Genomic DNA, 56,614 nt, shown 5'->3' with positions numbered 1-56,614 from the left:
GCAGGGACGCGGCGTTGACCAGTCCGACGACGTCACCCGGGTAGGCGGTGTCGACCATGGAGCGGTCCTGGCCGAAGACGCTGTGGGCGTACTTGGTCGCGAACGGCTTTCCGGACGCGGCGCGGGTGACGGTCGCCCCTCTTTCGAAGACGCCCGAACACACCCGCAGGAAGGCGATGCGGTCCCGGTGGGCCGGATTCATGTTCGCCTGCACCTTGAAGACGAGCCCGGAGAACGGGGCGTCGACGGGCCGGCCGCCGCCGCCTTCCAGCTCTCGCGGGCCCGGCGGCGGGGCCAGGTCGACGATGGCGTCCAGGAGTGGCCGTACGCCGATGTTGGAGACCGCGGCGCCGAAGAACACCGGCGTGGAACCGCCCGCCAGGAACGAGGCCCGGTCGAACGCGGCGCCGTCCGCCTCCAGCAGCTGGAGCTCCTCCGCGGCCCGCTCCCAGTCGGCGCCCTCCTCCGACGAGGCCCGCTCGGCGGGGACCACTTCCTCGGAGGCTTCGTGCGCGCCGCCGGGGGTGCGGGTGTACCGAAGCATCCGCTCCGGGTCGCGTACGTCGACCAGGCCGCGCAGGTAGCCTGCGGTCCCGACCGGCCAGTTCACCGGGGTGGGCTTGAGCCGGAACTCGCGCTCGATCTCGTCCAGCAGCTCCAGGGCCTCACGTCCGGGCCGGTCCCACTTGTTGATGAACGTGATCACGGGGACGCCCCGGTGCCGGCAGACGTCGAAGAGCTTGCGGGTCTGCTCCTCCAGCCCCTTGGCCGCATCGATCAGCATGACCGCGCAGTCCACGGCCGCGAGCACGCGATAGGTGTCCTCGGAGAAGTCCGCGTGCCCCGGAGTGTCCAGCAGGTTCAGCACGCAGTCCCGGTAGGCGAACTGCAGGACGGCGGAGGTCACGGAGATGCCGCGGGCCTTCTCCATCTCCATCCAGTCCGACGCCACCCCCCGGCGCCCGGACTTGCCGTGCACCGCCCCCGCCGACGTGATCGCGTGCGCGTGCAGCGCCAGCGCCTCCGTCAGCGTCGACTTGCCCGCGTCCGGGTGGCTGATCACGGCGAACGTACGCCGCCTGGCCGCCTCACCGGCGACCCGCTCGCCCGTGGCGTTCACCGTGCCGCCCCCGGTCCGGCCGCCGGCGCGTCCGCCAGGTGAGCGGGCTGCTCGGGCAGGGGCCGCGCGAACGCCTCAACCGTTCCCGGCTCACGACGCAGGTCCTCACACCGCGCGTCGGCCCGCACCCAGTACTTCCGCAACTTCGCCACCAACTCCTCGTACGACTGCTCATCGTTCTCCGGCGGCGGACCACCGGCGCCAGGAAGCGGGTCCAGCACATCGAGCGGCGCCCGCACATCGCCCGGGCCGAGCCCGAGCGGCCGCATCCGCCGCACCGAAACCGGCCGGCGCGCCTCCGACTCCGCGCACAGGCGGAAGCCGCCCAGGCTACGCCCTTCGGGGGCGACCACACCGTCGTCCCCGTGGTGACGCATCGGGCGCGGGGACGGCCCCGTGCGCTCGGGTATCGCACCGACGCGCTTCAGCCGCCCGACCGCACCTCTGCCGCCCCGCGTCGCGCCCGTCCGACGTCTCCGCCACCACCAAACCTACCGTTACGTTAGAGTAGATGGGCGAGGGGTGCAACGCGAGCAGCCCCGGCGCCCGGTGCCGGGGCTGTGCCGAGCCACGACGCTCCGGCGCCTTCGTCCGCACTCGGACGCCCGGGCCGGAGGCGAACCGAGCCGTGTCCAGACGTGCGCACGCGCCGCACTCCCTCCCCCGAAGCGGGGGCACCGTGCCGGTGTCGCCCCGGAGCCCGTCGGCCGCTCCGGTCAGCGGGCTCCGGCAGCACTCCAGTCGTTCTCGACGACCGGGCTGCGGCCGATGAGCGGTTGCCACCAGGAGCGGTGGTCGGAGTACCAGCGGACGGTCTCCCGGATGCCTGCCGCGAAGGGGATCTGCGGCTCCCAGTCGAGTTCGCGCCGGATGCGGGAGGAATCCAGTAGGTAGCGGCGGTCGTGGCCGGGGCGGTCGGGCACGGTTTCCTTCAGCGACCGCGACAGGCCCAGTTCGTCGAGCACGAGGTCGGCGAGTTCGTCGACGCTGGCCTCCACACCCGTGCCGACGTGGTAGATCTCTCCGGGCGTCCCCCTCAGGAGGACGGTTTCCACGGCGGCGCAGTGGTCCAGGACGTGAATCCACTCCCGGCGATTGCCGCTGGAGGCGTACACGGGCAGGCGTCGGCCGTCGAGCGCCCGGGTCGCGAACAGCGGGATGACCTTCTCGGGAAACTGGTGACTGCCGTAGTTGTTGGCGCAGTTGGTGATCGTCACGGGCAGTCCGTACGTCTCGTGATAGGCCCGGACCGCGTGGTCGGCCCCGGCCTTGCTGGCGTTGTAGGGGGTGCGGGGGCGGTAGGGGCTCGTCTCGGTGAACGTCGCGTCGGAGTCGAGGGCCAGGTCTCCGTACACCTCGCAGGTGGATATGTGGTGGAAGCGTTCGACGCCCACCGTGCGGCATGCCTCCAACAGCCCCTGTGTGCCGAGGACGTTGGTCCGGAAGAAGCGCCCGGGGTCCAGTACGGCGAGGCTGTTGTGCGACTCCGCGGCGAAGTTGACGACCTTCTCGGTCCGGTGCTCGGCGAGCAGTCGGCGTACGAGCGGCTCGTCGCCGATGTCCCCCTGGACGAAGACCACACGGTCGGTGAGGTCCTCCAGGTTGGCGAGCGAACCGGCGTAGGTGAGCGCGTCCAGGGCTACCACGGTGTCATCGGGGTACCGGCGCGCCCAGTGCCGGACGAAGTGCGATCCGATGAAGCCTGCCGCGCCCGTGACAAGTATCGACGTCATGGCCGCAGGCTAGTGTCCCGGGGGGAGTTTTTGTCCCGGGTCGAGCGGGATTCGACCCGTCCCCGAGACGCGCTCGTGCGCCGCGGCAGGGCCTGTGCGGTGCGCGCCTCGCGTCGTCCGCGGTCGCCGGCGGCGGCGGGGAGGCGAACGGCCGCGCCGAGTGGCGACAGCCCGGCCGGGCACCGGAATCGGTGGGCGGTGCTCAACTCTCGCAGCAGTCCACCTCGTTGGAGCCGGGCCGCCGATCCACCGGCGCACCAAGGGGCGCGCGGACGGCGCGTTGTGACCTCGTAGCCGCCTGTCCGTGCCTCGGAGCGCGGGCCGGGACCGTGCCGGCCTCCTGGCCGGACACGCTCCCGCCAGGAAGTTCGCCTCCTTCCGCCGGGGTGCGGCGGAGCCATGGCCCCCACGGGCCGCCCCCGGCACCCCCGGCGGCAAGCGCTTGCCCGCCTGTCACGCCATCAACACCCGTACAGGCAGAGCGACATCGCTGAGTTCCGGCCGAAACAGAGGTGTCGGTAACGAGCCGCCTGAACTTCACGAGAACTCCAGCGAAATGGCACGTGTGTGGATATCGTGCACGAGCGAGGGCGCATCCGTCAGTCCATGGGATCGGCGGATGCGTCCCGTTTGTGGGGGTGCGACTCGGACTGGGGGGTTCATGGGGCATGTCGAAATACCTGATACCGGCCTATCCGGACCGGTGGGGCTCCGGGGCGCGCCGCGCCCCCGCACCGCCGCCTCCCGGAATCGTACGGCGTCCCTGGAGCAACTGTGGAGGGCCCCGACGGCACAGCGCGACCGGGCCGCCCGGACCGGGCCCCGGCGGAAGCCGGCGACCGGTCCCGCCCTCGCCGCGCTGACGGACCTCCTGGGTCTGGCCGGCCCGGCATGGCTGCTGCTGCGCGCGGGCGACCAGCCCCGCCCGGTGGTCGCCGCCGCGGTGGCGGGTCTGGTCTGGGTCGGACTGCGCGGCGCACGGGGGCGGTACGCGGGCCGGCCGGGGACCGAGCCGGGCAGCGCGGCCGGCCTGGTCGGCACGGCCGGGGACTGGTTCGTACTCATCGGCCTGCTGGCCCTGCTGCACACGGCGGCGGGAAGCCCGGTGGACCCGGCCACCGCCCTGGTGGCCGTGGCGCCCGGGCCGCTGGCCGCGGCGGTGGCGGGGTTGCGAGCGTGGCCGCTCTCCGCGCGGCGGGGGCGCCGGGTGCGCAGGGTGCTGCTGGTCGGCGAGGCGTCGGGGGTGGGCCGGGCGGCCGAGCTGCTCAACTCCCGTACGGATCACGGCTACCGGCCGGTCGCCGCGATTCCGGTGGGGACGGCCCGGCTGGAGCTGGACGGCTTGCAGGTGCCGGGCCACCTCGCGTCCTGCCCGGCCGAAGACGACGTGACGACGGTGCTCGGCGGGGTCTACGCCCACGCGGCGGACCTGGTACTGGTGGCTCCCGGGCCCCAGCTGACCGGAGACCGGCTGCGGCGGCTCGGCTGGGGCCTGCACGACGGGGGCGTGGCACTGTCCGTGCTCTCGGAGCTGTCCGGTGTGGCGGCCGAGCGGGTGCGCCCCGTCACCGCGGCCGGGCTCACGTTCCTGCACATAGCGCCGCCGCTGCGCGGAGGGCCGCAGGCGGTGCTGAAGAACGCGCTGGACCGTACGGGCGCCCTGTTCGGACTGGTCGCCCTGGCTCCGCTGCTGCTGGCGGTGGCGCTCAGCGTCCGGCTGTCCTCGCGGGGCCCGGTCTTCCACCGGCAGGTCCGGCAGGGCCGGCACAACCGGCCGTTCACCATGTGGAAGTTCCGCACGATGGTGGCCGACGCAGAGAGTCTCAAGGCGCGGCTCACCGCCGCCAACGAGGTCGACGGTCCGCTGTTCAAGATGCGCAGCGATCCTCGGGTGACCTCCGTCGGGCGGATGCTGCGCCGCACGTCCATCGACGAACTCCCCCAGTTGGTCAATGTGCTGCTGGGCCACATGTCGCTGGTGGGGCCGCGGCCGCCCCTGCCGGAGGAGGCGTCGCGGTACGACGAACGGGAGTACCGCCGGCTCGCCGTGAAGCCGGGCCTCACGGGCCTGTGGCAGGTGAGCGGCCGCTCCGACCTGACCTGGCAGGAGACCGTCTCGCTCGACCTCTGGTACGTCGACAACTGGTCGGTAGCCGCCGACCTGGGACTCCTCGCCCGCACCGTGCGCGCCGTCGCCGACGGCCGCGGGGCGTACTGAGGGCGGCGGGCGTGCGGATGCGAGGAGCGCCACCTGTGTGCCGCGGCGAGGGGTCCCGCGGCGGTGAACGGTCAGTCGGCGGGGGAACGTTGACCCAGCCACCAGGCGTACGTGCGGGCGATGCCGTCACGCAGGGACACCTGCGGCGTGAAGCCGAGAGAGGAGAGGCGGCTCACGTCGAGGAGCTTGCGGGGCGTCCCGTCGGGTTTGCCCGTGTCCCAACAGATGCGGCCCCGGTAGCCGGTCACCTCCCGTACCAGCTCGGCGAGTTCTCGGATGGAGAGGTCCTCTCCGCAGCCGATGTTCACCGGTGTTTCGTCGTCGTAGGACTCCAGCAGCCGCACACAGGCGGCGGCGAGGTCGTCCACATGGAGGAATTCGCGGCGCGGGGAGCCGGATCCCCACAGGGTCACCTCCGGGGCCCCGTCCCGCCGGGCCTCGTGGAAGCGGCGGATCAGCGCGGGCAGGACGTGCGAGGTCTCCAGGTCGAAGTTGTCGCCGGGCCCGTAGAGATTGGTGGGCATGGCGCAGATGTAGGAGACGCCGTACTGCCGCCGGTAGGACTGGGTCTGGACGACTCCGGCGATCTTGGCGAGGGCGTACGCCTCGTTGGTGGGCTCCAGCTCGCCGGTGAGCAGCGACTCCTCGCGGATCGGCTGCGGCGCGAGCCGGGGGTAGATGCACGAGGAGCCGAGGAAGAGCAGCCGCCCGGTCCCGGCCGCGTGCGCCCCGGCGATCACGCTGAGCTGGATGCGCAGGTTGTCCTCCAGGAACTGCACCGGATACGTACTGTTGGCCATGATTCCGCCGACCTTGGCGGCGGCCAGCACCACGGCGTCCGGGCGGATCTCCTTCAGATACGCCCCGGTCCGCGCGGCGTCGCGCAGATCGAGGAGGTCGCGGCCGCGAGTGAGCACGTCGTGGCCGTCGTCCGCGAGGCGGCGGGCCACCGCCGAGCCGACCAGGCCGCGGTGGCCCGCGACGAATATGCGGGAGCCGGGCCGCAGTAGCGAACGTGTGGATTCCTGGGACGGGACGGGGAGTTCGGTCGTCATGGCTCGGATTGTGCCAGCAGGAGGGGACCGCGGTGGACACTTTGCCGCGGAACGCTCCAATCCCGATATGTCGGTGAACGTCGCCTCCGAGGCGATCAGCAGAGAAGGGGGAATCGTGGCGAAGACCGCGCTCATCACCGGAGTGACCGGCCAGGACGGCTCGTACCTGGCCGAGTTGTTGCTCGACAAGGGGTACACGGTGCACGGGCTCATACGCCGATCCTCAAGCTTCAACACCGAGCGGATCGACCACATCTACCAGGGTCCCGAGGAACCGGAGCGCTCCTTCGTCCTGCATCACGCGGACCTGTCCGACGGTGTCGCGCTGGTGAACCTGCTGCGCGACATCCAGCCCGACGAGGTGTACAACCTGGGCGCGCAGTCGCATGTGCGGGTCTCCTTCGACGCGCCGCTGTACACCGGTGACGTCACCGGGCTCGGCACCGTCCGACTCCTGGAAGCGGTCCGGGCGAGCGGCATCCGGACCCGGATCTACCAGGCGTCCTCCTCCGAGATGTTCGGCGCGAGCCCGCCCCCGCAGAACGAGAGCACCCCGTTCCATCCGCGCAGCCCGTACAGCGTGGCGAAGGTCTACGCGTACTGGGCGACGGTCAACTACCGCGAGGCGTACGGCATGTTCGCCGTGAACGGGGTGCTGTTCAACCACGAGTCGCCGCGCCGGGGCGAGACCTTCGTGACCCGGAAGATCACCCGGGGCGTCGCCCGGATCAAGGCCGGGCTCCAGGACCGGCTGCATCTGGGCAATCTGGACGCGGTCCGGGACTGGGGATACGCGCCGGAGTATGTGGACGCCATGTGGCGGATGCTTCAGTGCGAGACGCCCGACGACTATGTGGTCGCCACCGGTGAGGGCGTCAGCGTCAGGCAGTTCGTGGAGTTCGCCTTCGAGCACGCGGGCCTGGACTGGCGCGAGCATGTGCGCTACGACCCGAAGTACGAACGTCCCAGCGAGGTCGACGCGCTGATCGGGGACGCGTCGAAGGCTGAGGAGCTGCTGGGCTGGAAGCCCGAGGTGAAGTCGCGCGAGCTGGCCCGCATCATGGTCGACGCCGACATCCGCCGGCTGGACGACCAGCTCACCGGGGCCGCCGTCCGGGTGGACCGATGAGCGGGCCGGGCGGCGCGTCCGCCCGTGCCCGCCGTGCGCGTGCCCCCGCACCGGGGGCCGGCTCGGCCGGCAGCCTCCGTACGGCTCCCCCACGGCGCCCGGCCCCGCGGGCCGCCGTCCACGCTTCCCGGGCGGCGCGCACCGCGTCCGCGCCCGGGACGATCACCGGCGCGACCGCCGTCTCCACCGAACGCCCGGTGGAGCTCTCCGCGCCGGCACCGGGCGGGGCCCTCGGCTCCTCCTACTCACTCGCCCGGCCCGGCAACGGGACGGACCGTCCGCGCGGCCGGTCGGGCGAGGCAGGACCCGCGGCCTCCCGGCCGCAGCTCGAATCTCACCTCCGGAGCTGAATGATGAACGGAAGTACGGGGCGGAGAACCGGGGGGCGCGGCCGTGTGCGGGCCGCTTCCGCCGCTCTCGGCCTGCTGGCCGGAGCCCTGTCCGCGACCGCGGCGGGCGCCTCTCCGGCAACGGCACTGACCCCACCGGTCGCCATCACCGCGGACGACCTCACCACCTGGCAGACCAACGGCATCGTCTGGTCGATGGCCGCCGGCGACGGCGTCGTCTACGCGGGCGGCACCTTCTCCACCGTGCGGCCCCCCACCGCCGCCCCCGGAACGGACGAACAGCCCGCGGTCAACTTCGCCGCGTTCGACGCGGCGACGGGGACGCCCACCGGCTGCTCGCTGTCCTTCACCGTCTCCTCGGGCACCGCGACCGTCCGGGCTCTCGCCCTGTCGCCGGACGGCGACACCCTGTACGCGGGCGGGCAGTTCGGGGCGGTGAACGGGGTCGGGGTCAGCAATATCGCGGCGATCGACACCGCGACCTGCACCCCGCGGAACGACTTCAAGATCTCCGTGACGGCGACCGTGCGGGCGCTCGCCGTCACCGCCGACACGGTCTATCTGGGCGGCGACTTCAACAGTGTCGGCGGACAGACCAGGAACAAGTTCGCCGCCGTCACGACCGGCGCCTCGCTGCTTCCCTTCACGGCCAACGCCGACGAGGTGGCGCGGGCCGTCGAGGTGACGCCGGACGGGCAGCACGTGCTGCTCGGCGGCGACTTCTTCCGGATCAACGGCACCACGACGCACGCGCTGGCCGTGGTCGACGCCACCACCGGACAACTCACCACCGCCTACCCCGGGTTCATTCACAACAACTCGACGGTCCAGGACATCACCACCGACGCCACCGGCTTCTACACCGCCAACGAGGGAACCGGCGGCGGAGTGTTCGACGGCCGGATCGCCCTGAACCTCGGCGACTTCAAGCAGCGGTGGCGCGACACCTGCCTGGGCGCCACCCAGGCCGTCGCGGTCCACGCCGGTGTGCTCTACAGCGGCAGTCACGCCCACGACTGCGTCAGCATGGGCGCGTTCCCCGACCAGCCGCGCAAGCACCTGCTGGCCCAGTCGGTCGACGACCCGAAGCTGCTGCCGTGGTTCCCGGACACCAACGACGGCATCGGCGAGCCGGTCGGACCGCGTGTGATGACCCAGGCGAGCAGCGGCGGCCGCCACTACCTCTGGGTGGGCGGCGAGTTCACCACCGTCAACAGCAAGCGGCAGCAGGGGCTGACCCGGTTCGCGGACGGCCCGGACACCGGCGCGCCCTGGGTGCCCAACGTCAGTCTGTCCACGCTGACCCCGGGGCGGATCGACGTGAACTGGCAGACCAGCTTCGACACCGACGACGGGGAGCTGACCTACCGGATCTACAAGAACGGCTCGAACACCCCGGTCCACACGACGACCGGCTACTCGGTCTTCTGGGACCGGCCCCAGCTGACGTGGACGGACACCGACGTCGCCCCGGGCGAGACCCACTCGTACCGGATCACCGCGAGCGACGGCGTCAACACCAGCGCCAAGTCCCCGGCGCGGTCCGCGACCGTCGCGAGCACCGCGGAGGCGTACCCGGACAGGGTCAGGTCCGACGGGGCGATCCTCTACTGGCGCTACGACGAGAGCACGTCGACGTTCGCGCACGACAGCAGCGGCAACCTGAACAACGGGTTCCTGCGCAACGGCCCGGCCTACCGGCAGACCCCGGCCGCGGTCGCCGGGCCCTCCACGGCGATCGGCTTCAACGGCGCCGACGAGTACGCGTACAGCAACCGGCAGCACGCCCAGCCGGACCGGTTCTCGGTGGAGACGTGGATCAAGACCACCACGACCCGGGGCGGCAAGATCATCGGCTTCGGGAACCTGACCCAGCAGAACAGCACCCGTCACGACAAGCACGTCTACATGCGCGACGACGGGCGGCTCACGTTCGGCGTGCAGAGCGGCGGCCGGCGGACCGTCACCACTCCGGAGGCGTACAACGACGGCCGGTGGCACCACGTCGTCGCCACCCAGGGGCCCCTGGGCCAGGGCATGGCGCTCTACGTCGACGGGCGGTTGCGTTCGTCGAACATCCTGGTCTCCGGGAACGACGGCAATCCGGGGTACTGGCGGATCGGCGGGGACAACCTCGCCAACTGGCCGAACCGTCCGACCAGCAACTTCTTCGCCGGACAGATCGACGAGACCGCCGTGTACCCGACCGCGCTCAGCGCTTCCCAGATCAGCGCGCACTACGCCCTGAGGAACGGCTGATGAGAAACCCGTTCCTGGCCGGCGCCGTCGTCGTCATGACGGCGGCGGCGCTGGCCGCCTGCGGCTCGTCCGCGGACGGGAACGGCCCGGAGGCCGCGGGCGCCCAGCGCCCCGCGGCCTCCGGGCCCGCCGCCCCCGGCCCGTCCCACCCGTCCACCGCACCCGCCACGCCCCCCGCCGGGGAGCCCGGGGAGCCCGGGGGACCGACGGCCGCCGAGCCGTCCGCGCCCGCCGCCCCGGGTCCGAAGACACCGTCCGACGCGATCACCCCGGCCACGGGGACTTTCACGAAGAAGCAGAAGGAGTATCTGGAGGACCGGGTGCCCGAGGGCATGGACCCGGCCGCCGTGCTCCAGACCGGCCAGGAGACCTGCGACAGGCTCCGCTATCTGGTCAAGGCCGACCGCGACACCGCCGTCGGCGCCATCGCCGCGAACGAGATCCCGGACGCCGCCGACGCGGTCGCCGGTCTCTGCCCCCAGCACCAGGACCTGGTGGACGAGGCCGCGTACGCCTACACGGACGGCACGCACACCGGGAAGGCGCTGCGGCCCGGCGTCTACCGCTCCGCCTCCCCCACCGCCGGCTGCTCCTGGCGGATCGGCGGGGCGGGCGACAAGGAGCTGGCCTCGGGCGCCTCCGGCGCCGGTGAGTCACGGACGATCACCGTCCCGAAGTCCGCCCGCACGTTCACCTCCACAGGCTGCTACGCCTGGCTGGCCGAAGGAGCCGAGGGATGACCGCAGGAACGCCCAGACTGCCCATCGCCGTGGCGATACCCACGAAGAACGAGGGCCTCAACATCGCCGAGGCGGTCGGATCGGTGCTCGGCCACTTCGAGGCGGTCGTCGTGGTGGACTCCCACAGCACCGATGACACGGTCAAGATCGCCGAGGAGTGCGGGGCCGAGGTGGTCACGTACACCTGGGACAGGGGCCATCCCCGGAAGAAGCAGTGGTGTCTGGAGAACGTCCGCACCGATCTGGACTGGATCCTCCTTCTCGACGGCGACGAGCGGCTGAGCGCCGGGCTGCTGGCCGAGCTGCGGGAGATTTTCCGGGATCCCTCCGCGCCGAAGCCCGCCGCGTACGACATCCCGCTCGGGTACTGGTTCTCGGGGAAGCGGCTGCGGCACGGATACACCATCCGCAAGCGATCGTTGACCGACCGGACCCGTTGCCACTACCCGGAGGTCGGGGACCTGGACGCCCCGGGGATCGGTGAGGTGGAGGGGCACTACCAGCCGGTCGCGGCGACGGTGGGCACACTCACCCACCCCATCGAGCACCAGGACCTCGACCCGGTGAGCGCCTGGTTCGAGCGCCACAATCGGTACTCCGACTGGGAGGCGTGGCTGGAGCAGCACCCCGAGGTGAAGGAGCAGGTGCGCCAGGTCAAGTCACGCCAGGGGCAGTTGTTCCACAAGGCGCCGTTCAAGCCGGTGGTGTCGTTCGTGTACATGTACCTCTACCGGCGCGGCTTCCTGGACGGCCGGGCCGGGTTCGACTTCGCACTGGCGATGAGCTTCTACCGCTGGCAGATAGCGCTCAAGTCCCGGGAGAAGCCCGTCCGCTGAGAGGCAGGTCGCTCACCCTCGCCTCCGGCGGACCACGTCCTCGTAGGTCCGCCGGAGGGTGGCGGTGACGACCTCGATGGTGAAGTGCCCGTTGACCAGCTCCCAGGCGGCCTTGCCCGCCTGCTCGGCGGCCTCCGGCTCCAGCAGCTCCAGGATCGCGTCGGCCACCTTGCGCGCGTTGGCCGCGTCCTGTCCGACCCGGCTGTCGATGACCCGGCCCGCGCCGGCCTCCGCCACATCGGGGGCCTGGCCGCAGGTGCGGGTGATGACGACGGGGGTGCCCACCGACATCGCCTCCAGGACGGATACCGGAAACGGCTCCTCGATCGCGGGCAGCACGTACACATCGGCCTCACGCCCTGCGGCGAGGACCTCGTCGTGCTCCAGCGGGCCCACCTGGTCCAGGGAGTCCGCGACGCCCAGTTTCCGGGCGAGCGCCAGGGTGCCGGGCAGCGCACCGGTGTCCGGTCCGGCCAGGACGAAGCGGGCGTCGGGGTGGCGGGCGAGGACGTGCGGCATGGCGGCGACGAAGTCCTCGGGCCGCTTGCGCTTCTGGACGCGGGCGAGATAGAGCACGGTGGCCGGCCGGCCGGGGGCGCGGGCGGGCTTGCGCTCCTGCGGGCGGACGCCGTTGACCAGTCGTACGGTGCGGGTGAGCGGGACGGGGGTGGCGACGGCGTTCACATCGAGCCGCTCCGTCTCGGTGAGATGCAGGACGGCATCCGCGCTGCGCAGCACCTTGCGCACCCCGAGCAGGTCGGTGAGCTGGGCGACCTTCTTCTCGGTCGGGTCGATCATGCCGTGGGTCTGGACGACCAGGGGGGTACGGGTCGCGAGCGCGAGGAGGGCGGCGGGCAGGGTCACCAGGTCCCGCATCAGATGGACGTGTACGAGGTCGGCGCCGCGCATCATGCGGCGGGCCGTGCGCAGCAGTGCGGCGGAGGTGATGCCGCTCACCTCGAACATCGGCAGCAGATGCCGGGCCTGGAAGAGGTGGACCGGAACCCCCTCGACGTGGCTGGGCAGTTCGCCGTCCGGGAAGCCGTCGCCGAGGGCCATGACGCGGGCGTCGTCCCCGGCGGCCCGCTGGACCTTCGACAGGTTGAGCGCCACCCGGGTGGGACCGCCGAAGGCGTGGTCCGGGGTGTGGAGCGTGACGACGTGCAGGATTTTCACCAGAGTTCCCCTCGACTGCGGCCACCTGTTCACAGGTTAGTCGCGACGCCCCCTCAAGTGGGTTGGTTCGTTAGAGTGTTCAGCGGTTCACTGAACGGGGGGCGCATGACGTCGGTGCACACGTCGGCGCACGGACCGGCCGAGGGATCGGCCGTCGACGCGGCCGCGCGCCACAGACGGCCCGGGGGCCGGGGCGGACCGTTCGAGCCCCCGGAGCGGCCGATCGCCTGGGCGATGCTGTCGCGGGCGCTGTCGGTGCCGCTGGTCCTGGGGCTCGTCTGCTTCCTGCCCGCCGTGATCGCCGCGCAGCCCGGCAGCGGTGTCCGGGACACGGCGTACTGGCTCCAGCTGGTCCTGACCTGCTACGCGGGGGCACGGCTGGCGACGATGATCCTCTCCACCCGGCGGCGGCTCCTCCAGGGCGTCTTCTGGATGTTCGTGTACATCGCGATGGGCGTGGCTCCCTTCGCTCAGGTGGTGATCGGGCAGACGCCGACGCCGATGGTGGGGCCGCGCCAGGACCTGATCACGGCCGTCGCGATGGTCCTGGTGGGGTGTGCCGCCTTCGACCTGGGGGCGCTGCTGGCTTCGCGCCGGCCGCTGCCGCGGCGTACGGCCTCCGCACGGGGCCGGGGCGGACCGGCCCTGGCGCATCCGCTGCGGCTGCGGCTGCTGGTGCTCCTCGCCTTCGTGGCGAGCGGGTTCTACGTGCTGAAGCTGGGCGGACCCGCGGTCTTCTTCACCAGTCGGCAGGAGATCAACGAGACCGTCGCGGCGAGCGGGGTCGCCTCGCAGGGGTCCCAGGTGGGCTCGGCGTTCCTCAAGGGCTTCGGGCAGGTCCCGGCGCTGCTGGCGCTGCTCTTCTACACCCGCCGCCTGGCGACCTCCTACCGGGCCCGGCGCACCCCGTCGACGGTGCTCGTGTGGGTGGCGCTGGCGGCCCTGAACCTTCTGGTGAACAACCCCGTCTCCAACGCGCGCTACTGGTTCCTGACGGCGGTGGTCGCGCTGCTGTTCACCGCGTTCCCGAGCAGTGCGGCCGTCTACCGCACGGTGCTGACGACCGGGGTGGTGGGGGCGCTGGTGCTGTTCCCGTACGCGGACAGGTTCCGGTACGACGACGGGGGGCAGCGGGCCGTGCCGTCGGCCTCGGTCTTCGAGCCGCTGGTGACCAAGGACTACGACCAGATGGTGATGTTCGCCAACACCATCTCGTGGGTCGACACCCGGGGCCACACCTACGGCCGCCAACTGGCCGGTTCGGCCCTGTTCTTCGTACCGCGCGCAGTGTGGAGCGGAAAGCCGGAGGACACCGGGGTCCGGGTCGGGCAGTGGATGGGACTGCGGATGACCAATCTCTCGGCCCCGTTGTGGACGGAGTTCTGGGTCGACTTCGGCGCCGGCGGCGTGATCGGCGGCCTCGCCGTCGTCGGCTACGGGGCGGCCCGCACCGACCGCCGGTACGCGCTGGCCGTCACCCGGGCGGGGCCCGGCCCCGGGAGCGTGCTCGCCGTCGCCGCGCCGCTGGTCGCCGGATACACCTTCATCCTGCTGCGCGGGCCGCTCCTCCAGGCGGCGGGCAAACTCGCCATCGCGGCGCTGTGTCTGCTGCTGATCAGCGCGTTCCGGGCACAGCGGGCCGAGCGTCGGCGGTGACGGTCTCCTTGGACGCCGGTGTGCGGCGGCGGAGCCGGGCCACCTGGATCCAGGTCGCGGCGGCCTTGCCCAGCGAGCCGAGGAACAACCCCCAGGCGGCGCCCGGGACGCCCCCGAGGGCGTAGCCGCCCGCGAGGAACGCCACCGCGGTGAGCGAGAAGACGACCTGGATGCTGAGCGTGGTGCGCGGGTCGAGCATGCGCAGGGCGAGCAGCCCGCAGGTGCCGACGGCCATCGCGGCGTACTGGCTGCCCGTCGCGGGGAGCAGGGCGGCGGCCGTGGGCCAGGTGTCGCCGAGCAGTTCGCGTCCGGCGGCGTCGGGCAGCAGGGCCAGCACGGTGGCCCAGAGCAGGGCGGTCACCGCGAGGACCGCGGCGAGTCGGGCGGTGGCGCGGACCCGGCGCCGCTCGTCCCCGATGCGGCCGAGCAGCGGGGGGCCGAAGGACGTGGCCGAGGTGTAGAGGACGTTGAGCGGTCCGAAGAGGGTCGTCGCCCCGCGCAGCGCTCCGACGAGGAGCGGGGTGCCGACCGCGCCGAGGCCGAGCACGGACAGGTGGCCGGTGGCGTTGCCCACGCCGAACTCCACGGTGAAGCGCTGCCCGAGGTGGCCGCGCCGCAGCATCGGGCGCAGCCGTACCGGGGCCCCCGTCGTGGCCCGGTGGAGGAGGGCGGCGGACAGGAGCAGGGCGGGCAGGGCGGACAGTCCCCAGACGGCGATCAGCCGGGCCGGGGACGCCCCGTGGTCCTGGGCGGAGAGCGCCCCGAGCACGCAACCGAGCCGCAGCAGATCGCAGGTGAGGGCGAGATGGGGCCGCTGGAGCGTGGAGAAGGCGTACCGCGCAACGTCCTGCCCCAGCACCACGGGAAGCACGAGGCCGAGCATCATCAGGGCGCGGGCGGTGTCGCCGGGTACGAGGGCGCAGACGGCCCCCAGCAGGGCGCCGAGCGCGGCGGCGGCGAGCACGGTGAGGGTGACGGCGGACCGGCACGCTCCCCGGGTCTCCTCCCCCGCGCCGCGCTTGAGCACGAGAGGCTGCCCGGTGTACGCGCCCGAGACGCCGAGGAGCACCGTGAAGACCAGGTAGACCGCGGAGAAGCGGGCGAAGTCGGCGACGGTGGAGAGCCGGGCGGCGGCCACCAGCACCAGGATGTTGGTGAGCGCCGCCACGCCCTGGTCCGCGACCGAGCAGAGGACGGCGGTGCGGGCTCTCACCTGCGCGCGGCCGGCGGGGTGAAGGCGCGCAGGCCGAGGGTGTCGGCGGGGTCGCCGGTGTGCTGGAGTGCGTCCGCCCCGGCCGCGCCGTTCCCGCCCCCGCCCCCGTCCGCGCCGGTGGAGCGGCGGCGGGAGGAGGTGGCGCGGCGCTCGCCCCGGCGCAGGCGGCCCCGGCCGGGGTGGAGCAGGGCGCCGAGCACGGAGCCGCCGGAGGCGTCGATGATCTCGCGGATGCGTTCCAGGTCGCTGCGGTGCACCTCGCGCGGGTCGCAGACGATCACGACGCCCTCCACCCGGTCGACCAGGGCGACCGCGTCCGCGTAGGACAGGACGGGCGGGGCGAGGACGATGACGATGTTGCCGGGCCGGTCGGCCTCGGCGACGATGCGTCCGACCGGCGGCGAGGTCAGGGCGCGCGGGACGTTGTCGACGGTGGTCCCGGGGACCAGGGCGAAGGCTCCGGAGCCGGGCACGTCCACGTTGGTCCGGCCGCGGGCGGGCCAGCTGCCGTCGCCCTCCTCGGCGGCCCAGCGGGGCGGGCGCCCCCCGTGGGCTGCCGGTCCCAGGTCGCGGGCGAGGGAGGGGGTGCGCAGGTCGGCCTCCACGAGCAGGACGTCGCGGCCCATCTCGGCGAAGGCGGCGGCCAGGTTGGCGGCAGCGGCGGCGGCTGCCGTGCTGTCGCCGCGCGGCGCGGTGACCAGGAGGCGGCGGCGCTCGGCGAACGACGGGTCGTAGGCGAGCCGGAACGCGACGGCGCGGTACTCCTCGGCCAGCCGGGAGCCGCCGCGGCCGATGGCGAGCAGGCGGCCCGCGGCGGCGCGCTCCCGGGGCAGGGTGCCGAGCAGGGGCGCGCCGAGGGAGCGGACGAGCTCGCGGGTGGAGCGTACGGCGGGGTCGAAGACGAGGCGCACCCAGGAGAGCAGCAGTCCCAGCGCGAGGCCGACGACGCCGCCGAGCCCGAGGAGCAGGGGCAGTCCGGGGCCGGTGGGCGAGGTGGGGGCTACGGGCTTCTTGTTGAGGTAGCCGGGGGTGGTGTCCAGGGCCTTCAGTTCGGAGATCTTCCGGCTCAGCTCGGAGATGGAGACGATGATGTTGGCCCGGGCGCTGCTGACGTCGTCCTCCGCACCCGCCCCGAGCCCGTCCTCCAGCAGGTCGCGCTTCTCCTCCAGCGGGCGGAGCTGGGCGCGGTAGCCGTCGGACATGTTCTGGATGCTCTGCTCGGTGCGCGCCTTGCGGTGGGCCAGGTAGGCCCCGGCGAGGGCTTCGGCCCGGGCGCGGGCCTGCTCGGGGGTGGCCCCGGTGTAGGAGAAGCGGAGGGTGAGGGTGTTGGGCGGGTTGGTGACCTGGAGACCGGTGAGCAGCTTGCGGGCGGTGACGTCGTCGCCCGCCTTGAGGAGGGTTCCGGCGGCCAGGGTTCCGACGGTGTCGCTGACGGCGGTCTGCCGCTCGGAGCCGATGTTGATGCCCTTGTCCGCGGAGGACCCGGCGGCGAAGGGGTCGGAGATCGCGGAGCGGACGAGCACCTCTCCGGTGGCCGTGTAGGCGTCCTCGCCGCCGAGAGCGAGGTAGCCGCCGCCGAGCAGGCCGATGACGACTCCGGACGCCAGCAGGCTGCGGTAGCGCAGGAGTTGGCGGAACTGGTCGCGCAGGAGCGCCGGCTCGTCCTGGTCGTCGGGGGCGCGGTGCTGTGGCGTCATCGGCGGGGGCTCCCTTGTGCGTCCGGCAGGACCTCGGCCAGCAGGCCGTCGAAGCGGGCGAGACCCGCCTCCCGGCTCAGACGGCGTGTGACGTACTTCGGGCCCTCGGCCCCGAGGGCGTCGGCGGCGGCGGGGTCCGCGGTCAGCTTCCGCACCGCTTCGAGCAGGGCGGCAGGGTCCTCGGGGGCGACGAGTACCCCGGCCCCCGAGCGGCGGACCTCGTCCGCGGTGCCTCCCTCCTCGGCGACCGAGGCGATCACGGGGCGCCCGGAGGCGAAGTAGGAGGTGAGCTTGGAGGGGACGCTCATGTCGAGGACCGAGGCCCGCTGCGTGACCGCGAGGACGTCGGCGGCGGCGAGCACGTCGGTGAACTCATCGGCCGCGGCGGGCTCCACGAAGTCCACGTTGGGCAGGCCCTCGGCGCGGGCGCGCAGCGCGTCGCGCTGGTTGCCGTCGCCCATCAGGACGACGCGGACGTCCCCGGCGAGGCGTGCGGTGTCCACCAGGACGTCCAGACCCTGCTTGAGGCCCATGTTGCCGGAGTGCAGGAGGACCGTCGTGCCCCGGGGCCAGCCGAGCCGGGCCCGGGTGGCCGCCCGGTCGGCGGTGGGACCTTGCACGTGGGTCCAGTTGGGGACGAGGCGGATACGGCCCGGGTCGACCCCGAGGGCCGTGACGCCGGGGACGAAGCTCTCGTGGATGACGCCGACGAGGGCGGCCCCGCGCAGCGCGTACCTCTCGGCGGCCGCGGCGACGGCGGCGGCGCGGCCGCCCCCCCGGATGCCGCTCTGCGCGGCGGCCGCGCCCATCAGGTCCTGGACGACGGGGAGATACGGGACGCCGTGGCGGCGGGCGAGGCGGGCTCCGATCACGCCACCGGCGAGGCTGGGCATCTGGGAGATCACGACGTCCGGCCGCCCGGGCGGCGGGGCGAGCAGTCCGGTGGCGAGCACGCTTGCCTCGAACGCGGCGCGACGCAGAGCGGTCTGACGCGGCGGGACGTAGTGGCGGCGCCGGTGTACCCCGACGCCGCCTCGTATCTCCACCGTCCGCCAGGAGTTCCGGTACCCCTCCGCCAGTTGCCAGGCGGGATAGTGCGGCATGCCGGTGATCGCCCGGACTCGCGCGCCGGACGCGGCCCAGTGCTCGGCCAGTTGAGTGGCGTACGGGCCTATGCCCGTGAGCTCCGGGGCGTAGTTGGTCGAAACCACCAGAAGTCGGCGGCCCCGGAGCGGACCGGGCCTTGACGCTTCGGACATCGGATGATCGCCTTCCCCCACGACAGCCGCTGTCCCCACCGGGGAACAGCCCCTGCCGAGCTTATCCGTTCACGGCTTGCACAAGTGTTCTTCACAGTAAGGTCGTTGGGACATCACCGGATCAGGTTCACCGTGGGGGGAGAGATACGGATGATGCAGCACAGGGTGGGGTACGCGCCCGGGGTGTACGACCTTTTCCACGTCGGGCACCTCAACATTCTGCGGCACGCCCGCAGCCAGTGCGACTACCTGGTGGCGGGGGTCGTATCGGACGAGATGGCCACGCTCGCCAAGGGCCACACGCCGGTGATCCCGCTGCGCGAGCGCCTGGAGATCGTCCGCAGTGTGCGCTTCGTGGACGCCGCGTTCGTGGAGACCGTGCCGGACAAGGTTGAGACCTGGCAGCAGGTGCGGTTCGACGTGATCTTCAAGGGCGACGACTGGCGGGGCACGGAGAAGGGGGAGAAGCTGGAACGCGACTTCGCCGAAGTGGGCGTGGAGGTCGTCTACTTCCCGTACACCGTGCACACGTCCAGCAGCCAGCTGCGCCGTGCGCTGGACGTGCTCGTCAGCCGCCCCGGAGCGCTCTCAGCTCCTTGAACCACTTGGCGAGGAAAGCCGCAAGGAACAGCGTGTGCACCACCGCCAGCACGGCGTACCCGGCGCGGAAGGCCCCGGGTGCGCCGAGCAGCAGGAACACCAGGCAGAACACCCCGTAGTCGGCGGGCAGCAGCGCCACGGCCCGCACCCGGGAGACGGGTACCGCCGGCACCGCCCAGGACGGTCCCCGGGAGCCGGGGCCTCGCGGGGCCACGCCCGCCGCCGCCTTGCCGAGCTGTTCACGCAGCAGCCCCGCGCAGAAGGTCACCACAGCGGCCAGCTGGAAGCCCAGCGGCAACAGCAGCCATGCCTGCGAGGGCAGTTCACCGAAGCGGTAGAAGGAGATCAGGACGGCGGTGTGGACGAGGAGCAGCTTCCCGCAGTCCACGACATGGTCCAGCCACTCCCCGTCGGGCCCTCCCCGGCCGGTGAGCCGGGCGAGCTGCCCGTCGGCGGAGTCGAGGGCGAAACCGGCCGCGAGAGCCGCGTAGACCGCGACGGCGAGCGTCCAGGACGGCTCGACGAGCGCGACAGCGGCGAGTGCGCCGTAGGTGAACAGCGCGCTAGTCGCCGTCACTTGATTGGGCGTCATGCCCGCCCAATACGCCCCGGCCGCGAGCACGCGCCCGGCGGGGCGGTTCACGTACCGCGAGTAGAGCGAGACGCCCTTGGCGCTCTTCTGGGCGCCGCGCAGTTCGCGCAGCACCGTGCCCGTGCTTCCCATACGCCCCCCAGCGTCCGGCATTGCCCGCATCATGGCATGCGAACAGCGGCCCGTGGGCGCTCTTCGGCGGTCGGGTCGCCGGGATCTCGCTCACGCGGGCCAGCTGCCGGTGGGGCCGCGCGCAGCCTCCGCCGCGTCCGTGCCGCCGGAGCCGTGCCGGGTCACTCGCCGTCGGTGAGCTGCTCGTCGAGTTCGTCGAAGAGCAGCCGGCCGTGCTCGATCTGGCCGGTGCGGTACGCGGAGCGGGCCACCAGGTGCGAGGCCACCGGCCCGGTGAGCATCTGGAAGAAGGCGATGAGGGCGAGAGTGGCGAGCTCCATGCCGCCGCGCAACCGCAGCGCGACGCCGGCGAGGACCAGGATGATGCCGAGGGTCTGTGGCTTGGTCGCCGCGTGGCTGCGGGAGAGGACGTCGGGGAGGCGGATCATGCCGATCACGCCGAGCAGGCAGATGGCGGCGCCGATGAGCAGCAGCACCGCGCCGGCCGTGTCGGCGATCTGAAGCCAGAGGCTCACAGCGGGCCCTCCTGGGAATCGTCGGACCGCGGGGTGCGGGGCCGGTCGCGTACGGCGATGAAGCGGGCGATGCCCACCGAGCCGGTGAACCCGAGGAATGCCAGCACCAGCATGATCGGGAAGTAGAAGGGGTCGCGTTCGAACGCGGACTTGGCGGCGAGGCCGGCGATGATCAGGGCCGCGCAGACGTCCAGCGAGATCGCCCGGTCCAGCATGGAGGGGCCGCGCCAGATCCGGGCCAGCAGCAGGGCCCCGGCGACCAGGATCAGTACGACGGCGGCGGTCAGCAGAATCCGGTCGGCCTGTTCGGGTGCGGTCATGGTGCGGGCCTCCCGGCGGCGAGCTGGGGCGGTGGCGGGGGTTCGGCGACGCGGGCGATCTCGTCGGGGGTGCCGAAGGCCCGTACGGTCAGTTCCTCCAGCCGCCACACCTGGCGTCGGGCGGCGTCGAGTTCCTCGGGCCGGTCGGCGTCCAGGACGTGCAGGAAGACGGTCGCGGTGGCCCGGCGCACCTCGACGATGGAGCCGCCGGGGACGTTGGAGAGGGCGACGGCGGTGGCGGCGAGCATCAGGTCGCTGCGGCAGCGCAGGGGGACGCCGATGACGGCGGCCTGATGGGGCAGGCCGGAGAAGATCTGCCAGGTGACCCGCACACCCGAGGTGTACATGTCGTAGAAGAGGTAGCCGGCCAGGCGGAGGATGCCCCAGAGGTGGAGCCGCAGTCCGAGGTCGACCCGGGGCAGGGGGAAGGCGAGGCAGACGACGACCGAGACCACCAGGCCGGTCAGGACGTTGGCCCAGGTGAGGGTAGACCAGAGCAGCACCCAGATGGCGGTGAGCCAGGCGATCAGCGGCAGGTCCAGCACCCGTCGGCGGCGGGTGCCGAACTCGCAGCTGAACGGCGGCAGACCGGCGCTGCGGAACGAGAGGCTCAGGATGCGTCTCACCGGCCCAGCACCTCCTGGATGTAAGGCGACCTCTGGAGGATCTCGGCGGCCGTGCGGTCGGTGTAGGAGATGAGCGGGCCGGCGAACACGGTGAAGGCGAGGCCGATCCCGATGGTGACCGCGGTGGCCGCGGTCATGGGGCGGGGCAGTCGGTTCGTGGTGATGACGGCCGGTCCGGGCGAGGTCGCGGCGACGGCCCGGCCCGCCGGGCGCTGTGCCGGTGCGACGCCCTCGTCGCCGGTGCCGTGGATGCGGTCGGGGCCCGCGTCCGGGTCGTCGTCGCTGTCGTCACCGGACTCCAGGACCGTGCCGGCGGCGACCGCGCCCGGCGGGGCGGCGCGCCAGAAGGCCAGGTTCCAGACCTTGGCGACCACGTACAGCGTCAGCAGGCTGGTGGCCGCCGCACCGGCGACCAGCGCCCAGGCCCAGCCGCCGCCGTCGGCGACGCCCGCGCGCATCAGCCCCAGCTTGCCGATGAAGCCGGACAGCGGAGGGATTCCGGCGAGGTTCATGGCGGGGACGAAGAACAGCAGGGCGAGCATCGGCGCCGCTTTGGCCAGGCCGCCGATCCGGGTCAGTTCCGTGGTGCCGTTCCGGCGTTCGACGAGTCCGGCGACGAGGAACAGCGTCGTCTGGACGGTGATGTGGTGGGCGACGTACACGATGGCCCCGCCGTACGCCTCGCGGGTGGCGAGGCCGATTCCGAAGACCATGTAGCCGATGTGGCTGATCAGGGTGAAGGAGAGCAGCCGCTTCAGGTCCGTCTGGGCGACCGCGCCGAGGATGCCGATGACCATCGAGGCCAGCGCGACGGCCATCAGGAGGTCGCCGACGCGGTTGCCGGGGAAGAGCAGGGACTCGGTGCGCAGCATGCAGTAGACGCCGACCTTGGTGAGCAGTCCGGCGAAGACGGCGGTCACGGGGGCCGGGGCCGTCGGGTAGGAGTCCGGGAGCCAGGCGGCGAGCGGGAAGACGGCGGCCTTGATCGCGAAGACGGTCAGCAGCAGCACCTGGATCAGGGTCCGTACGCCGGTGGGGAGTTCGGCCAGCCGTGCGGCGAGCTGGGCGAAGTTCGCGGTGCCGGTGGCCGCGTAGGTCATGGCGATGGCGGTGAGGAAGAGCATCGAGGAGAACAGCGAGACGATCACGTACGTGGAGCCCGCCCGCATCCGGGGGCCGGTGCCGCCGAGGGTGAGCAGGACGAAGCTGGCGACCAGCATGATCTCGAAGCCGACGTAGAGGTTGACGAGGTCGCCCGCGAGGAAGGTGCAGGAGACACCGGCGACGAGGATCAGATAGGCGGGGTGGAAGACGGCGAGGGGGGTCTCCTTGTCCCGGTCGGTCATGCCCTGGCCGAGGGAGTAGACGAGCACGCAGAGCGTGACCGCCGAGGAGACCGTGAGCATCAGTCCGGACAGCCGGTCGGCCACCAGGGTGATGCCGAGCGGCGGGGCGAAGTCGCCGAGGTGGACGGAGAGCGGACCCTGCCGGTCGGCGGCGACCATGAGGATCGCCGAGAGCGCGGTGACAGCGGTGAGCACGGCCACGCTGATGAAGCGCTGGAAGCGCCCCAGCCGGGTACCGAAGGCCAGGCTCAGGCCGGTGGCGCACAGCGGCAGCAGCACCGGCAGCGGGACGAGCGCGTTCATGCGTCGGCTCCTCGGTCGCGGGGGTAGCGGTCGTCCGCCTCGGCGTCGCCGTCGCCTGCGTAATCCTCCGGGTCCGCGCCCAGCACGTCGTTCCACAGGTCGCCGGAGGCGTCGCGGCCCCGGGCCTGGCGGGCGCGGTCGGCGCGGAGCCGGTGGCGGAGCCGGCGGCGCTCCTCCCGGTAGCGCTCGCGCTCCTCGGCGGTGGGTTCGTCTCCCGACCGGAACTGCGCGCGCAACTGCGCTCGCTCGCTGAGGACTTCGGCGCGCAGCACGATGCGGCGGTCCTCCAGGTCATCGTGGACCTCGTCGGTGCCGGTGATCTGGTGGCTGCGGTAGGCCATGGCCAGCAGGAACGCGGTGGTGGCCAGGGTGATGACGAGGGCGGTCAGGGCGATGGCCTGCGGCAGCGGGTCGGTGACCCGGCTCAGAGACACCCCGTACAGCAGGGGCGCGGCGCCGGCGGCGCCGGTGGAGGCGAGGATCAGCAGGTTGATCCCGTTGCCGAGGATGACGGCGCCGAGCAGGATGCGGGTCAGCGGGCGGGTGAGCAGGAGGATGCCGCCGACGGCGCAGAGCACGACGGCGGTGGCGAGGAGCGAGGCGCTGACGGTCACCGGGAGGGCCCTCCCGCCTCGGGGCCGCCTTCGGGGACGAGGACGCCCGCCGCCCGTTCGATCTGCCGGTCGACCTTGGCGCCGAGGGCCCGCACGATGTCCAGGACGACGCCGAGGACCAGCAGGTAGACGCCGAAGTCGAAGAGGACGGAGGTGCTGAGGTGGTAGGCGCCGAAGACCGGCAGCTCTCCGTAGTGCGTGAAGGCGTGCAGAACCGTGCCTTCCGAGAGTCCGAGCAGGGCCACCCCGGTGCAGACGAAGAGGCCGAGGCCGGTGAAGAGTCCCGGTTGCAGGGGGGCCGCCTCGGCGAGTTCGAAGCGGCCGCCCGCCAGGTAGCGGGTGATCAGGGCGACCCCGGCGACGAGTCCGGCGACGAAACCGCCTCCGGGCAGGCTCTCGGCGCAGAACAGCAGGTAGACCGAGAGCACCAGGATCGGGTGGAACAGCAGCCGGGCCACCACCTCGAAGACGACCGAGCGGTGCTCGGGGGCGAGGGTCGCTCCGGCGGCCAGCCAGCCGCGCTCGGGGGCCGCGTCGTCGCCCTGCGGCAGCTTGGAGGAGTGGTGGGCGGACAGCGACCAGGCGGTGCGGCCCCGCAACTCCTCCTGGATCATGGAGCCGTCGCTGCGGCGATGCAGGTAGATGAGGCTGGTGACGCCGACCGCGGCCGCGGCGAGGACGGCGGACTCCCCCATCGTGTCCCAGGCGCGCAGGTCGACGAGGATGACGGCCACGACGTCCTTGAGCCCGTGGTCGGCGACCTCCCGGACCATGGCCGCGCCGGCCGGTTCGGCGGTGCGCGCGGCGGCGGCGACCCACATCCCGACACCGACGGTGGCGGCTGCCGCGAGGGCCACGGGGATGTGGGCGACCCGGCGCCAGGTGCTCACGGTCTCGTGGAAGTGGACGGGCATCCGGCGCAGCACCAGCACGAAGACGATCATCGCGACCGTCTCGACGCAGAACTGCGTCAGGGCGAGGTCCGGCGCTCCCTGGACGACGAAGAGCAGTGCGGTGCCGTACCCGGTCAGGCCCGCCAGGACGACGGCCTTCATGCGCCGCCGCACGGTCAGGCACAACAGGGCGGCGGCACAGGTCAGGACGGCGACCGCGCCCTGGAGCGGGTTGTCCCAGAGCCGGGGTGGCGCGGCCCCGTCCCAGGGGGTGTCGACCAGGAGCACGCCGAGTTGTCCGCCGAGCATGACGAGCAGGGCGGTGGCCAGGTACACGGAGAGGGAACCGCGCTGGATGAAGCCGGTGACCTGGAGGGCGAGACGTTCCTGCCCGAGCAGCAGATGGCCGAAGACGCTGTCGGCGGTGGGCCAGGCGATCCGGCGGGAGATCCGGGTGACGCGGTCGCGGCCGAGGAAGAGCACCACGCCACCGGCCCAGGCGAGAGCCGACAGGAGCAGGGCGAGGCCGAACCCGTGCCAGAGGGCGAGGTGGTAGGGCTTTCCGTCGGCGGGGAACGTGTCGGCGTAGGCGCCCAGCAGCCGGTCCGTCCAGCCGACGCCGGGACCGAGGACCAGACCGAGGACGGCGAGCAGGGCGGGCGGGGCGAGGAAGGCCGCCCCGACGTGGTGCACGGGTGTGTCGGGGACGCCGGGTTTGCGGGCGAACGCGCCCCAGACGAACCGCAGGGTGTAGGCGGTGGTCACGGCGGAACCGGCGACGACGACGGCCAGTGCCCACCGGTCGGCGGTGGAGCCGTGCAGCAGCGCCTCGAACGCGGCCTCCTTCGCGGCGAAGCCGAGCAGCGGCGGGATGGCGGCCATGGAGGCGGCGGCGAGCGCGGCGACGCCGGCGACGTACGGCAGGGAGCGCCCGACCCCGGACAGCCGGCGCAGGTCACGGGTGCCGGCGGCGTGGTCGACGATGCCGGTGACGAGGAACAGCGGGGCCTTGAAGAGGGCGTGGCCGAGGATCAGGGCGACGGCGGCGAGGGCGGCGTCGCGGTTTCCGGTCCCGGCGAGCACGGTGAGGAAGCCCAGCTGGCTGACGGTGCCGTAGGCGAGGACCAGCTTGAGGTCGTTCAGGCGCAGTGCCCGCCAGCCGCCGAGCAGCATGGTCGCGCCGCCGAGGACGAAGACGAGCGGTTTCCAGACGGGGACGTCGGCGAAGGCGGGGGCGAGCCGGGCGATCAGGTAGACCCCGGCCTTGACCATCGCGGCGGCGTGCAGATAGGCGCTGACGGGGGTCGGCGCGGCCATGGCGTTCGGCAGCCACATGGAGAACGGCCAGATCGCGGACTTGGACAGGGCCCCGCACAGCACGAGGACGACGGCGACGGATACGGCGAGTGTCGTCTCGGGTGGATCGGCGACGATCGCGGAGATCCGGTACGTACCGGCGGCCTGACCGATGATCAGGAAGCCGATGAGCATGGCGAGGCCGCCGAAGGTGGTGACGACGAGGGCCTGGAGGGCGGAGCGGCGGCTTTGCCGCTGTTCGCTGCCGTGTCCGATCAGCAGGTAGGAGAAGACCGTCGTCAGCTCCCAGAACACGTAGAGCGTGATCAGGTCGTCGGCCAGCACCAGGGCGAGCATCGCGCCCGCGAAGGCGAGGAGGTTTCCGGCGAAGCGGCCCAGTCGCGGGGTGTCGTCGGTGAAGTAGGAGGCGCAGTAGAGCAGGACGAGCGCGCCGACCCCGGCGGCGAGCAGCACCATCAGTTCGGCCGGCGCGTCCAGGCGCAGGTCCAGGGCGACGCCGTAGTCCGGGATCCACTGCCAGGACCAGGTGTCCGCGCCCGACGACGCGACGGTGTTCCAGCGGGTGAAGGCCCAGACGGTGGCCGCCGCCGGGGGCAGGGCCAGCACGACGAAGGCGCGTCGGCCGAGCCGGTGCACCAGCGGGCCCGCGCAGGCCGCCAGGGCGAAGTGGGCGGCGATGAGCGCGATCACCGAGGGGTGTCCGGTTCGGGCGGCGGAGCATCCGGAATAAAGGGCACTAAATACAGATATATCTCTCGAGGCCGATTCACCCGACCGGCGCGCCGCGCACCTTCCGGCCCACTGAGTTCGAGCCTCGGGCGCGGCCGTGAGGTGGAGCGCCCCGTCCGCGTGCGGCGACACCTGGGCGGGGGCGTCGGGGGCCCCGCCGGGCATCCCGCGGTCGCGCCGCCACTCGGACGGGCGGCGGCGGGACGGTGAACCGCCGGCCCCGGGTGGGCGGCTCAGGGCAGGACCGCGGTCCCGTCGATCTCGACCATCGCCTGCTCGTCCCAGAGCCGGGCGACGCCGATGACGGCCATCGCCGGGTATTCGCGCCCCGCGAGTCTGCGCCAGATGCGGCCCAGCTCGGCGGCGTGGGCCCGGTAGTCGGCGACGTCGGTGGCGTAGACGGTGACCCGGGCCAGGTCGGCGGGGGCGCCGCCGGCCGCGTGGAGAGCGGTGAGCAGATTGCCCAGCGCGACGGCGAACTGGTCGGGCAGGGTGGCCCCGACGACCTCGCCGTCCGGGTCGAGCGCGGTCTGCCCGGCGAGGAAGACCAGGTGCCCGCCGGTGGCGACGACCGCGTGCGAGAAGCCGGTGGGCGGGGAGAGTTCGGCCGGGTTGATCCGGTGGGACGGGCTCATGCGGGCGGCTCCTGGGTGAGGCGCGCGGACCTCCGCGCGGCGGACTCCTGCTCGGCGGGCGTGCGGGCCGGGTACTCCTGGGCGGGAAGCCCGTCGGCGCGGGACTCGTGGGCGGGGGAATCCCGGGCGTGGGGCTCGTGAGCCGGCGGCTGCGGGGCCGGGGGTCCCTGGGCAGCGGCCGTCGGGCGCTCGGCGGCGTCCGCGTACAGCTCCTTGGCGATGATGGTGCGCTGTACCTCGCTCGCACCCTCGTAGATCCGCGGCGCGCGGACCTCGCGGTAGAGGTGTTCCAGCAGGTGGCCCACGCGCAGGGCGCGGGCTCCGTGCAACTGGACGGCGGCGTCGACGACGTACTGCGCGGTCTCGGTGGCGTACAGCTTGGCCATCGCCGCGCGGCGCGGCACGCCGCTCTCCCCCGCGTCGTACGCCGCTGCCGCCGCGTACACCAGGAGGCGGGCGGCCTCCGTGCGGGTGGACATCTCGGCTACCTGGTGCGAGACGGCCTGGAGGCCGCTGAGCGGACCGCCGAACGCGGTGCGCCGGGCCGTGTGCTCCAGGGTGGCGTCGAGGGCGGCCCGGGCCATCCCGACGGCGAAGGCCCCGACGCTCGGGCGGAAGAGGTTGAGGGTGTTCATCGCGACCCGGAAGCCCCGGTCGGGCTCGCCGAGCACGTCGTCGGCGGTGACGGGCACACCGTCGAACTCCAGGGTGCCGATGGGGTGCGGGGACAGCATGTCGAGGGCGGAGCCGGTGAGCCCGGGGCGGTCGGACGGCACCAGGAACGCGGTGACGCCCCGGGACCCCGCGCCGGGGGTCGTCCGGGCGAAGACGACGGCGAAGTCGGCCTCCGGGGCGTTGGAGATCCAGCACTTCTCACCGGTGAGCGCCCAGCCGTCCCGGGTGGGTTCGGCTGCCAGGCCGAGGGCCGCCGCGTCGGAGCCCGCGCCGGGCTCGCTCAGCGCGAACGCCGCGACGGCCCGCCCGGCCCGGACCTCGGGGAGCCAGCGCTCGCGGTGCGCCGGAGTGCCCGCCTGGACGACGGGGGTGGTCCCGAGCCCCTGGAGGGCGAGCGCCGTCTCCGCCTCCGTGCAGCCCCGGGCCAGGGACTCCCGCAGCAGGCACAGGTCCAGTGCCCCGGAGCCCAGCATCCGGCCGAGGAGGCCCAGCTCGCCGAGGGCGGCCAGCAGCGGGCGGTTGACGCGTCCGGGCTCCCCCTCCTCCGCCAGCGGGCGCAGCTTCTGGGCGGCGAGGGTGCGCAGCTCCTCGCACCAGGCGGTTTGTTCCGGTTCGAGGGAGAATGCCGTCATGGCGGCGCCTCTCTTGTCGCGTCGTGTCGCGTGTCCTGTCGCGAGGTGCGGCATCGCGTCGCATGGCCTCACCCGTCATGTCTTATCGCGGACCGTTGACTACCGTCACTCAAACGATACGCTCCAGAGGCGACAAGGGGGCGATCCTTCATGGAGCCGAATTCCTCGCCGAACACGCCCACAGCCGCCGCCGACGCGTCCGTACGCGTCCCCGGTGCGCATCCGGAACCGTCCGGGCACGCCGCCGGCGCCCACGCCGACACCTTTACGCGCGACCATCTCCCGCCGCCGGAGCAGTGGCCTGAACTCCTCCTGGAGGACCCCGCCCCGCGCTACCCCGACCGGCTGAACTGCGGGCACGAGCTGCTGGACCGCACCGTCGAGGAACGGGGCGCCGACCGCCCCGCGCTGCGCTCCGGCGACGGCGGGGTCTGGAGCTACGGCGAGCTGCTGGAGACGGTGGACCGCATCGCCCACGTGCTGACCGAGGACCTGGCCGTGGTGCCGGGCAACCGGGTGCTGCTGCGCGGGCCGACCACGCCCTGGCTGGCCGCCTGCTGGCTCGCCGTCATGAAGGCGGGCGCGGTCGCCGTCACCGTGCTGGCGCAGGCGCGCGCGAGCGAGCTGTCCACGATCTGCTCGCTGGCGCGGATCAGCCACGCTCTGTGCGACGCCAGGTCGGCGCGGGACCTGGCGGAGGCGGACGTGGACGGCCTGCGGGTCACGCTGTTCGGCGGGGACGGGCCCGGGGACCTGGCCCGGCTCGCCGAGGGCCGGACGGGCCCGTACCGGGCTGTGGACACGGCCGCCGACGAGGTCGCGCTCATCGCGTTCACCTCCGGGACCACCGGGCGCCCCAAGGGCTGCATGCACCTGCACCGGGACCTGCTGGCCATCGCCGACACCTTCTCCCGGCACGTGCTGCGCCCCTCGGCCGACGACGTGTTCGCGGGCAGCCCTCCGCTGGGCTTCACGTTCGGTCTGGGCGGGCTGCTGGTCTTCCCGCTCCGGGCCGGGGCCTCGACGCTGCTGCTGGAGCAGGCGGGCCCGCGGCAGCTGCTGCCCGCCCTGGTCCGGCACCGGGTCTCCGTGCTGTTCACCGCCCCGACGGCCTACCGCACGATGCTCGGGCAGCTGGACGGGCACGACCTCTCGGCGCTGCGGCGCTGTGTGTCGGCCGGGGAGAACCTGCCGGCGGCCACCTGGCGGGCCTGGCACGAGGCGACGGGGCTGCGCATCATCAACGGCATCGGGGCCACCGAACTGCTGCACATCTTCATCTCGGCGGCCGACGACGCAATCCGGCCGGGCACGACGGGGGTGCCCGTGCCGGGCTGGCAGGCCCGGGTGGTGGACGAGCGCGGGGACGAGCTGCCCGACGGCGAGGCGGGGCTGCTGGCCGTGCGCGGCCCGGTGGGGTGCCGCTATCTCGCCGACCCGCGGCAGACGGAGTACGTCCGGCACGGCTGGAACATGACCGGCGACACCTTCGTCCGCGAACCGGACGGCTACTTCCGCTACGTGGCCCGCGCCGACGACATGATCATCTCCTCCGGCTACAACATCGCCGGCCCCGAGGTCGAGGACGCCCTGCTGCGCCACCCCGAGGTCGCGGAGGCCGCCGTGGTGGGCCGGGCGGACGAGCTGCGCGGCTCGATCGTGGTGGCGCACGTGGTGCTGCGGGAGGGCTCGGAACAGACCGCGGACTCGCTGCGCGCCCATATGAAGGCCGGCCTGGCCCCGCACAAGTGCCCGCGCGTCTTCGTCTTCCAGGACTCCTTGCCGAGGACCGCGACCGGCAAACTCCAGCGGTTCCTGCTGCGTGAGAGGGAAGCGCCCCGCCGATCGGAGCCGCCTGCCGGGCAGGACGCCCCGCCGGCACCTCTAGAGTGATCACGTGGCCGAGTTGCGCACCCCCCGCTCCCTGATCATCACGCTCTACGGCGCCTACGGCCGTCCGCCGGACGGCGCTCCGTTCGCGGTGTCGGAGTTGATCCGCCTGCTGCACGCCGTCGGCGTGGACGCCCCCTCCGTACGCTCCTGCGTCTCGCGGCTGAAACGGCGTGGTCTGCTGGTGGCCGCCCGTGCGGCGGACGGCTCGGCGGGCTACGCCCTGTCGGCGGACGCCCGGCAGCTGCTCGACGACGGCGACCGGCGGATCTACCGGCGACCCGCACCGCTGCTCGCCGACGGCTGGGTGCTCGCGGTGTTCTCCGTGCCCGAGGCGGAGCGCAGCAAGCGCCACCTGTTGCGCTCCCGGCTGGCCCGCCTCGGCTTCGGCACGGCCGCGCCCGGGGTGTGGATCGCACCGGCCGGGTTGTACGAGGAGACGCGGCACACCCTGGAACGGCTCGAACTCGCCCCGTACGTCGACCTGTTCCGCGGCGATCACCTCGGCTTCGCCGCCACCCGCGAGGCGGTGGCCCGCTGGTGGGACCTGGACGTGGTGGCGCGCCTGCACCACGACTTCCTCGAACTGCACGAGCCGGTGCTGCGGGACTGGGAGTCGTCCGGGGCCGCCGACGGCGCACCCCGTCCGCAGACCGCCTACCGGGACTACCTGCTGGCGCTCGACTCGTGGCGGCAACTCCCCTACGCGGACCCGGGCCTGCCGCCGGAGCTGCTGCCCGGGGACTGGCCGGGCAACCGGTCGGCGGAGGTGTTCGGCCGGCTGCACGCGCGGCTGCGGGACGCCGGGGAGCGGTTCGTACGCGGGTGAGCGCGCGGCCCGGCGACGGCCCGCGCGGGGGCGCCCAGCCGTCCCGGTCCTTTCCGGCCGGGCACGGCGAGGCGGACCTCACCGCGGACCGAGCCGGGGCTTCTGTCCGTCGGCGCGGCCGGTCGGGGGCGGGCGGCTGCCCGCGCGGTACGGGAGGGGCCACGGCGCGCCGGGGCCGGTGTAGCCCTGTTCGGCCGCCGCGTGCAGGGTCCAGTGCGGGTCGTGGAGGTGCGGGCGGCCCAGGGCGCAGAGGTCGGCGCGGCCCGCCAGCAGCAGGGAGTTGACGTCGTCCCAGGAGGAGATCGCGCCGACCGCGATGACGGGGACGCCGACGGCGTTGCGGATCCGGTCGGCGTACGGGGTCTGGTAGGAGCGGCCGTACTCGGGGCGCTCATCGGGCACGACCTGGCCGGTGGAGACATCGATGGCGTCGGCCCCGTGGGCGGCGAAGGCGCGGGCGATCGTGACGGCGTCCTCGGTGTCGGTGCCGCCCTCGGCCCAGTCGGTGGCGGAGATCCGCACGGTCATCGGCCGCTCCCGCGGCCACACTTCCCGGACGGCGTCGAAGACTTCGAGGGGGAAGCGCAGCCGCCCGGCCAGCGAGCCGCCGTAGGCGTCGGTGCGGTGGTTGGTGAGCGGGGAGAGGAAGCCGGAGAGCAGGTAGCCGTGCGCGCAGTGGAGTTCGAGGAGATCGAAGCCACAGCTCGCGGCGCGCCGGGCGGCAGCCCTGAACTGACCGCGCACGGCGTCCAGTCCGGCCCGGTCCAGCTCTGCGGGGACCTGGCTGACGCCGGGCTCGTACGGGAGCGGGGAGGCGGCCGTCAGCGGCCAGTTGCCGCTCTCCAGCGGCTGGTCGATGCCCTCCCACATCAGTTTCGTGGAGCCCTTGCGGCCGGAGTGGCCGAGCTGCACGCCGATGGCGGCGCCGGGTGCGGAGGTGTGGACGAAGTCGGTGATCCGCCGCCAGGCGGCTGCCTGTTCGCCGTTCCACAGGCCCGTGCAGCCGGGGGTGATACGGCCCTCGGGGCTGACGCAGACCATCTCGGTCATGGTGAGCCCGGCTCCTCCGAGCGCGCGGGCTCCGAGGTGGACGAGGTGGAAGTCGGCGGGGAGCCCGTCCACGGCGGAGTACATGTCCATGGGCGAGACGACCACGCGGTTGCGCAGTTCGAGGCCGCGCAGCCGCAACGGGGTGAACATCGGCGGGGTGCCGGGCGGGCAGCCGAACTCCTCCTCGACGGCGGCGGTGAACGAGCCGTCGCGCAGCCGGAGGTTGTCGTGGGTGACCCGGCGGCTCCGGGTGAGCAGGTTGAAGGCGAAGCGCCGGGGCGGCTGGTCCACGTAGCCGGCCAGGTCCTCGAACCAGCGCAGGCTGGCGGCGGCCGCGCGCTGGGTGGAGGCGACGGCCGGGCGGCGCTCGGCCTCGTACGCGGCCAGGGCGGCGGGAAGGTCCGGCTGTTCATCGACGCAGGCGGCCAGCGCCACCGCGTCCTCGACGGCGAGCTTGGTTCCGGACCCGATGGAGAAGTGGGCGGTGTGAGCCGCGTCCCCGATGAGCACCGTGTTTCCGTGGGACCAGCGGGAGTTGACGACCGTGCGGAAGGCGAGCCAGGAGGACCTGTTGCCGCGCAGCGGGCGGCCGTCCAGGGCTTCGGTGAAGAACTTCGCGCAGCGGGCGGCGGATTCGGCCGCGTCGCAGGTGTCGAGCCCGGCGGCGAGCCACACCTCCTCGCGCATCTCGACGATGACGGTGGAGGCGTCCGCTTCGTACGGGTATCCGTGCAACTGCATGACGCCGTAGGGGGTTTCGGCGATCTCGAAGCGGAAGGCGTCGAGCGGGAAGCCTGCGGCGAGCCAGATGTAGCGGTTGCGGTGTTCGGTGAGGCCCGGGCCGAAGACGTCGGCGTGCGCCGCCCGGGTGGCGCTGTGGACCCCGTCGGCGGCGACGACCAGGTCGTGGCGGGCGGCCAGCTCGGCGGCGGGCGGCGCCTCGGTCCGGAAGCGGAGGTCGACGCCCAGACCGGCGCAGCGCTCGTGCAGGACCTCCAGGAGCCGACGGCGTCCGAGGGCGGCGAAGCCGTGGCCGCCGGAGGTGTGGGTCCGGCCGCGGTGGACGATGTCGATGGTGTCCCAGCGGACGCATGAGCGGCTCAGCGTCCGGTACACCTCGGGGTCGGCGTGTTCGATGCCGCCGAGGGTCTCGTCGGAGAGGACGACGCCGAAGCCGAAGGTGTCGTCGGGGGCGTTGCGCTCGAAGACGGTGACCTCGCGGTCCGGGCCCAGCCGCTTGAGGAGGGCCGCGGCGTAGAGGCCGCCGGGGCCGCCGCCGATGACCGCGATCCGGCGTACGGCCGAGGGGCCCTGCCGGGGGGCGGTGGCCGCGTCCGGGCGCGGTGCGGTCACGGGGGGCGAGGCGGGGCTGTCCCGGCACGGCGCGGTCTCGGGGGCCGGCACGGCGGCTACCTTCCCTGCCACTTCGGCTGCCGCTTCTCGGTGAAGGCGGCGTGGAACTCCGCGTAGTCCTCGCCGTGCATCAGGAGGGCCTGGGTGCTGGCGTCCAGCTCGACGGAGGCGGCCAGCGGCATGTCCAGCTCGGCGGTGAGCAGGGCCTTGGTCTGGGCGAGCGCGAGGGCGGGGCCGTCGGCGAGGCGGCGGGCCAGCTCGGCGGCGCGCTCGTCGGCCTTCCCTTCCTCGGCCAGTTCGCTGATCAGTCCGATGCGCTCGGCCTCGGGGGCGCGGACGGCGTCGCCGAGCATCAGGAGCCGGGTGGCGTGGCCGAGGCCGACGACCCGGGGCAGCAGGTAGGCCGCGCCCATGTCGCCGCCGGAGAGGCCGACCCGGGTGAAGAGGAAGGCGAAGCGGGCCGACGGATCGGCGATCCGGAAGTCCGCCGCCAGCGCCAGCACGGCCCCGGCTCCGGCGGCGACGCCGTGGAGAGCGGCGATGACCGGAAAGGGGCACTCCCGCAGGGCGCGGACGACCTGTCCGGTCATCCGGTTGAAGTCGAGGAGCTGCGCGGTGTCCATGGCCAGGGTGGCGCCGATGATCTCGTCGACGTCACCGCCGGAGCAGAAGCCGCGGCCCTCACCGGCGAGGACGAGGGCGCGGACGGACCGTTCCCGGGAGAGCTCGGCGAGGAGGTCGCGCAGATCCGCGTAGGCGCCGAAGGTGAGTGCGTTGAGTTTCCGGGGGCGTGCGAATGTGACGGTGGCCACACCGTCGTCCCGGGTCAGCCGCAGATGACGCCATTCCTCGGTGCTCGGGGCCGAGCTGGGAAACGGGCTCATGGAGGGGTCCCCTTCAGCGATCGGGCTGGTGCCGGCCGTGCGCGGGTCGCGTTCCGCCTCCGAAGTTATCACCCCCACGTGACCGCCGTCACGAGGTCGCAATACGTCATCCATGAGACCGTTGTGCCGAAAGTCCCGCTTTGCTCCGGCCGACCGCCCCTATGGCCGAGCCGGAGCGGTTCGTAAGGTTGAAACCAGGAAGTCCCGACACGAGCACGACGTGAACCCGAGATGTCGAGACCTCCCGCTTCGAGGAAGACCCGCTCCCGAACGGAACCCCGCCGTGCCGCCCGACGTCCCCGTCCCCGCTTCCTGGCGCATCGCCCTGCCGCACTCCACCGCGGCGGTGCCGATCGCCCGCGCTCTCATCCGTACGGCGCTGTCCGACATCGACGCCCCGGCCGACAGCGACACCGCCGAACTGCTGACCGCCGAGCTGGTGGCCAACGCGGTCGAGCACACGCTGGGCGGTGAGCCCATCGAGCTGGTGGTGGAGCTGCTGCCCACCGGCTGCCAGGTCGAGGTGCACGACCGCGACCCCGCCCCGCCGGGCGACCTGTCCCGGCCGCAGCCGGGCTGTGAGGTCGACCCCTGGCAGGAGCACGGCCGCGGCCTGCTGCTGATCCGGACTCTCAGCTCCGCGTGCGGTCACCGCACGACGGAGCACGGCAAGGCCGTGTGGTTCACCCTTCCGGCGATACCGGCGCAGCCGGGCCCGTCCCCGGGGAGCTGACCAGCCGGGAGCGCTTGCGTCCGTAACCGGCGTACAACAGGGAGCCGACGGCCAGGAAGACCGCGAACTGGACCCAGGTCGTCCAGCCGGTCCCGTACATCAGATACAGGCAGAACACGACGCCCAGGAGCGGGCTCACCGGGTAGAGCGGCACCCGGAAGGTGCGCTTCAGCTCGGGATTGCGGCGACGGAGCACGATCACCGCGGCGTTGACGGCGACCATCGTGGCGAGGGTGCCGATGGTCGTCAGGTTCACGACGACGTCGAGCGGGACGAAGGCCGCCGGGACCGCGAAGACGCAGGCGACGATCCAGGTGTTGGCGACCGGGGTGTGCGTCCTGGGCGAGACCCGCTCGAAGACGCGCGGGATGAGCCCGTCACGGGACATCGACATCAGGATGCGGGTCTGTCCGTACATCACGGCGAGCACCACCGAGGCGATGGCGACGACCGCGCCGAAGGCGATGACGCCGCCGCCGACCGTGGAGCCGGTGACCTGGTTCACGGCGATCGAGAGGGCGGCGCTCTTGTTCGCGACGGCGTCCGAGCCGATCGCGCCGATGGCCGAGAGTGCCACCGCACAGTAGAGCAGCGTGACGACGCCGATGCAGATCAGGATCGCGATGGGGATGTTCCGCCGGGGGTTCTTGACCTCTTCGCCGGCGGTGGTGATGGCGTCGAAGCCGATGTAGGAGAAGAACGCGAGCGAGGCGCCCGCGGTGATCCCGCCGAGCCCGTGGGTCGCGAACGGCATGAGGTTGTCGTCCTGGAACGCGCTGAAGGCCACCGCGCAGAAGGCGACCAGGATGCCGATCTTGAGGATCGCCATGGCGGCGGTGGCGGTCGCGCTCTCCCGGACTCCGCGTACCAGCAGCGTGGCGGCCATGGCGATCACGACGACCGCGGGCAGATTGACCACACCGCCGTCGCCGGGCCCGGAGGACAGGGCCTCGGGCAGTTCCCAGCCGATGACGCTGTTCAGCAACTCGTTGACGTACTGGCTCCAGCCGACCGCGACGGCGGAGACCGAGACGCCGTACTCCAGGAGCAGGCACCAGCCGACGAGGAAGGCGGTGCGCTCGCCGAGCGCCGCGTACGCGAAGGAGTACGAGCTTCCGGAGACCGGGATGGCGCTGCCCAGCTCCGCGAAGGACAGCGCGGTGAAGATGCAGGTGATCGCCGCGAGGACGAACGAGATCACGACGGCCGGGCCGGCCTCGGCGACGCTGTCGGACAGCCCGACGAAGATGCCGGTGCCGACGATCGCACCGACGCCGAAGCAGACGAGCTGGAAGAGGCCCATCGTCCGCTTGAGGCCGTGGCCCTCCAGGTCTCCGCCGGACTCGGCGATCAGCTGATCGGGACTCTTGCGGCGCGCGCCCGCCTTCGGGGGGCCGGGGCTCTGCGGGGTGCCGGAACGCGGCAGACCGGGGCTCATGCGGGACGTTCTCATCTCTGGTGGAGCGGTGGGGGGACGTTGCCCGGTGCGCACGGCGGCCGTGGGGGCCCCGGGCGACATGGGAAGGGGCCCGGGCATGTGCGAGCCCGAACCCCATCAAGAGGCGACATCGTAGCCACCACCACGCATGTTCACCCAATCGGGTGTATGAGCATGCGAACCCGTCCCCCGTACCCGTACGGGAGGGCCGCACCCTCCGCGGCGGCGGGCTACGCCCCGGCCAGGGCCGCCACCAGTACGGCCTTGATCGTGTGCATCCGGTTCTCCGCCTGGTCGAAGACGACCGAGTGCGCGGACTCGAAGACCTCGTCGCTGACCTCCAGCTCGGCCAGCCCGTGGGTGGCGTGGACGTCGCGGCCCACCTGGGTGCCGAGGTCGTGGAAGGCCGGCAGGCAGTGCAGGAAGGCCACGTCCGGATTGCCGGTGGCCCGCAGGACGTCCATCGTCACGGCGTACGGCGCGAGTGCGGCGATGCGCTCGGCCCAGACCTCCTTGGGCTCCCCCATCGAGACCCAGACGTCGGTGGCGACGAAGTCGGCGCCCCGGACGCCCCGCGCGACGTCCTCGGTGAGGGTGATCGTCGCGCCGCTGGCCTCGGCGAGCTCCCGGGCCCGTGTGACGACGGAGCGGTCCGGCCAGTACGCCTCGGGGGCCACGATCCGGACGTCCAGGCCGAGCAGGGCGCCGGTGATCAGATAGGAGTTGCCCATGTTGAAGCGGGCGTCGCCGAGGTAGGCGAAGACCGCCCCCGCCACGGGCCCCTCGCGGCGCTCGGTCATGGTGAGCACGTCGGCGAGCATCTGGGTGGGGTGCCAGTCGTCGGTGAGCCCGTTGAAGACCGGCACCCCGCCGTACGCGGCCAGCTCCTCGACGGTCCGCTGGCTGTCGCCCCGGTACTCGATCCCGTCGAACATCCGGCCGAGCACCCGGGCGGTGTCCTTCACCGACTCCTTGTGGCCCATCTGGGAACCCGAGGGGTCGAGATAGGTGGTGGAGGCGCCCTGGTCGGCGGCGGCGACCTCGAACGCGCAGCGGGTCCGCGTCGAGGTCTTCTCGAAGATCAGCGCGATGTTCTTCCCGCGCAGCCGCTGGACCTCGGCCCCCGCCTTCTTGGCCGCCTTCAGCTCGGCGGCCAGGGAGACCAGGCCGAGGAACTCCTCGGAGGTGAAATCCAGCTCCTTGAGGAAGTGGCGGCCGGTGAGGTCTATGGCCATGATGACTGCTCCTGGGTCGGGCGGGGATCGGCGCACTGCGCACGGGCGGACTGGAAGTCTATACGATACCTCGCATCTCTATACAGGACCGGGTCGCCGTCCGCAGGGTCCTCATGCCACCGGGTCCCGCTCGACCGGGCAGCTCATGCAGCGCGGTCCGCCGCGCCCGCGGCCCAGCTCACTGCCCCGGATCTCGATCACCTCGATGCCCTGCTTGCGCAGATGCGTGTTGGTCGTGGCGTTGCGCTCGTACGCGACGACGACGCCGGGCTCGACGGCGAGCACGTTGCAGCCGTCGTCCCACTGCTCGCGCTCGGCTGCGTGCACGTCCTGGGTGGCGGTGAGCACCCGGACGGAGTCGAGGCCGAGGGCGGCCGCGATGGCGCGGTGCATGTGCTCGGGCGGATGGTCGGTGACCTTCAGCTCGCGGGGGCCGCTGCCGGGCTCGATGGTGTACGAGCGCAGCATGCCAAGACCGGCGTACTGGGTGAACGTGTCACCGTCGACCATGGTCATCACCGTGTCGAGGTGCATGAACGCCCGGGCCTTGGGCATGTCGAGCGCCACGATCGTGCGCGCCGAACCGGCGTCGAAGAGGCCGCGCGCGAGCATCTCCACCGCCTGCGGCGTGGTGCGCTCACTCATCCCGATCAGGACCGCCCCCTGGCCGATGACCAGGACGTCACCGCCCTCGATGGTGGAGGGATAGTCGTCCTGACCCTCCGACCAGTGGTGGAAGGCGCCCGCCTCCGCACCGGTGAAGAGGGGGTGGTGCCGGTAGATGGCCTCGAAGTGGACGGTCTCGCGCTGCCGGGCCGGCCAGCGCATCGCGTTGATGGAGACCCCGTCGTAGATCCACGCGGAGGTGTCCCGGGTGAAGAGGTGGTTGGGCAGCGGGGCGAGCAGGAAGTCGTCCAGGTCCATCACGTGGAAGCGGACCGAGACCGGCTCGCTGTGCCGCTCCAGGAACTCCCGCTTGGTCATGCCGCCGACCAGCGCCTCCGCCAGCTCCGCCGGGGACAAGGTCTCGTAGGCGGCCCGCAGGTGCTCGGTGGCGAGCGGACCGTACTCCTTCTCGTCGAAGACCCGGTCGAGCACCAGCCGCCGCGCCACCGGGATGGCGAGGGACTCGCGCAGGAGATCCCCGAAGAAGTGCACCGCGACCCCCCGGTCGCGCAGGACGTCGGCGAACCCGTCGTGCTCCTCCCGGGCGCGGCGCACCCACAGGACGTCGTCGAACAGGAGCGCGTCCTTGTTCCTGGGGGTGAGCCGCTTCAGCTCCAGATCGGGTCGGTGCAGTATGACGCGGCGCAGCCGCCCGGTTTCGGAGTCGACATGGAATCCCATGCCTTCATCCTCACCGCGCGGAGCGCGGTTCACCCGGCGAACCGCCCACCGGTTCCACGGGGCGCACGCGACGGGCGCCCCTCCCCCGTCAGAGCCGGGGGTCCACCGGCTCCGACTCCAGGGCCAGGACGGCGAACACCGCCTCGTGGACCCGCCACAGCGGCTCGCCGTCCGCCAGCCGCTCCAGCGCCTCCAGGCCGAGCGCGTACTCCCGGAGCGCCAGCGAGCGCTTGTGACCGAGGAACCGGGAGCGCAGCCGATCCAGATTCTCCGGACGGGTGTACTCGGGGCCGTAGATGATGCGGAGATACTCCCGGCCGCGCACCTTGATGCCGGGCTGGACGAGCCGGCCCCCGGCGTTGCGGACGAGTGCTCCGAGCGGCTTGACGACCATGCCCTCGCCGCCGCGCCCGGTCATCTCCAGCCACCAGTCCACGCCGGAGCGCACGGAGTTCTCGTCCCCGGTGTCGACGATCAGCCGACGGGTGACCTGGAGCAGCCCCGTCCCGTCGTGCTCGACGAGCCGGTCCAGCCAGGCCAGTTGCTCGTCGTGCGGCACGGACGCCAGGGACCGGCCCTGGACGGCGAGGATCTGGAACGGAGCGATCCGCATCCCCTCCAGCCCTTCGGTGGGCCAGCAGTAGCGCCGGTACGCCTCGGTGAACGCGGCCGCGTCCTGCGCCCGGGCACGCTGGTTCCCGGCCAGGCCGGCCACGTCGACGCCCCGGGCCACCGCCTGCTCCAGGGCGGCGACAGCCGGCGGGAAGACCGCACCGGCCGCGGCGCCGACGGCGGCGTACTGCGAGCGCAGCAGCCCGCCGGCCTTGAGCGACCACGGCATCAGCTCGGCGTCCAGGAGCACCCAGTCGGTGTCCCACTCCGTCCAGAGTCCGGCGGCGGTGACGGCGGCGCGGAGCCGGGCCAGGACCGTCTCGGTCATGGCCGTGTCGTCCAGGAACGGCCGCCCGGTGCGGGTGTACAGCGCGCCGGTGGGGCCCGCCGTGCCGAAGCGCGCGGTCGCGGCGTCCGCGTCCTTGCAGACCAGGGCGACGGCCCGGGAGCCCATGTGCTTCTCCTCGCACACGACCCGCTCGACGCCGTCGGCCGCGTACTGAGCGAACGCCTCGGCGGGGTGCTCCAGGAAGCCTTTTTCGCGGGAGGTGGCGGTGGGCGCCATCGTGGGCGGGAGGTAGGCGAGGAGCTGTGGGTCGACGGCGAACCGGCTCATCACCTCCAGCGCGGCGGCGGCGTTCTCCTCGCGCACGGCGACACGGCCCATGTGCCGGGTCTCCACGACCCGGCGGCCCTGGACGTCGGCGAGGTCCAGCGGCCGGCCCTCCCGGCCCCCGGGCGCCTCGGTGGTCAGCGGCTTGACGGGCTCGTACCAGACCTTCTCGGCGGGTACGTCGACGAGTTCACGCTCCGGCCAGCGCAGGGCGGTCATCCTCCCGCCGAAGACGGCCCCGGTGTCGAGACAGATGGTGTTGTTGATCCAGGAGGTGCTGGGGACCGGGGTGTGGCCGTAGACCACGGTGGCGCGGCCCCGGTACTCCTCGGCCCACGGGTAGCGCACGGGCAGCCCGAACTCGTCGGTCTCCCCCGTCGTGTCCCCGTAGAGCGCGTGCGAACGGACCCGGCCGGAGGTACGGCCGTGGTACTTCTCGGGCAGTCCGGCGTGACAGACCACCAGCTTGCCCTCGTCCAGGACGTAGTGGCTGACCAGACCGTCGATGAACTCCCTGACCTGCCCCCGGAACTCGGGGTGCTCGGCGTCCTCGCGCTCCAGTTGCTCGACCGTCTCCGCCAGCCCGTGGGTGAGCTGGACCTTGCGGCCCGCGAGATAGCGGCCGAGCTTGTTCTCGTGGTTGCCGGGGACGCACAGGGCGTTGCCCGCCGACACCATGGACATGACCCGGCGCAGCACGCCGGGGCTGTCGGGGCCCCGGTCGACGAGGTCGCCGACGAACACGGCGGTACGCCCCTGGGGGTGGGCTCCGTCCACATAACCAAGGGTGCCGAGCAGGGTGTCCAGCTCGGAGCGGCAGCCGTGGACGTCCCCGATGATGTCGAACGGGCCGGTGAGGTGGCGCAGGTCGTTGTAGCGGCGCTCCAGGACCACCTCGGCGCTCTCGGCCTCCGCCTCGGTGCGCAGGACGTGCACCTTGCGGAAGCCCTCGCGCTCCAGGCCGCGCAGGGAGCGCCGCAGCTCGCGGCGGTGCCGCTGGATGACATGGCGCGGCATGGAGGCGCGGTCGGGGCGGGCGGCGTTGCGGGCGGCGCAGACCTCCTCGGGGAGGTCGAGGACGATGGCGATGGGCAGGACGTCGTGCTTCCGGGCCAGCTGGACGAGCTGCTTGCGGCTCTCGGACTGGACGCTGGTGGCGTCGATCACGGTGAGCCGCCCGGCTTCCAGGCGCTTGCCGGCGATGTAGTGCAGCACGTCGAAGGCGTCGCGGCTGGCGCTCTGGTCGTTCTCGTCGTCGGCGACCAAGCCCCGGCAGAAGTCCGAGGAGAGGACCTCGGTCGGCTGGAAGTGCTTGCGGGCGAAGGTGGACTTGCCCGATCCGCTGGCGCCGATGAGGACGACGAGGGAGAGGTCGGTCACCGGCAGGACGCGCGCCGAGCTCTCGGCGGCGGGCCCCGTGTCCGTGGCGGGTGCCGCCTCGGTGGCGGATGTCGCGCCGGTGGCCGATGCCGCCCCGGTGGCGGGTGTCGCGTCGATGGCGGGTGCCGCCCCGGTGGCGGGTGTCGCGTCGGTTGTGCCGTGGTCGCTGTTCATGCGGCTTCCGCCTCCTTCTTCCCGGTCGTTCCGCTGGTCTCTCTGGTCCCGGTGGTCCCGGTGGTTTCCGTGGTCCGGGTGAACACGGCCATCTGCGTCGGCGGCCCCACCTCGGGGTCGTCGGGCCCGACGGGCACGTACCGGACGGTGTATCCGTGTCGTTCGGCGACCTGGCCGGCCCACTCCCGGAATTCGGCCCGGGTCCACTCGAAGCGGTGATCCCCATGTCGGGCGTGTCCGGCCGGAAGCGTCTCCCAGCGGACGTTGTACTCGACGTTCGGCGTGGTCACGAGCACCGTCCCGGGCCGCGCCGCGCCGAACACCGCGTACTCCAGCGCGGGCAGCCGGGGCAGGTCCAGGTGCTCGACGACCTCGCTGAGCACGGCGGCGTCGTAGCCCTTCAGCCGCTTGTCCGTGTAGGTCAGCGAACCCTGCCGCAGGGTGACCCGGTCGGCCTGGCGCTCACCCATCCGGTCCAGCTTGAGCCGCCGCGAGGCGATGGTGAGGGCACGCATGGAGACGTCGACGCCGACGATCTCCGTGAAGCGCACGTCCTTGAGCAGTTCCTGCACCAACTGACCCTGGCCGCAGCCCAGGTCGAGCACCCGGGTCGCCCCGGCGGCGCGCAGCGCGTCGAGGATCGCGGTGCGCCGCTGTCCGGCGAGCGGGACCGGCTTCTCCTCCGTGTCGGTGCTCTCGTCCACCGCGTTGTCGACGCTGTCCACGTCGAGGTCGTCCGACTCCGCGAGCCGCACCAGCTCCAGGGCCTGGTCGGCCTGGCGGGTGAGCCCCCAGCGGTGGGAGAGATAGCGGCGGGTGATCAGCGGCCGCTCGGGGTGGTCGGCCAGCCAGCCCTCCCCCGCCCGCAGCAGCTTGTCCACCTCGTCGGGCGCGACCCAGTAGTGCTTGGCGTCGTCGAGCACCGGGAGCAGGACGTAGAGCTGCCGCAGCGCGTCGGCGAGCCGCAACTCTCCCTCCAGCAACAGGGTCACGTAGCGCGAGTCGCCCCATGCGGGGAACTCCTCGTCCAGCGGTACGGCCGTCACCTCGACCCGCGACCAGCCGAGCGGCGCGAACAGCTTGTGCACCAGCTCGGCGCCGCCCCTGGCGGGCAGGGCGGGTACTTCGATCCGCAGCGGCAACGGGCTCCGGGCCCGCTCGGGCATGGCTCGGCAGACGCCGCCGAGCGCTGACTTGAACACGGCGGCGAGGGCGACCGACAGCAGTGAGGACGCCGCGTAGGGGCGGTCGTTGACGTACTGCGCGAGCGCCGCGTCGGGCGCCCCTCCCCGGCCCTTGCCCTTGCCGCGCCGCACCAGCGCCACCGGTTCCACCTCCAGCAGGAGTGCGGCCGTGCAGCGCTCGGCGGACGCCTCTGGGTAGAAGACGTGCGCGGAGCCGTGCGAGGTGGAGAACGTCTGCGCCTTGTCGGGATGCTTGTGCAGCAGGAAGCCCAGGTCCGTGGCGGGACGTTCAGAGGTGCCGGTCGTACCGATTGTCAGGAACACCTGTCCGAGTATGGTCCTCGCCCTCTGCCCCGACCAGGCATTTTCCGCCGCCCCGGGCGGCCTCCCCGAGCTTCCCCGGGGACTCCGCCCACGCTTCAGCGTGCCAGCCGCCCGGCCAGCTCCGCGATGCGGTCCGGGCCCACCCGGCAGCAGCCTCCGACGAGCCTGACCCCGGCCCGTGTCCAGGCCCGCGTCCGCTCCGGATCGAAGGTGCCGCGCCCGGTCCACCGCCGCGCTCCCGGGTCCCAGCCCTCCCCGCTGTTCGGGTAGACCACGGCGGGCCCGCCCGTGACCGCCGCCACGCGCTCCACGGCCCCCGACACCTCCTCCGGATCGCAGCAGTTGACCCCGACCGCGAGGGCGGCGCCCCGCCCCGACGCCACCGCGAACGCCTCCTCCAGCGGCTGGCCGGCCCTGGTCCGGCCGCCCGCCACGCTGTAGGAGAGCCAGTACGGCAGCCCGGTCTCCTCGGCCACCCGGACCAGGGCCTCGGCCTCGTCCACGTCCGGCACCGTCTCCAGCGCCAGGGCGTCGGGCCCGGCAGCAGCCAGGGCCGCCACCCGGGGACGATGGAAGCGCTCCAGCTCCCGGACGCTCAGCCCGTAGCGCCCCCGGTACTCGCTGCCGTCCGCGAGCATCGCGCCGTACGGGCCGACCGATGCGGCGACCCAGACCTGCCGCCCGGGGTCGGCCCGGCGCGCCGCGTCGGCGGCGCTCCGGGCCAGCCGCACGCTCCGGGCGAGCAGGGCCTCGGTCCCGGCCCGGTCGATCCCGTACCGTGCGAACCCTTCGAAGGTGGCCTGATAGCCGGCCGTGATGAGCACCCGTGCCCCCGCCCGGAGGTAGGCGAGGTGAGCGGCCTCGATCTGTTCCGGCGCGTCGGCCAGCAGCCGGGCCGACCACAACGCGTCGGACAGGTCGCAGCCCTGGGCCTCCAGCTGGTTGGAGAGCCCGCCGTCCAGCAGGACGGGCCCGGCCTTCAGCGCGTCGGCGAGCGTGCTGCCGGTACTCACAGCCGCCTCCTCCTCGTTCGCCCGGACGGTCGAGGGCGAGCTTGATCGAGACTCCGCCCGGCCCCGCCCCGCCCCGTTCCGTCCCGGCTCGGTCAGGTCAGGTCAGGTCAGGTCAGGTCAGGTCAGGTCAACTGGGACTGGATCTGCGAGGAGATCAGTTCCAGATGGTCCAGGTCGTCCAGGTCGAGGATCTGGAGGTAGATCCTCGACGAGCCGATCGCCCCGTAGCTGCCGATCTTGTCGACCACCTCGGCGGGCGAGCCCGCGAGCCCGTTCGCCTTGAGCTCCTCCACGTCCCGGCCGATGGCCGCCGCGCGTCGGGCGACCTCGGCGTCGTCCTTGCCCGTGCAGACGATCAGCGCGTTCGAGTACACCAGGTCGTCCGGTGAGCGACCGTGCGCCTGCGCCGCGGCCCGGACCCGGCCGAACTGCTTCTCACTGTCCTCCAGCGAGGCGAACGGGATGTTGAACTCGTCCGCGTACTGCGCGGCGAGCCGCGGGGTGCGCGTCGCACCGTGGCCGCCGATCAGGATGGGCACCTTGGCCTGGGCGGGCTTGGGCAGCGCGGGCGAGTCCGTGAGCTGGTAGTAGGTCCCGTCGTAGCTGAAGGTCTTGCCCACCTCCGTCGTCCACAGGCCGGTGACGATCGCGAGCTGCTCCTCCAGGCGCCCCAGCTTCTCCTTCGGGAACGGAATGCCGTAGGCCCTGTGCTCCTCCTCGAACCAGCCTGCGCCGAGTCCCAGTTCGATCCGGCCGCCGGACATCCGGTCCACCTGGGCCACCTGGATGGCCAGCACTCCCGGAAGCCGGAAGGTGCCGGCGGTCATCAGCGTGCCGAGCCGGATCCGCCGGGTCTCGCGCGCCAGTCCGGCCAAGGTGATCCAGGCGTCCGTCGGTCCGGGCAGGCCGTCGCCGGAGCCCATGCGGAGATAGTGGTCGGAGCGGTAGAAGGCGTCGAAGCCCAGGTCCTCGGTGGCCTTGGCGACGGTGAGCAAGGTGTCGTAGTCGGCCCCTTGCTGGGGCTCGGTGAAGATGCGAAGATCCATGCCTCCATCCTGCCCCTCCGGCGCCCGGTCCTCCTCACCAGCCCGGCCGGGCCCCCTCCGCGTCGCCCCTCTCTCAGGGCCCCGCCGCCGACGGTGCGGGGCCCCGGATGCCGCCGTAGGGGCCGTCGCGCTCCCTCTCCCGCTCCGCCAGCCGCCTCAGCATCCCGTGCACGCGGTCCAGTGATTCGTCCGCCGCGTCCATGGCCTCGATGCACTGCCAGTAGAGACCGTCCTCCCCCGTGTCGCAGGCCACCCCGACCAGCGCGATCCCGGCCTCGCCCAGGAGCAGCGCCAGTCCGGCCAGGGCCGGACGCACATCGGCGATGCCCGTCAACTGGGCCGCCCTGGCACCGCCGGAGAGCACCGCCGGGTGATCCAGTGCGGAGCATCCGGCGCCGATCTCCCCGAGCGCCCGCGCCTCGCTCCGTAATTCCATCGGCCCGTACTGCGCCAGTCGACTGCCGACCGCCCGCGCGATCGCCTGTGCCTGCCACGCCTCCGCCATGACGTCCAGCGCGCCCCGGCTGCCCGCCAGCGACCGCCGCCCCGCTTCGATGAGTCGCTCCGCTTCCATGTGTCTCCCCCGTCCGTACGAAAACCCGCTCACCTCATTCATTACCCACAGTGAGGTAGACAGCACCGTAAGGCCAGAGGAAATCGGAAATCTGTGGACACGAAGTCGACTGTGAACATCTCGCTCACTCCGAAGAGTGACGACGGTGAGGTTCAGGAGCGCCCGGCAGAGGGAAACGCGTCTCGTTCCGTTGCATCTTGGCCACCAGCGCAGCCGCCGGGTCGATGCCCAACGCCTCGCAGAACTGCAGGAGATAGGCGAACACGTCCGCCACCTCGTCGGCGACCCGGTGGGCCGATGCGGGGTTCTCCATGATCGCCGCCGACTGTTCGGGCGTCAGCCATTGGAAGATCTCCAGCAGTTCGGACGCCTCGACGCTGAGCGCGGCCGCCAGGTTCTTCGGGGTGTGGTACTGCCCCCAGCCCCGCGCCGCCGCGAACGCGGCCAGCCGTCGCTGGAGTTCTGCCACCTCGATGTCTGTCACGCGCTCAGGTCTATCACCGGCCACCGACAGCGCCCGCCCGGCGCGGAGGACGGGGCCCGGAACCGGGAACGTAGGCCCGGCGCGGAAGTACGGGACCCGGCGCGGGCGTACGGGGACCCGGCACACGAAGCCGGCTCCGCGGGCGGAGGCGGGGCGGACCGCGGCCGGGGCGGCGGTCCGGTCCGGCTGCCGCCCCGACTGCCGCTTCCTAGGACTGGGCGAGGCCCGCGGGCGTGACCCCCTCGACCTCCATGCCGACCGGCGCGAGAAGGAAGACGTTGCGGTCGACGCGGTGCATGCCGCTGCCGAGGCCGAAGACCACACCACTGCTGAAGTCGAGAATCCGCTTCGCCACGTCCGACTCCGCCGCCGTCAGGTCGAGCAGCACCGGGACCTGGGCGACCAGGTACTCGGCGACCTCGCGTGCGTCCGCGAAGACCTGCACCCGCAGCACGACCAGGCGCCGCTGTTCGGCCGCGCGCTCGTCCGGGACGGTGCGGTGGTCGATCCGGGACGGCCACTCGTCGCGGCCCCGCAGCGGCACGACCTGCGCGAGTCCCTCCCACTGTTCGTCGGTGGCGTCGTATCTGTCATACCTGTCGTACCTGCTCACAGGGCCACCCCGTCGTCGAGCCGGACGGATTCGCACCGGCTGCACTCACTGTTCATCGGGCAATCCTCTCGCCCCTCACCCGTTCGGCGTACCAACGACACGGCGAAGCGTCGGTCCGTGTCGCTTCCGGTACCCGACGGACACCGGTTCATGACGCCCGCCCCTCCGACGCGACGGTGCGGGCCACGGCCATCAGACCGTGACGACCTGGACCCCCGCCTCGTCGAATCGGTCCCGCGCCTCCGCCGCGATGCGGGAGTCGGTGACCAGGACGTCGACCAGCCCCAGGTCGCAGACCCGGGCGAAGGCCCGTTTGCCGATCTTCGACGAGTCGGCCGCCACCACCACCCGCTGGGCCCGCTCCGCGAGCAGCCGGTTGACGCTGGCCTCGCCCTCGTGGTGGACGTAGGCGCCGCGTTCGATGTCGATGGCGTTCACCCCGAGGACGGCGACGTCCAGCGTGATCTCGTTCATCACGCCGACGGCGAGCGGGCCCGTCAGTTCGTACGACTGGGGCCTCGCGACCCCGCCCGTCACCACCATCTTGATCTGCGGCCGGATCGCCAGTTCGGCGGCGATGTTCAGCGCGTTGGTCACCACGGTCAGCGTCGGCTGTCCGCCCGCCACCGCCGTCTCCCCCACGATGTCCTGGCGTACCGCCAGCGCCCTGGCCACCTCGGTCACGGTCGTTCCGCCGGTCAGGCCGACCACTTCGCCGACGGCGACGAGGCCCGACACCGCGCGGCCGATCGCCTGCTTCTCCGGCGCGTGACGGCCCGTCTTGTAGCGGAGCGCCAGCTCGTAGGAGACCCCGTGCGCGACCGCACCGCCCCGAGTACGGGTGAGCAGGTGCTGTTCGGCCAGCTGGTCCAGGTCGCGGCGGATGGTGGCGGCCGAGACGTCGAGCGTCGCCGCCGCCTCCTCGACGTCCACCCTGCCGTGCTTGCCGACCAGTTCCAGCAGCGCGTCCCACCGGGCGTCCCTGGACAAGAGCGTCTCCTCACCGTCCGGCGCGGGCACCGCGCTTCGCGGGAACGCGGTCGCCGGTGGCCGGACCGCCGCAAGCGTCGCACAGAGGCCCCCGCGAGCCCTTCACCCGCCTACGACTTGCTTGTTTTCGCTCGATAGCCGCATGTAACGTTCAGAAATCTACAAACGGGCTCAGCCGGCCCCGTTCGGCCGCCGCTACGACCGGGTCGGGTTCTCCTTCCTCGGCCGGGGCTGGACGGTCGGCCTGGCTCACGAGGCGGCGCTGAAGATGAAGGGGGCGTCGCAGTCTGGACGGAGTCCTACCCGGCGATGGAGTACCGCCACGGCCCCATCAGCGTCTCCACCGCGGGCACCGCTACCTGGATGTTCGGTGAGGCGCCCGAAGGACTGCCGGAGCAGGTGCGCGCCACGGGCGCCCAGTGGGTGGACGGCGGCCTCGACCCGCTGGCCGACCTCGTACGCGTACAGCGCCTCGTACGCGTACAGCGCCGCGCCCGCGCGGCCGCACGCGGGCTCGACCCGGATCTCCCGCGCCACCTGAGCCGTTCGGTGGTGCTCGGCGGGGCCTGAGGGACCATGGACACATGCACCTGACCCTGTCGGCCGCCCAGGAGCCGCCGTCCGCCCCGGGGCCGCAAGGGGGCCTCGCCGGCTGGGCCGCCGGGCTGGTCGAGGCGTTCGGCGGCCCCGGCGCGGGTGCCGCGATCGCGCTGGAGAACGTTTTCCCGCCGCTGCCCAGCGAGGTCATCCTGCCGCTGACCGGGTTCGCCGCCTCGCAGGGAGTGCTCAGCATCGCCTCGGCCCTGTTCTGGACGACGCTCGGCTCGGTCGTCGGGGCGGTGGTCCTGTACGGCATCGGAGCCGTGTTCGGCCGGGAGCGGATGCACGCCTGGTGGGCGAAGCTGCCGCTGGTCAAGACCTCCGACCTGGTGCGGACGGAGGAGTGGTTCGCCCGGCACGGCGCCAAGGCGGTCCTGCTGGGCCGCATGGTGCCGGTGTTCCGGAGCCTGATCTCGGTGCCCGCGGGCGTGGAGCGCATGCCGCTGCCGGTGTTCGTCGCACTGACCACGGCGGGCAGCCTCGTATGGAACACCGTGCTGGTGATGGCCGGGTACTGGCTCGGCGATCAGTGGGACGTCGTCGGGACGTACGTCGGCGTCGCGTCCAAGGTCGTGCTGGCGCTGGCCGTCGTCGCTCTGGCCGGTTACGTCGCGCTGCGCGTCCGGGCCCGCAATCGCGAGCGGCCCTGACGGCGCTGCGTGCCGCCGCGCGATCCGGCACGGGTGAGCGTCCGGGGCGACGCGCCCGGTGCCGCGCGGGCGGGTTCCCGCCCGCGCGGCACCGGGCGGCTCAACACCCGCTCGGCTCAACACCGGCTCGGCTCAACACCGGCTCGGCTCAACACCGCGCGGCACGGCCGGAGCCGCCGTCCGACCGCCGGCCCCGCCCCGGTCGGCTGGGCCGCTCCGTCGGGGGCGTCTCGCGGCGGGCCGCTCAGGCCCCCTCGAAGTAGGCGTCCAGGACGGTGTCCAGCTCGGCCGGCCAGCCCTTGAGCTCGCCGCGGCTCCCCGCCTCGACCTCACCGTTGAACCACCGGCGGGTCGACAGGTGGACGGTCACGGTGAACCTGCGGCCGAAGCGGGCCGGGGTGGTCTCCACCGCGCCGATCTCGTCCCAGCCGAACTCGGCCTCCTGGTCGTCCAGCCGGAACCGGATGCCTTCCCTGGCCACCCGGATCGAACCACGCCGGTCGCTGACCTCGAATACGGGGCCCTCCTCGGCTTCGTCGCCCGCGGCATCGTCCTTCGCCGCCTCCGGTTCCCCGTCGGCGTCGCCCGTCGCCTCCGCCGTTTCGAGCCCGGCGTCGCTCAGCGGTTCCGCGTCCGGACCGGCGTCCTGCGGATCTGCCTCCGTTTCCGCGTCGGGCTTCCGGGTCGCGACGGGGGCCGCCAGTCCGGGCAGGGGGATGAACGCCGGGTCGGTGCCTGCGGCGAACTCGGGCTTCTTGTTGGACTCTATGCTCTGCTCCACGGCGGGCAGTATGGTCCACGAACCTGTACGTGACCAGTCGCCACCGCCTCGGCCCCGGCCCCGGCCCCCCGCGCGGCCGGCGGACCTCCCTCCGCGGAACGGCTGAAACCCCGCCCGGCGCCACGGAACGGGCATCCGTCAGAGCACGCCCCTGCGCCACTCCCGTACCAGCAGATAGCCGAGGTAGGCGCCGCCGATCGCCATCGTGTAGATCCCGACCGGCAGGTCGTCGAAGAGCGCCAGTTGCTGGGAGCACAGGTCCGCGAGGACCAGCAGCAGGCCACCGGTGAGGGCGGAGAGCAGCAGATGGGGACCGGAGCCCCGGGTGAGGCGCCTGGCGATCTGGGGTGCGGTCAGGGCGATGAAGGCGATGGGTCCCGAGACGCTGACCGCGGCGGCCGAGAGGGCGATGGCCAGGACCACGGCGAGGGTCTTGGCCTTCTTCGGCTCGGAGCCGAGCCCTTCGGCGATGTCGTCGCCCATCTCACCGATGTCGAGCCGACGGGAGATCAGCGCGGTCAGCGGGGCGGTGACGAGAAGGACCAGCCAGACGGTGCCGGCGTCCGTCCAGGAACGGGCCGTCAGGCTGCCGTTGACGTAGGCGGTGAGGACGGACGCCTTGTCGCGCTCCAGGGCGTAGACGACGTACTGGGTGACGGCCGCGCCCATCGCGGCGACCCCGATTCCGGCGATGACGAGCCGGGCGGGGTTACGGAAACCGGTGCCGGTGGAGACGTACACGAGGGCCATCGCGAGGATCGCGCCGATGAGCGCGCCGACGGCGACGGGGACCGTGTCGGGGAACATCAGGGCGCAGATCGCCGCGCCCGCGCCCGCTCCGGCGGAGAGCCCGATGACATCGGGGCTGCCGAGCGGGTTGCGGGTGACGGACTGGAACAACGCGCCGGAGAGGCCGAGGGCCGCGCCGACCCCGATGGCGACGGTGAGGCGGGGGCCGCGCAGCCGGTTGAAGACGAACCGGTCCTTGCCCTCCGCGTCCCCGGCGAGCGCGGCGGGCAGGTCGGCGAGGTCGATGCCGAGGCGCCCCCACGCCAGTGTGGTGACGGCGGCCGCGAGGAGCAGCACGAGGAGCCCCGCGCCCGCGAACACGGAGGCCCGGCGCATGGGCAGCGCCACGGTGCTGCCGACGACCAGATAGCCCCGGGGGGCCTTGCGGGCGGGGGCGTTCCGGCCGGTGGCGGTTCGGTCGGTGACGGTCATGAGGTGCCCCTCATCCTGCGGACGGCGATGAGCAGCGCGGGTGCGCCGATGAAGGCGGTGACGACGCCGACCATGAGTTCGGTGGGGCGCATGACGACCCGGCCCACCACGTCCGCGAGGAGCAGGAGGGTGGGACCCATCAGGGCGGAGAAGACGACCTGGAGGCGGAAGTCGACGCCGACGAGGGCCCGTACGACGTGCGGGACGGCGAGGCCGACGAAGGCGATCGGTCCGACGGCGGCCGTCGCGGCGGCGCTGAGCAGCGTGGCGGCGAGCAGGCCGCCGCCCCTGATGCGTCCGGGGTGCGAACCGAGGGCGACGGCGGTCGCGTCGCCCAGGGCCAGGGCGTTGAGGCCGGGGCCGAGGGCGAGGGCGAGCAGGAATCCGACGGCCGCGAAGGGCAGGACGGACCAGAAGACGTCGAGGTCCCGGCCGCCGAGTGCTCCGACGACCCAGTAGCGGTAGCTGTCGAACACCTGCGGCTTGCTGAGGGTCACCGCCTGGATGAACGCCATGAGGACGGCGGTCAGCACGGCTCCGGCGAGGACCAGGCGCACCACGCTCGTCCCCGTGCCGGCGGAGCCGATGACATGGACGAGGACGCCGGCGACGAGCGCGCCGGGCAGCGCCCACCACATGATGTCGGTGGCGCCGGAGGCCCCGAGCCAGGCGGTCGCGGCGACGATGCTCGCGGAGGCGCCGGCGTTGATGCCGAGGAGGCCCGGTTCGGCCAGCGGATTGCGGGAGACGCCCTGCATCAGGGTGCCCGCGACCGCGAGGCAGAGCCCGGCGAGGACGCCGAGGACGGTCCGGGGGTAGCGGCTCTCGATGATGACCGTGATGTTGGGGTCGGCGGTGCCCCGGAGGACGTCGACGACGTCACCGAGCGAGGTGCTGCGGCTGCCGAACATGACGCTCGCGCAGAGCGCCACGGCCAGCGCGGCCAGGCCGAGGAGCAGGAGGAACGCCGGTCGAGCGACGCCGGTACGGGAGGTACCGGCGCCGCTCGGCGGTGCGACCGTGGTGGTTGCCATGGGAGTGGAGTGTGCCTTGGTGCCTCGGAGGTCCGTGTACCCGGCCGGGGTTACTTGCCGGCGGCCTTGACGGCCTGGTCGATGATCGGCAGGTAGCGCTCGATCGTCCAGGGCACGGTCAGCGGGTTGATGATCGAGGAGGCGGTGACGAAGGAGTTGTCGTCGCTCGCGACGACGGCGCCCTTCTTGATCGCGGGGATCGCGCCGTACAGCTTCTGGCCCTCGATCTCCTTGCGGTTCTTCTCGTCCGTGTAGAACGTGAAGATGATGTCGCTGTCCTTGAGCTTCTCGGCGTTCTCCAGGCCGATGAGGGCCGAGTCGGTGCCGGGGGTCTCCTTGAAGCCGTTGACGACCGGGTCGACCTTCAGGCCGAGCGAGGAGACCATCTTCACGCGCTGCTCCTCCGGCTTGAAGACGCCGAGGGTGCCGGGGCCGGAGTTGTAGATGTAGGAGAAGGTGACGTCCTTGTAGCCCGGCCGGGTGGCCGCTGCGTCGGCGAGCTGCTTCTCGATCTTCGTCTTGAGGCCGTCGGTGTCCTTCGTCCGGCCGAGCGCCTTGCCGATGATGTCGATCTGCTGGTCCCAGTCGGTGCTCCACGCCTGGTCGGGGTAGGCGACCGTGGGGGCGATGTCCTTGAGGACGTCGTACTGCTTCTGCGTGATGCCCGACCAGGGGGCGAGGATGACGTCCGGCTCCAGCTCGGTGATCGCCTCGAAGTCGATCTCCTCGCCGCCCGCGAACTGCTTGGGCAGCTCGTCGCCGGACTTCTTGACGGCTTCGTTGATCCACGGGAGGTACCCGGACTTGTCGCTGCCCCAGGGGTAGCTCTCGATGCCGACCGGGGTCTCGCCGAGGGCTATCGCGGTCTCGGCGGAGCCCTGGCCGAGGGTGACGATGCGCTCGGGCTTCTCCTCGATCTTCGCGGTGCCGAGCGAGCTCTTGATCGAGACGGGGAAGGCGCCGCCGCTCTTCGCCGAGTCCTTCGCCCCGTCCTTGTCGCCGTCGCCGTCCGAGGAGCAGCCGACCAGGGCGACGGCGAGGGCGACGGTGGTGGCCGTCGCGGCGATGGTGTGGCGGCGCACGCGGGTGAAGCCGAGCATGGAGGGTCCTCAGGTTGTGCCGAGCGGGTGAAAGTTAGGTAAGCCTAAGCCAGAGGCGTCGGCACCTCAACCAGCCCCCCTCCTTCACCTCCCGGCCACACCGGCCGCACCTCGGGAGCCTCCCCCCGGCGAAGGCCGCCCCATTACCGGCGCGACCGGCCCCTCAGTGCTCGTGCCCGGCGGATTCCCCGCCCTTCGGCACGGACTCGCCGGCCGCCGCCCCGGCGTGCACGGTGAAGGCGGCCGTACGGACCTTCCCCTCGTGCCGGAAGTCGAGGAAGAGGCGGTAGGCCCCCCGGCTCGGGGCGGTCGCGGTGAAGGAGACCTCCGGTCCGGACTTCGTCCGCCCGTCGCCCGGCTCACCGTTCGGGTGGACGTGGAGGTACGCCAGGTCCCCGGCCCGGAGCGCGACGAGGTGACCGTACGCGCCGAGGTAGGGCTGGAGGTCGGTGACCGGTTCGCCGTCCTTCTCGACCTCCAGCCGGAGCTCTTCGCCCGCCCCGGCGCGCAGTTCCCCGTCGAGGGTCACCTCGTATCCGTCGACGGTCACCGTCCGCTCGGCGCGGGGCAACGGCTCGGGACGCGCGTCGCCCGACACCGCGAGGTCCGCGCCCAGGGTGAGCCCCTCGGCGTTCTTCACGTCCGGGGTGAAGTCGGCGAAGACCCGGTAGCCGCCGGCCTCGGGCAGCTCGACGGGGGTGGACCAGGTGCCGTCGGCGGCCCGCTCCGGGTGCAGGTGCCGGTAGGTGGCGAGGTCGTTCGACGCCACGATCAGGTGCAGTTCCCTGCCGTGCTCGGGGCGGAACGCGGTCACCTTGCGGGAAGCGCCCTCGTCTACGACCGAGAAGCGCAGCTCGGCGGGCACGCCCGCCTCGACACGCGGGGTGGCGAGGTCGAGGGCGAACCCTCCCTCGGAGACCTGTAGGCCGCCGGGAAGTTCCGGGGCCCTTCCCGCCGTCCCCTCCGCCGCCCGCCTTTCCGCCGCCGGGTCCTTCTTCGCACCGTGACCGTCGTGCCGGGACGGCTCCTTCGCGACGGCGGGGTCCAGAGCGCCGCCCACCGTGTACGCCGCCCCGAAGGTCGCCGCGAGCCCTGCGGCGAAGGCCGTGATCTTGAGACCGGTCTGCATGGCCCACTCCCTCGTCAAGGGTCGCCGGGTCGCGACCACTCTCCTCAACATACCCCCTAGGGGTATGAAGTCAACTGGGGAGCGATCTTGCGGAGAGTCGCCGGGGACAGAAGAATCGCGCTCACCGGATATGACCGAACGGCAGGGGAGCGGGGCCCTATGGGGACATTGGCGGCATTACTGGCCGGTCTGGGCGGGATGGCGGCGTGCTGTGTGGTGGTGCTGGTCAGACGCGGGCGGCGCGGGCCCACCGAGAACACGGACGGATTGCTGATCGAGCAGGAGGCCCGGCTCCGGGTGCAGCAGATGCGCAGCGACGGGCGGGACTTCCGGGCCCACCCCCACCACAGGCCGGGCTCCGGCTCAGGGCCGCGCCGCTACTGACCCCCGCCGCCCGCCGCCCCCAGGGAGCGCAGAAGCGCGTCCGTCCGCTCGTCCATCGGAAAGAACGACTCCACCGCGAGCTCGGAGAGGGTCACGTCGGCCGGGGCTCCGAAGGTGGCGATCGTGCTGAAGAACGCCATGTCGCCGAGGGGCGTACGGATGCGCAGCGGGACGACGATGCCCGCCGGGTCCACCGGCCCGGGGTCGGCGTCGAGATCCGGCGGAGCCGGGTAGGCGGACACCTCCTCGTACAGCTCCCGCAGATCGCGGTGGCCGGTGGTGTCGACCTGGTGCCGCAGCCGGCCGAGGGCGTGGGCGCGGACCTGGGCGAAGTTCAGGCACTGGGAGGCGAGCCCCTCCGGGTGCAGGATCAGCCGCATCACGTTGCCGCCCGACTCCGTCAAATGCGGTGGCACACCGCCGAGCAGGAGGGACATCGCGTCGTTGTGGTCGACGATGTCCCAGATCCGGTCGATCGCGGCGGCCGGGTACGGCTCGTGGCCGGCCAGCATCGCCCTGATCGCGGAGCGGACCATGGCCATCCGGTCGCTGTCGAGCGGTGACTCCCGGTACGCCGGGGCGTAACCGGCCGCCAGCAGCAGGCCGTTGCGATCCCGCAGCGGTACGTCGAGTTGCTCGGCGAGCCGGAGGACCATCTCCCGGCTCGGCCGGGCGCGGCCCGTCTCCACACAGGAGAGGTGCCGGGTCGAGGAGTCCGCCCTCAGCGCCAGGTCGAGCTGGCTGAGTTTGCGCCGGCGGCGCCAGGCGCGGAGCAACAGGCCCACACGGGGCGGCTCTTGGGTCTCCATGATCTCACCGTATCCGTGGATTCCCGCCCGTGGACCCGCTGCCCCCGATCCCGGCCCGTCGGATCGCCGCCGGATTCCCGTCCTCGGTCCCGTCGGTCCGCCGCCCGCTGTTCCCCGGCCGGGGACCATGACCCGGGAGGTCATGGAGTCCGGGACCGTCCGCGTGGCACGGTGTCATCGATCCGCCGACCGAAGGAGAACCGAGATGACCTGCGCCGCCCTCGCCCCGTCCGCAGCGGTGGCCCCCGCCCCGGACGCCGCCCGGTTCCTCCGTCTCGTGCTGCGTGTCGACAGCGTCAGCACCGCCGTGATGGGCGTCGTGCTCGTCGCGGCGGCCGTGCCGCTGGGCTCCGCGACCGGGATGCCGGTGGTCTTCTGCGTGGCGTTCGGGATCTTCCAGATCGGCGGGGCCGCCTCCCTCGCCCTGGTCGCGGGCTATCCGGTGATCCCGCCCGCCCTGGCCAGGACCGTCGTCGCGGTGAACTCCCTGTGCGCGGTCGGGTGCGCGGTGACGGCCTTCGCCGGCTTCGTACCGCTCAACGGGTTCGGGGTGGTCTTCCTGCTGATCGGCGCCCTGATCGTGGCGGTGTACACGGCGCTCCAGTACACGGGGCTGCGGCGGATGACCTCGGCGACGGCCTGACCGGCCGGGTCGCTCCGGCAGAGGGGGGGGGGGGGGGCCGCGGGGGGGGGGGGCCCCGCGGGCCCCCCCCCGGGGGGGGCCCCCCGCCCCCCCCCCCCCCGCCCCCCGCCCGCCGCGGCGGCCGCCC

Annotated in this window: 49 protein-coding genes and 1 pseudogene (1 of these 50 cut by a window edge); 14 read left to right on the top strand and 36 right to left on the bottom strand. The window is 72.7% G+C overall.

Features of this window, described 5'->3' with window-relative positions:
• The 3 genes from ACIQMU_RS29240 to rfbB form a co-directional block, all read right to left on the bottom strand.
• Nucleotides 1–1,120, bottom strand: partial view of a peptide chain release factor 3 gene (locus tag ACIQMU_RS29240; protein ID WP_402690049.1) — the 5' portion only. The gene continues 482 nt to the left of window position 1, outside the view; the window shows 1,120 of its 1,602 coding nt (coding positions 1–1,120); its start codon is at nt 1,118–1,120; its stop codon lies off the left edge, out of view.
• Nucleotides 1,117–1,497 (bottom strand): MerR family transcriptional regulator, encoded by a 381-nt coding sequence (locus tag ACIQMU_RS29235; RefSeq protein ID WP_352240538.1) that lies wholly within the window; start codon nt 1,495–1,497, stop codon nt 1,117–1,119. Before ACIQMU_RS29235 ends, ACIQMU_RS29240 begins: the two co-directional genes overlap by 4 nt.
• 339 nt (nt 1,498–1,836) lie before the next feature.
• Nucleotides 1,837–2,853, bottom strand: a complete 1,017-nt coding sequence (gene rfbB / locus ACIQMU_RS29230; RefSeq protein ID WP_402690048.1) for a dTDP-glucose 4,6-dehydratase — start codon at nt 2,851–2,853, stop codon at nt 1,837–1,839.
• A 703-nt stretch (nt 2,854–3,556) separates the two neighbouring features.
• On the opposite strand from rfbB, the gene ACIQMU_RS29225 reads away from it, so the two are divergent.
• Nucleotides 3,557–5,071 carry an exopolysaccharide biosynthesis polyprenyl glycosylphosphotransferase gene (locus ACIQMU_RS29225; protein WP_352240536.1) on the top strand — a complete coding sequence of 505 codons (1,515 nt, stop codon included), beginning with the start codon at nt 3,557–3,559 and terminating at the stop codon, nt 5,069–5,071.
• A gap of 71 nt (nt 5,072–5,142) precedes the next feature.
• Here ACIQMU_RS29225 and ACIQMU_RS29220 read toward each other — a convergent pair whose 3' ends face one another.
• Nucleotides 5,143–6,126, bottom strand: a complete 984-nt coding sequence (locus tag ACIQMU_RS29220; protein WP_352240535.1) for a GDP-L-fucose synthase — start codon at nt 6,124–6,126, stop codon at nt 5,143–5,145.
• A gap of 115 nt (nt 6,127–6,241) precedes the next feature.
• Between ACIQMU_RS29220 and gmd the strand changes: the two genes are divergently transcribed.
• The 4 genes from gmd (at nt 6,242) to ACIQMU_RS29200 (ending at nt 11,440) form a co-directional block, all read left to right on the top strand.
• Nucleotides 6,242–7,255 (top strand): GDP-mannose 4,6-dehydratase, encoded by a 1,014-nt coding sequence (gene gmd / locus ACIQMU_RS29215; protein WP_352240788.1) that lies wholly within the window; start codon nt 6,242–6,244, stop codon nt 7,253–7,255.
• Nucleotides 7,256–7,605: 350 nt separating this feature from the next.
• Complete coding sequence (locus tag ACIQMU_RS29210; protein WP_402690047.1) at nt 7,606–9,864, top strand: LamG-like jellyroll fold domain-containing protein; 2,259 nt, start codon at nt 7,606–7,608, stop codon at nt 9,862–9,864.
• Nucleotides 9,864–10,604, top strand: a complete 741-nt coding sequence (locus ACIQMU_RS29205) for a hypothetical protein (protein WP_352240533.1) — start codon at nt 9,864–9,866, stop codon at nt 10,602–10,604. Before ACIQMU_RS29210 ends, ACIQMU_RS29205 begins: the two co-directional genes overlap by 1 nt.
• A complete protein-coding gene (locus ACIQMU_RS29200; RefSeq protein WP_402690046.1) occupies nt 10,601–11,440 on the top strand; it encodes a glycosyltransferase family 2 protein in 840 nt (279 codons plus the stop codon). The genes ACIQMU_RS29205 and ACIQMU_RS29200 overlap by 4 nt, the downstream gene beginning before the upstream one ends.
• A gap of 12 nt (nt 11,441–11,452) precedes the next feature.
• Here the strand turns inward: ACIQMU_RS29200 and ACIQMU_RS29195 are convergent, their stop codons facing one another.
• Nucleotides 11,453–12,616 carry a glycosyltransferase gene (locus ACIQMU_RS29195; protein ID WP_402690045.1) on the bottom strand — a complete coding sequence of 388 codons (1,164 nt, stop codon included), beginning with the start codon at nt 12,614–12,616 and terminating at the stop codon, nt 11,453–11,455.
• A 105-nt stretch (nt 12,617–12,721) separates the two neighbouring features.
• Between ACIQMU_RS29195 and ACIQMU_RS29190 the strand changes: the two genes are divergently transcribed.
• A complete protein-coding gene (locus ACIQMU_RS29190; protein WP_352240531.1) occupies nt 12,722–14,272 on the top strand; it encodes a hypothetical protein in 1,551 nt (516 codons plus the stop codon).
• Here the strand turns inward: ACIQMU_RS29190 and ACIQMU_RS29185 are convergent.
• The 3 genes from ACIQMU_RS29185 to ACIQMU_RS29175 are packed head-to-tail and all read right to left on the bottom strand — an operon-like array spanning nt 14,232 to nt 18,441.
• Complete coding sequence (locus ACIQMU_RS29185; protein ID WP_402690044.1) at nt 14,232–15,485, bottom strand: hypothetical protein; 1,254 nt, start codon at nt 15,483–15,485, stop codon at nt 14,232–14,234. The two genes, ACIQMU_RS29190 and ACIQMU_RS29185, sit on opposite strands and share 41 nt — an antisense overlap.
• The gene (locus tag ACIQMU_RS29180) at nt 15,482–17,182 is read right to left on the bottom strand and encodes a lipopolysaccharide biosynthesis protein (RefSeq protein WP_402690043.1); all 1,701 of its coding nucleotides are present in this window, start codon (nt 17,180–17,182) and stop codon (nt 15,482–15,484) included. Before ACIQMU_RS29180 ends, ACIQMU_RS29185 begins: the two co-directional genes overlap by 4 nt.
• Entirely contained in the window at nt 17,179–18,441 is a 1,263-nt protein-coding gene (locus tag ACIQMU_RS29175; protein ID WP_402690042.1) for a glycosyltransferase, read from the bottom strand. Before ACIQMU_RS29175 ends, ACIQMU_RS29180 begins: the two co-directional genes overlap by 4 nt.
• A 150-nt stretch (nt 18,442–18,591) precedes the next feature.
• Between ACIQMU_RS29175 and ACIQMU_RS29170 the strand changes: the two genes are divergently transcribed.
• Nucleotides 18,592–19,041, top strand: a complete 450-nt coding sequence (locus tag ACIQMU_RS29170) for an adenylyltransferase/cytidyltransferase family protein (RefSeq protein ID WP_352243849.1) — start codon at nt 18,592–18,594, stop codon at nt 19,039–19,041.
• Here the strand turns inward: ACIQMU_RS29170 and ACIQMU_RS29165 are convergent.
• The 9 genes from ACIQMU_RS29165 to ACIQMU_RS29125 form a co-directional block, all read right to left on the bottom strand.
• The gene (locus ACIQMU_RS29165; RefSeq protein WP_402690041.1) at nt 19,010–19,765 is read right to left on the bottom strand and encodes a CDP-alcohol phosphatidyltransferase family protein; all 756 of its coding nucleotides are present in this window, start codon (nt 19,763–19,765) and stop codon (nt 19,010–19,012) included. The two genes, ACIQMU_RS29170 and ACIQMU_RS29165, sit on opposite strands and share 32 nt — an antisense overlap.
• A gap of 161 nt (nt 19,766–19,926) precedes the next feature.
• The gene (gene mnhG / locus ACIQMU_RS29160) at nt 19,927–20,280 is read right to left on the bottom strand and encodes a monovalent cation/H(+) antiporter subunit G (RefSeq protein WP_352243851.1); all 354 of its coding nucleotides are present in this window, start codon (nt 20,278–20,280) and stop codon (nt 19,927–19,929) included.
• Nucleotides 20,277–20,600, bottom strand: a complete 324-nt coding sequence (locus ACIQMU_RS29155; RefSeq protein WP_352243852.1) for a monovalent cation/H+ antiporter complex subunit F — start codon at nt 20,598–20,600, stop codon at nt 20,277–20,279. The genes mnhG and ACIQMU_RS29155 overlap by 4 nt, the downstream gene beginning before the upstream one ends.
• Nucleotides 20,597–21,226: a Na+/H+ antiporter subunit E gene (locus tag ACIQMU_RS29150; protein WP_352243853.1), complete on the bottom strand. Its 630-nt coding sequence runs from the start codon at nt 21,224–21,226 to the stop codon at nt 20,597–20,599. Before ACIQMU_RS29150 ends, ACIQMU_RS29155 begins: the two co-directional genes overlap by 4 nt.
• Nucleotides 21,223–22,875: a Na+/H+ antiporter subunit D gene (locus tag ACIQMU_RS29145; RefSeq protein ID WP_352243854.1), complete on the bottom strand. Its 1,653-nt coding sequence runs from the start codon at nt 22,873–22,875 to the stop codon at nt 21,223–21,225. Before ACIQMU_RS29145 ends, ACIQMU_RS29150 begins: the two co-directional genes overlap by 4 nt.
• Nucleotides 22,872–23,489, bottom strand: a complete 618-nt coding sequence (locus ACIQMU_RS29140; RefSeq protein WP_352243855.1) for a Na(+)/H(+) antiporter subunit C — start codon at nt 23,487–23,489, stop codon at nt 22,872–22,874. Before ACIQMU_RS29140 ends, ACIQMU_RS29145 begins: the two co-directional genes overlap by 4 nt.
• Nucleotides 23,486–26,389: a Na+/H+ antiporter subunit A gene (locus tag ACIQMU_RS29135; protein WP_352243856.1), complete on the bottom strand. Its 2,904-nt coding sequence runs from the start codon at nt 26,387–26,389 to the stop codon at nt 23,486–23,488. The genes ACIQMU_RS29140 and ACIQMU_RS29135 overlap by 4 nt, the downstream gene beginning before the upstream one ends.
• A gap of 272 nt (nt 26,390–26,661) precedes the next feature.
• Complete coding sequence (locus tag ACIQMU_RS29130) at nt 26,662–27,063, bottom strand: RidA family protein (protein WP_402690040.1); 402 nt, start codon at nt 27,061–27,063, stop codon at nt 26,662–26,664.
• Complete coding sequence (locus tag ACIQMU_RS29125) at nt 27,060–28,370, bottom strand: acyl-CoA dehydrogenase family protein (protein WP_402690039.1); 1,311 nt, start codon at nt 28,368–28,370, stop codon at nt 27,060–27,062. Before ACIQMU_RS29125 ends, ACIQMU_RS29130 begins: the two co-directional genes overlap by 4 nt.
• Before the next feature lie 150 nt (nt 28,371–28,520).
• Between ACIQMU_RS29125 and ACIQMU_RS29120 the strand changes: the two genes are divergently transcribed.
• Both ACIQMU_RS29120 and ACIQMU_RS29115 read left to right on the top strand, forming a co-directional pair.
• Nucleotides 28,521–30,263, top strand: coding sequence for an AMP-binding protein (locus ACIQMU_RS29120; protein WP_352243859.1), 1,743 nt, complete (start codon nt 28,521–28,523; stop codon nt 30,261–30,263).
• A gap of 4 nt (nt 30,264–30,267) precedes the next feature.
• Entirely contained in the window at nt 30,268–31,089 is an 822-nt protein-coding gene (locus ACIQMU_RS29115; protein WP_352243860.1) for a PaaX family transcriptional regulator C-terminal domain-containing protein, read from the top strand.
• A 78-nt stretch (nt 31,090–31,167) separates the two neighbouring features.
• On the opposite strand, the gene ACIQMU_RS29110 is transcribed toward ACIQMU_RS29115, so the two are convergent.
• Together ACIQMU_RS29110 and ACIQMU_RS29105 are read right to left on the bottom strand one after the other, a co-directional pair.
• Nucleotides 31,168–33,492, bottom strand: a complete 2,325-nt coding sequence (locus ACIQMU_RS29110) for a bifunctional salicylyl-CoA 5-hydroxylase/oxidoreductase (protein WP_402690068.1) — start codon at nt 33,490–33,492, stop codon at nt 31,168–31,170.
• Nucleotides 33,493–33,548: 56 nt separating this feature from the next.
• The gene (locus tag ACIQMU_RS29105) at nt 33,549–34,376 is read right to left on the bottom strand and encodes an enoyl-CoA hydratase family protein (protein WP_402690038.1); all 828 of its coding nucleotides are present in this window, start codon (nt 34,374–34,376) and stop codon (nt 33,549–33,551) included.
• A 283-nt stretch (nt 34,377–34,659) separates the two neighbouring features.
• On the opposite strand from ACIQMU_RS29105, the gene ACIQMU_RS29100 reads away from it, so the two are divergent.
• Complete coding sequence (locus ACIQMU_RS29100; protein WP_097867015.1) at nt 34,660–35,109, top strand: ATP-binding protein; 450 nt, start codon at nt 34,660–34,662, stop codon at nt 35,107–35,109.
• Here the strand turns inward: ACIQMU_RS29100 and ACIQMU_RS29095 are convergent.
• The 11 genes from ACIQMU_RS29095 to ACIQMU_RS29045 all read right to left on the bottom strand — a co-directional run bounded on the left by ACIQMU_RS29095 (nt 35,060) and on the right by ACIQMU_RS29045 (nt 48,136).
• Nucleotides 35,060–36,547, bottom strand: a complete 1,488-nt coding sequence (locus tag ACIQMU_RS29095) for an amino acid permease (protein ID WP_352243862.1) — start codon at nt 36,545–36,547, stop codon at nt 35,060–35,062. The genes ACIQMU_RS29100 and ACIQMU_RS29095 overlap by 50 nt on opposite strands.
• Nucleotides 36,548–36,777: 230 nt before the next feature.
• Nucleotides 36,778–37,782 carry an ornithine carbamoyltransferase gene (gene argF / locus ACIQMU_RS29090; protein WP_352243863.1) on the bottom strand — a complete coding sequence of 335 codons (1,005 nt, stop codon included), beginning with the start codon at nt 37,780–37,782 and terminating at the stop codon, nt 36,778–36,780.
• A gap of 111 nt (nt 37,783–37,893) precedes the next feature.
• Nucleotides 37,894–39,129: an arginine deiminase gene (locus ACIQMU_RS29085; protein WP_402690037.1), complete on the bottom strand. Its 1,236-nt coding sequence runs from the start codon at nt 39,127–39,129 to the stop codon at nt 37,894–37,896.
• 88 nt (nt 39,130–39,217) lie between these two features.
• A complete protein-coding gene (locus ACIQMU_RS29080) occupies nt 39,218–41,908 on the bottom strand; it encodes a polynucleotide kinase-phosphatase (protein WP_402690036.1) in 2,691 nt (896 codons plus the stop codon).
• Nucleotides 41,905–43,416, bottom strand: a complete 1,512-nt coding sequence (locus tag ACIQMU_RS29075; RefSeq protein WP_402690035.1) for a 3' terminal RNA ribose 2'-O-methyltransferase Hen1 — start codon at nt 43,414–43,416, stop codon at nt 41,905–41,907. Before ACIQMU_RS29075 ends, ACIQMU_RS29080 begins: the two co-directional genes overlap by 4 nt.
• A gap of 95 nt (nt 43,417–43,511) precedes the next feature.
• Nucleotides 43,512–44,429, bottom strand: a complete 918-nt coding sequence (gene mmuM / locus ACIQMU_RS29070; protein WP_402690034.1) for a homocysteine S-methyltransferase — start codon at nt 44,427–44,429, stop codon at nt 43,512–43,514.
• A gap of 122 nt (nt 44,430–44,551) precedes the next feature.
• Complete coding sequence (locus ACIQMU_RS29065) at nt 44,552–45,475, bottom strand: LLM class F420-dependent oxidoreductase (RefSeq protein WP_402690033.1); 924 nt, start codon at nt 45,473–45,475, stop codon at nt 44,552–44,554.
• 73 nt (nt 45,476–45,548) lie between these two features.
• Nucleotides 45,549–46,049 (bottom strand): DUF6099 family protein, encoded by a 501-nt coding sequence (locus ACIQMU_RS29060; RefSeq protein WP_402690032.1) that lies wholly within the window; start codon nt 46,047–46,049, stop codon nt 45,549–45,551.
• Between the two features lie 124 nt (nt 46,050–46,173).
• On the bottom strand, nt 46,174–46,533 hold the full coding sequence (locus ACIQMU_RS29055; protein ID WP_352243870.1) for a nucleotide pyrophosphohydrolase: 360 nt from the start codon (nt 46,531–46,533) through the stop codon (nt 46,174–46,176).
• A gap of 208 nt (nt 46,534–46,741) precedes the next feature.
• Entirely contained in the window at nt 46,742–47,146 is a 405-nt protein-coding gene (locus tag ACIQMU_RS29050) for a cell division protein SepF (RefSeq protein ID WP_073220783.1), read from the bottom strand.
• 192 nt (nt 47,147–47,338) lie between these two features.
• Nucleotides 47,339–48,136 carry a DeoR/GlpR family DNA-binding transcription regulator gene (locus tag ACIQMU_RS29045; protein ID WP_352243871.1) on the bottom strand — a complete coding sequence of 266 codons (798 nt, stop codon included), beginning with the start codon at nt 48,134–48,136 and terminating at the stop codon, nt 47,339–47,341.
• A 208-nt stretch (nt 48,137–48,344) separates the two neighbouring features.
• Here ACIQMU_RS29045 and ACIQMU_RS29040 point away from each other — a divergent pair.
• Together ACIQMU_RS29040 and ACIQMU_RS29035 are read left to right on the top strand one after the other, a co-directional pair.
• A pseudogene (locus tag ACIQMU_RS29040) lies at nt 48,345–48,706 on the top strand (SIS domain-containing protein); the annotation flags it as partial.
• A gap of 14 nt (nt 48,707–48,720) precedes the next feature.
• On the top strand, nt 48,721–49,386 hold the full coding sequence (locus ACIQMU_RS29035) for a DedA family protein (protein ID WP_352243872.1): 666 nt from the start codon (nt 48,721–48,723) through the stop codon (nt 49,384–49,386).
• Nucleotides 49,387–49,630: 244 nt separating this feature from the next.
• Here the strand turns inward: ACIQMU_RS29035 and ACIQMU_RS29030 are convergent, their stop codons facing one another.
• From ACIQMU_RS29030 to ACIQMU_RS29010, 5 genes are all read right to left on the bottom strand, one after another.
• Complete coding sequence (locus ACIQMU_RS29030) at nt 49,631–50,167, bottom strand: hypothetical protein (RefSeq protein WP_352243873.1); 537 nt, start codon at nt 50,165–50,167, stop codon at nt 49,631–49,633.
• A 138-nt stretch (nt 50,168–50,305) separates the two neighbouring features.
• The gene (locus tag ACIQMU_RS29025) at nt 50,306–51,388 is read right to left on the bottom strand and encodes an iron chelate uptake ABC transporter family permease subunit (RefSeq protein WP_352243874.1); all 1,083 of its coding nucleotides are present in this window, start codon (nt 51,386–51,388) and stop codon (nt 50,306–50,308) included.
• The gene (locus ACIQMU_RS29020) at nt 51,385–52,422 is read right to left on the bottom strand and encodes a FecCD family ABC transporter permease (protein WP_402690031.1); all 1,038 of its coding nucleotides are present in this window, start codon (nt 52,420–52,422) and stop codon (nt 51,385–51,387) included. Before ACIQMU_RS29020 ends, ACIQMU_RS29025 begins: the two co-directional genes overlap by 4 nt.
• A 50-nt stretch (nt 52,423–52,472) precedes the next feature.
• Nucleotides 52,473–53,522 (bottom strand): iron-siderophore ABC transporter substrate-binding protein, encoded by a 1,050-nt coding sequence (locus ACIQMU_RS29015; protein ID WP_352243877.1) that lies wholly within the window; start codon nt 53,520–53,522, stop codon nt 52,473–52,475.
• Nucleotides 53,523–53,685: 163 nt separating this feature from the next.
• Complete coding sequence (locus ACIQMU_RS29010) at nt 53,686–54,651, bottom strand: hypothetical protein (protein WP_402690030.1); 966 nt, start codon at nt 54,649–54,651, stop codon at nt 53,686–53,688.
• A gap of 159 nt (nt 54,652–54,810) precedes the next feature.
• On the opposite strand from ACIQMU_RS29010, the gene ACIQMU_RS29005 reads away from it, so the two are divergent.
• Nucleotides 54,811–55,035: a hypothetical protein gene (locus tag ACIQMU_RS29005; RefSeq protein WP_402690029.1), complete on the top strand. Its 225-nt coding sequence runs from the start codon at nt 54,811–54,813 to the stop codon at nt 55,033–55,035.
• Here ACIQMU_RS29005 and ACIQMU_RS29000 read toward each other — a convergent pair.
• On the bottom strand, nt 55,029–55,844 hold the full coding sequence (locus ACIQMU_RS29000) for a helix-turn-helix transcriptional regulator (protein ID WP_402690028.1): 816 nt from the start codon (nt 55,842–55,844) through the stop codon (nt 55,029–55,031). The two genes, ACIQMU_RS29005 and ACIQMU_RS29000, sit on opposite strands and share 7 nt — an antisense overlap.
• A gap of 205 nt (nt 55,845–56,049) precedes the next feature.
• Between ACIQMU_RS29000 and ACIQMU_RS28995 the strand changes: the two genes are divergently transcribed.
• On the top strand, nt 56,050–56,487 hold the full coding sequence (locus ACIQMU_RS28995; RefSeq protein ID WP_402690027.1) for a hypothetical protein: 438 nt from the start codon (nt 56,050–56,052) through the stop codon (nt 56,485–56,487).
• Nucleotides 56,488–56,614 lie beyond the last annotated feature (127 nt).

The sequence above is a fragment of the Streptomyces sp. NPDC091649 genome, from assembly GCF_044756785.1.
GTDB lineage: Bacteria > Actinomycetota > Actinomycetes > Streptomycetales > Streptomycetaceae > Streptomyces.
This window is presented reverse-complemented; position numbering and strand designations above follow the sequence as displayed.

Bases quoted from the DNA above. Each gene is read 5' to 3' on its own strand.
- ACIQMU_RS29235 (WP_352240538.1), bottom strand. From the start codon at position 1,497: ATGCGTCACCACGGGGACGACGGTGTGGTCGCCCCCGAAGGGCGTAGC.
- rfbB (WP_402690048.1), bottom strand. From the start codon at position 2,853: ATGACGTCGATACTTGTCACGGGCGCGGCAGGCTTCATCGGATCGCAC.
- ACIQMU_RS29220 (WP_352240535.1), bottom strand. From the start codon at position 6,126: ATGACGACCGAACTCCCCGTCCCGTCCCAGGAATCCACACGTTCGCTA.
- ACIQMU_RS29210 (WP_402690047.1), top strand. From the start codon at position 7,606: ATGATGAACGGAAGTACGGGGCGGAGAACCGGGGGGCGCGGCCGTGTG.
- ACIQMU_RS29205 (WP_352240533.1), top strand. From the start codon at position 9,864: ATGAGAAACCCGTTCCTGGCCGGCGCCGTCGTCGTCATGACGGCGGCG.
- ACIQMU_RS29200 (WP_402690046.1), top strand. From the start codon at position 10,601: ATGACCGCAGGAACGCCCAGACTGCCCATCGCCGTGGCGATACCCACG.
- ACIQMU_RS29190 (WP_352240531.1), top strand. From the start codon at position 12,722: ATGACGTCGGTGCACACGTCGGCGCACGGACCGGCCGAGGGATCGGCC.
- ACIQMU_RS29180 (WP_402690043.1), bottom strand. From the start codon at position 17,182: ATGACGCCACAGCACCGCGCCCCCGACGACCAGGACGAGCCGGCGCTC.
- ACIQMU_RS29175 (WP_402690042.1), bottom strand. From the start codon at position 18,441: ATGTCCGAAGCGTCAAGGCCCGGTCCGCTCCGGGGCCGCCGACTTCTG.
- ACIQMU_RS29170 (WP_352243849.1), top strand. From the start codon at position 18,592: ATGATGCAGCACAGGGTGGGGTACGCGCCCGGGGTGTACGACCTTTTC.
- ACIQMU_RS29165 (WP_402690041.1), bottom strand. From the start codon at position 19,765: ATGGGAAGCACGGGCACGGTGCTGCGCGAACTGCGCGGCGCCCAGAAG.
- ACIQMU_RS29155 (WP_352243852.1), bottom strand. From the start codon at position 20,600: ATGACCGCACCCGAACAGGCCGACCGGATTCTGCTGACCGCCGCCGTC.
- ACIQMU_RS29145 (WP_352243854.1), bottom strand. From the start codon at position 22,875: ATGAACGCGCTCGTCCCGCTGCCGGTGCTGCTGCCGCTGTGCGCCACC.
- ACIQMU_RS29130 (WP_402690040.1), bottom strand. From the start codon at position 27,063: ATGAGCCCGTCCCACCGGATCAACCCGGCCGAACTCTCCCCGCCCACC.
- ACIQMU_RS29125 (WP_402690039.1), bottom strand. From the start codon at position 28,370: ATGACGGCATTCTCCCTCGAACCGGAACAAACCGCCTGGTGCGAGGAG.
- ACIQMU_RS29120 (WP_352243859.1), top strand. From the start codon at position 28,521: ATGGAGCCGAATTCCTCGCCGAACACGCCCACAGCCGCCGCCGACGCG.
- ACIQMU_RS29105 (WP_402690038.1), bottom strand. From the start codon at position 34,376: ATGAGCCCGTTTCCCAGCTCGGCCCCGAGCACCGAGGAATGGCGTCAT.
- ACIQMU_RS29095 (WP_352243862.1), bottom strand. From the start codon at position 36,547: ATGAGCCCCGGTCTGCCGCGTTCCGGCACCCCGCAGAGCCCCGGCCCC.
- argF (WP_352243863.1), bottom strand. From the start codon at position 37,782: ATGGCCATAGACCTCACCGGCCGCCACTTCCTCAAGGAGCTGGATTTC.
- ACIQMU_RS29085 (WP_402690037.1), bottom strand. From the start codon at position 39,129: ATGGGATTCCATGTCGACTCCGAAACCGGGCGGCTGCGCCGCGTCATA.
- ACIQMU_RS29080 (WP_402690036.1), bottom strand. From the start codon at position 41,908: ATGAACAGCGACCACGGCACAACCGACGCGACACCCGCCACCGGGGCG.
- ACIQMU_RS29065 (WP_402690033.1), bottom strand. From the start codon at position 45,475: ATGGATCTTCGCATCTTCACCGAGCCCCAGCAAGGGGCCGACTACGAC.
- ACIQMU_RS29060 (WP_402690032.1), bottom strand. From the start codon at position 46,049: ATGGAAGCGGAGCGACTCATCGAAGCGGGGCGGCGGTCGCTGGCGGGC.
- ACIQMU_RS29035 (WP_352243872.1), top strand. From the start codon at position 48,721: ATGCACCTGACCCTGTCGGCCGCCCAGGAGCCGCCGTCCGCCCCGGGG.
- ACIQMU_RS29025 (WP_352243874.1), bottom strand. From the start codon at position 51,388: ATGACCGTCACCGACCGAACCGCCACCGGCCGGAACGCCCCCGCCCGC.
- ACIQMU_RS29020 (WP_402690031.1), bottom strand. From the start codon at position 52,422: ATGGCAACCACCACGGTCGCACCGCCGAGCGGCGCCGGTACCTCCCGT.
- ACIQMU_RS29015 (WP_352243877.1), bottom strand. From the start codon at position 53,522: ATGCTCGGCTTCACCCGCGTGCGCCGCCACACCATCGCCGCGACGGCC.
- ACIQMU_RS29010 (WP_402690030.1), bottom strand. From the start codon at position 54,651: ATGCAGACCGGTCTCAAGATCACGGCCTTCGCCGCAGGGCTCGCGGCG.
- ACIQMU_RS29005 (WP_402690029.1), top strand. From the start codon at position 54,811: ATGGGGACATTGGCGGCATTACTGGCCGGTCTGGGCGGGATGGCGGCG.
- ACIQMU_RS29000 (WP_402690028.1), bottom strand. From the start codon at position 55,844: ATGGAGACCCAAGAGCCGCCCCGTGTGGGCCTGTTGCTCCGCGCCTGG.
- ACIQMU_RS28995 (WP_402690027.1), top strand. From the start codon at position 56,050: ATGACCTGCGCCGCCCTCGCCCCGTCCGCAGCGGTGGCCCCCGCCCCG.